The sequence below is a fragment of the Thiomicrorhabdus sp. ZW0627 genome (assembly GCF_029767005.1).
Classification (GTDB): domain Bacteria; phylum Pseudomonadota; class Gammaproteobacteria; order Thiomicrospirales; family Thiomicrospiraceae; genus Thiomicrorhabdus.
The window spans coordinates 1-57,671 of sequence record NZ_JARUQR010000005.1; the positions used below are offsets into that span (position 1 = coordinate 1).

The 57,671-nt window shown below is 41.9% G+C and carries 50 protein-coding genes and 3 tRNA genes (1 of these 53 running past the window's edge); 17 read left to right on the forward strand and 36 right to left on the reverse strand.

All coding sequences use genetic code 11. The features are described 5' to 3' along the window. The 7 genes from QCB45_RS09645 to QCB45_RS09675 all read right to left on the reverse strand — a co-directional run. On the reverse strand, positions 1 to 631 hold a 631-nt coding region (locus QCB45_RS09645; RefSeq protein ID WP_279420765.1), incomplete at its 3' end, for an MCP four helix bundle domain-containing protein. A gap of 298 nt (positions 632 to 929) precedes the next feature. Continuing rightward, complete coding sequence (locus tag QCB45_RS09650; RefSeq protein WP_279420766.1) at positions 930 to 2,207, reverse strand: Glu/Leu/Phe/Val dehydrogenase; 1,278 nt, start codon at positions 2,205 to 2,207, stop codon at positions 930 to 932. Positions 2,208 to 2,335: 128 nt separating this feature from the next. Continuing rightward, entirely contained in the window at positions 2,336 to 2,665 is a 330-nt protein-coding gene (locus QCB45_RS09655) for a hypothetical protein (RefSeq protein ID WP_279420767.1), read from the reverse strand. Between the two features lie 326 nt (positions 2,666 to 2,991). Beyond that, positions 2,992 to 3,771 (reverse strand): PhzF family phenazine biosynthesis protein, encoded by a 780-nt coding sequence (locus QCB45_RS09660; RefSeq protein WP_279420768.1) that lies wholly within the window; start codon positions 3,769 to 3,771, stop codon positions 2,992 to 2,994. A 105-nt stretch (positions 3,772 to 3,876) separates the two neighbouring features. Beyond that, on the reverse strand, positions 3,877 to 4,137 hold the full coding sequence (locus QCB45_RS09665) for a hypothetical protein (RefSeq protein ID WP_279420769.1): 261 nt from the start codon (positions 4,135 to 4,137) through the stop codon (positions 3,877 to 3,879). Positions 4,138 to 4,244: 107 nt separating this feature from the next. Next, complete coding sequence (locus tag QCB45_RS09670) at positions 4,245 to 5,141, reverse strand: M23 family metallopeptidase (protein ID WP_279420770.1); 897 nt, start codon at positions 5,139 to 5,141, stop codon at positions 4,245 to 4,247. Positions 5,142 to 5,219: 78 nt separating this feature from the next. Next, positions 5,220 to 5,654: a DUF2214 family protein gene (locus QCB45_RS09675; protein WP_279420771.1), complete on the reverse strand. Its 435-nt coding sequence runs from the start codon at positions 5,652 to 5,654 to the stop codon at positions 5,220 to 5,222. Between the two features lie 226 nt (positions 5,655 to 5,880). Here QCB45_RS09675 and QCB45_RS09680 point away from each other — a divergent pair, with 226 nt between their 5' ends. From QCB45_RS09680 to QCB45_RS09690, 3 genes are all read left to right on the forward strand, one after another. After that, complete coding sequence (locus QCB45_RS09680; protein ID WP_279420772.1) at positions 5,881 to 6,687, forward strand: transporter substrate-binding domain-containing protein; 807 nt, start codon at positions 5,881 to 5,883, stop codon at positions 6,685 to 6,687. Between the two features lie 15 nt (positions 6,688 to 6,702). Then, positions 6,703 to 8,070 carry a diguanylate cyclase gene (locus tag QCB45_RS09685; protein ID WP_279420773.1) on the forward strand — a complete coding sequence of 456 codons (1,368 nt, stop codon included), beginning with the start codon at positions 6,703 to 6,705 and terminating at the stop codon, positions 8,068 to 8,070. Positions 8,071 to 8,431: 361 nt separating this feature from the next. Next, positions 8,432 to 9,730: a tyrosine-type recombinase/integrase gene (locus QCB45_RS09690; RefSeq protein ID WP_279420774.1), complete on the forward strand. Its 1,299-nt coding sequence runs from the start codon at positions 8,432 to 8,434 to the stop codon at positions 9,728 to 9,730. Between the two features lie 1,392 nt (positions 9,731 to 11,122). Here the strand turns inward: QCB45_RS09690 and QCB45_RS09695 are convergent. Then, the gene (locus tag QCB45_RS09695) at positions 11,123 to 11,542 is read right to left on the reverse strand and encodes a hypothetical protein (protein WP_279420775.1); all 420 of its coding nucleotides are present in this window, start codon (positions 11,540 to 11,542) and stop codon (positions 11,123 to 11,125) included. Positions 11,543 to 12,047: 505 nt separating this feature from the next. Between QCB45_RS09695 and QCB45_RS09700 the strand changes: the two genes are divergently transcribed. From QCB45_RS09700 to QCB45_RS09725, 6 genes are all read left to right on the forward strand, one after another. Then, on the forward strand, positions 12,048 to 13,859 hold the full coding sequence (locus QCB45_RS09700) for an LAGLIDADG family homing endonuclease (RefSeq protein ID WP_279420776.1): 1,812 nt from the start codon (positions 12,048 to 12,050) through the stop codon (positions 13,857 to 13,859). Positions 13,860 to 14,237: 378 nt separating this feature from the next. Then, positions 14,238 to 16,265, forward strand: a complete 2,028-nt coding sequence (locus QCB45_RS09705) for a DNA phosphorothioation-associated putative methyltransferase (protein WP_279420777.1) — start codon at positions 14,238 to 14,240, stop codon at positions 16,263 to 16,265. Between the two features lie 58 nt (positions 16,266 to 16,323). Then, positions 16,324 to 17,241 (forward strand): DUF4007 family protein, encoded by a 918-nt coding sequence (locus tag QCB45_RS09710; RefSeq protein WP_279420778.1) that lies wholly within the window; start codon positions 16,324 to 16,326, stop codon positions 17,239 to 17,241. A 9-nt stretch (positions 17,242 to 17,250) separates the two neighbouring features. After that, on the forward strand, positions 17,251 to 20,562 hold the full coding sequence (locus tag QCB45_RS09715; RefSeq protein ID WP_279420779.1) for a hypothetical protein: 3,312 nt from the start codon (positions 17,251 to 17,253) through the stop codon (positions 20,560 to 20,562). Between the two features lie 17 nt (positions 20,563 to 20,579). Further along, a complete protein-coding gene (locus QCB45_RS09720; protein WP_279420780.1) occupies positions 20,580 to 21,446 on the forward strand; it encodes a phosphoadenosine phosphosulfate reductase family protein in 867 nt (288 codons plus the stop codon). After that, positions 21,446 to 22,507: a cysteine desulfurase family protein gene (locus tag QCB45_RS09725; RefSeq protein ID WP_279420781.1), complete on the forward strand. Its 1,062-nt coding sequence runs from the start codon at positions 21,446 to 21,448 to the stop codon at positions 22,505 to 22,507. Before QCB45_RS09720 ends, QCB45_RS09725 begins: the two co-directional genes overlap by 1 nt. A 14-nt stretch (positions 22,508 to 22,521) precedes the next feature. Here the strand turns inward: QCB45_RS09725 and QCB45_RS09730 are convergent, their stop codons facing one another. The 3 genes from QCB45_RS09730 to QCB45_RS09740 are packed head-to-tail and all read right to left on the reverse strand — an operon-like array spanning position 22,522 to position 26,857. Then, complete coding sequence (locus QCB45_RS09730; protein WP_279420782.1) at positions 22,522 to 23,421, reverse strand: phospholipase D family protein; 900 nt, start codon at positions 23,419 to 23,421, stop codon at positions 22,522 to 22,524. A gap of 2 nt (positions 23,422 to 23,423) precedes the next feature. Continuing rightward, positions 23,424 to 25,220, reverse strand: coding sequence for an ATP-binding protein (locus QCB45_RS09735; RefSeq protein ID WP_279420783.1), 1,797 nt, complete (start codon positions 25,218 to 25,220; stop codon positions 23,424 to 23,426). 20 nt (positions 25,221 to 25,240) lie between these two features. Then, positions 25,241 to 26,857 carry a DEAD/DEAH box helicase family protein gene (locus QCB45_RS09740; protein WP_279420784.1) on the reverse strand — a complete coding sequence of 539 codons (1,617 nt, stop codon included), beginning with the start codon at positions 26,855 to 26,857 and terminating at the stop codon, positions 25,241 to 25,243. A 468-nt stretch (positions 26,858 to 27,325) separates the two neighbouring features. On the opposite strand from QCB45_RS09740, the gene QCB45_RS09745 reads away from it, so the two are divergent. Further along, complete coding sequence (locus tag QCB45_RS09745; protein WP_279420785.1) at positions 27,326 to 27,691, forward strand: hypothetical protein; 366 nt, start codon at positions 27,326 to 27,328, stop codon at positions 27,689 to 27,691. Next, positions 27,691 to 28,833, forward strand: coding sequence for a hypothetical protein (locus QCB45_RS09750; protein ID WP_279420786.1), 1,143 nt, complete (start codon positions 27,691 to 27,693; stop codon positions 28,831 to 28,833). Before QCB45_RS09745 ends, QCB45_RS09750 begins: the two co-directional genes overlap by 1 nt. Positions 28,834 to 29,220: 387 nt before the next feature. Here the strand turns inward: QCB45_RS09750 and QCB45_RS09755 are convergent, their stop codons facing one another. The 6 genes from QCB45_RS09755 to QCB45_RS09780 form a co-directional block, all read right to left on the reverse strand. Continuing rightward, complete coding sequence (locus QCB45_RS09755; protein WP_279420787.1) at positions 29,221 to 29,457, reverse strand: YozE family protein; 237 nt, start codon at positions 29,455 to 29,457, stop codon at positions 29,221 to 29,223. A gap of 96 nt (positions 29,458 to 29,553) precedes the next feature. Further along, complete coding sequence (locus tag QCB45_RS09760; protein ID WP_279420788.1) at positions 29,554 to 30,561, reverse strand: DUF4062 domain-containing protein; 1,008 nt, start codon at positions 30,559 to 30,561, stop codon at positions 29,554 to 29,556. A 69-nt stretch (positions 30,562 to 30,630) separates the two neighbouring features. After that, positions 30,631 to 30,939, reverse strand: a complete 309-nt coding sequence (locus tag QCB45_RS09765) for a hypothetical protein (RefSeq protein WP_279420789.1) — start codon at positions 30,937 to 30,939, stop codon at positions 30,631 to 30,633. A gap of 1,014 nt (positions 30,940 to 31,953) precedes the next feature. Then, positions 31,954 to 32,029 (reverse strand) — tRNA-His (locus QCB45_RS09770). 30 nt (positions 32,030 to 32,059) lie between these two features. Then, positions 32,060 to 32,136, reverse strand: a tRNA-Arg gene (locus tag QCB45_RS09775). A 55-nt stretch (positions 32,137 to 32,191) separates the two neighbouring features. Beyond that, positions 32,192 to 32,268: transfer RNA gene (locus QCB45_RS09780), tRNA-Pro, on the reverse strand. Between the two features lie 249 nt (positions 32,269 to 32,517). On the opposite strand from QCB45_RS09780, the gene folD reads away from it, so the two are divergent. Beyond that, complete coding sequence (folD, locus tag QCB45_RS09785; RefSeq protein WP_279420790.1) at positions 32,518 to 33,378, forward strand: bifunctional methylenetetrahydrofolate dehydrogenase/methenyltetrahydrofolate cyclohydrolase FolD; 861 nt, start codon at positions 32,518 to 32,520, stop codon at positions 33,376 to 33,378. A gap of 129 nt (positions 33,379 to 33,507) precedes the next feature. On the opposite strand, the gene QCB45_RS09790 is transcribed toward folD, so the two are convergent. From QCB45_RS09790 to QCB45_RS09860, 15 genes are all read right to left on the reverse strand, one after another. Beyond that, positions 33,508 to 35,337: an ABC transporter ATP-binding protein gene (locus QCB45_RS09790; protein ID WP_279420791.1), complete on the reverse strand. Its 1,830-nt coding sequence runs from the start codon at positions 35,335 to 35,337 to the stop codon at positions 33,508 to 33,510. A gap of 6 nt (positions 35,338 to 35,343) precedes the next feature. Beyond that, entirely contained in the window at positions 35,344 to 36,123 is a 780-nt protein-coding gene (locus QCB45_RS09795) for a TatD family hydrolase (protein WP_279420792.1), read from the reverse strand. Continuing rightward, entirely contained in the window at positions 36,120 to 37,103 is a 984-nt protein-coding gene (gene holB / locus QCB45_RS09800) for a DNA polymerase III subunit delta' (protein ID WP_279420793.1), read from the reverse strand. The genes QCB45_RS09795 and holB overlap by 4 nt, the downstream gene beginning before the upstream one ends. Further along, positions 37,100 to 37,729 (reverse strand): dTMP kinase, encoded by a 630-nt coding sequence (gene tmk / locus QCB45_RS09805; RefSeq protein ID WP_279420794.1) that lies wholly within the window; start codon positions 37,727 to 37,729, stop codon positions 37,100 to 37,102. Before tmk ends, holB begins: the two co-directional genes overlap by 4 nt. Positions 37,730 to 37,788: 59 nt before the next feature. Continuing rightward, positions 37,789 to 38,820, reverse strand: coding sequence for an endolytic transglycosylase MltG (gene mltG, locus QCB45_RS09810; RefSeq protein ID WP_279420795.1), 1,032 nt, complete (start codon positions 38,818 to 38,820; stop codon positions 37,789 to 37,791). Continuing rightward, positions 38,817 to 39,674 (reverse strand): aminodeoxychorismate lyase, encoded by an 858-nt coding sequence (gene pabC / locus QCB45_RS09815; RefSeq protein WP_279420796.1) that lies wholly within the window; start codon positions 39,672 to 39,674, stop codon positions 38,817 to 38,819. Before pabC ends, mltG begins: the two co-directional genes overlap by 4 nt. Continuing rightward, the gene (locus QCB45_RS09820) at positions 39,671 to 41,071 is read right to left on the reverse strand and encodes an aminodeoxychorismate synthase component I (RefSeq protein WP_279420797.1); all 1,401 of its coding nucleotides are present in this window, start codon (positions 41,069 to 41,071) and stop codon (positions 39,671 to 39,673) included. The genes pabC and QCB45_RS09820 overlap by 4 nt, the downstream gene beginning before the upstream one ends. Before the next feature lie 32 nt (positions 41,072 to 41,103). Continuing rightward, a complete protein-coding gene (fabF, locus tag QCB45_RS09825; protein ID WP_279420798.1) occupies positions 41,104 to 42,342 on the reverse strand; it encodes a beta-ketoacyl-ACP synthase II in 1,239 nt (412 codons plus the stop codon). Positions 42,343 to 42,434: 92 nt separating this feature from the next. Beyond that, a complete protein-coding gene (gene acpP / locus QCB45_RS09830) occupies positions 42,435 to 42,671 on the reverse strand; it encodes an acyl carrier protein (protein WP_279408657.1) in 237 nt (78 codons plus the stop codon). A 153-nt stretch (positions 42,672 to 42,824) separates the two neighbouring features. Beyond that, on the reverse strand, positions 42,825 to 43,565 hold the full coding sequence (gene fabG, locus QCB45_RS09835) for a 3-oxoacyl-ACP reductase FabG (RefSeq protein ID WP_279420799.1): 741 nt from the start codon (positions 43,563 to 43,565) through the stop codon (positions 42,825 to 42,827). A 40-nt stretch (positions 43,566 to 43,605) separates the two neighbouring features. Next, positions 43,606 to 44,529: an ACP S-malonyltransferase gene (gene fabD / locus QCB45_RS09840; protein WP_279420800.1), complete on the reverse strand. Its 924-nt coding sequence runs from the start codon at positions 44,527 to 44,529 to the stop codon at positions 43,606 to 43,608. Between the two features lie 54 nt (positions 44,530 to 44,583). Then, positions 44,584 to 45,561: a ketoacyl-ACP synthase III gene (locus tag QCB45_RS09845; protein WP_279420801.1), complete on the reverse strand. Its 978-nt coding sequence runs from the start codon at positions 45,559 to 45,561 to the stop codon at positions 44,584 to 44,586. A 61-nt stretch (positions 45,562 to 45,622) separates the two neighbouring features. Beyond that, the gene (gene plsX, locus QCB45_RS09850) at positions 45,623 to 46,651 is read right to left on the reverse strand and encodes a phosphate acyltransferase PlsX (RefSeq protein WP_279420803.1); all 1,029 of its coding nucleotides are present in this window, start codon (positions 46,649 to 46,651) and stop codon (positions 45,623 to 45,625) included. Between the two features lie 6 nt (positions 46,652 to 46,657). Continuing rightward, positions 46,658 to 46,834, reverse strand: coding sequence for a 50S ribosomal protein L32 (rpmF, locus tag QCB45_RS09855; RefSeq protein WP_279420804.1), 177 nt, complete (start codon positions 46,832 to 46,834; stop codon positions 46,658 to 46,660). Positions 46,835 to 46,856: 22 nt separating this feature from the next. Further along, a complete protein-coding gene (locus tag QCB45_RS09860; RefSeq protein WP_279420805.1) occupies positions 46,857 to 47,396 on the reverse strand; it encodes a YceD family protein in 540 nt (179 codons plus the stop codon). A 212-nt stretch (positions 47,397 to 47,608) separates the two neighbouring features. Between QCB45_RS09860 and QCB45_RS09865 the strand changes: the two genes are divergently transcribed. Beyond that, positions 47,609 to 48,217 carry a Maf family nucleotide pyrophosphatase gene (locus tag QCB45_RS09865; RefSeq protein ID WP_279420806.1) on the forward strand — a complete coding sequence of 203 codons (609 nt, stop codon included), beginning with the start codon at positions 47,609 to 47,611 and terminating at the stop codon, positions 48,215 to 48,217. 89 nt (positions 48,218 to 48,306) lie between these two features. On the opposite strand, the gene QCB45_RS09870 is transcribed toward QCB45_RS09865, so the two are convergent. Then, on the reverse strand, positions 48,307 to 48,963 hold the full coding sequence (locus tag QCB45_RS09870) for an HAD-IA family hydrolase (protein ID WP_279420807.1): 657 nt from the start codon (positions 48,961 to 48,963) through the stop codon (positions 48,307 to 48,309). A 32-nt stretch (positions 48,964 to 48,995) separates the two neighbouring features. Further along, positions 48,996 to 49,967: an RluA family pseudouridine synthase gene (locus QCB45_RS09875; RefSeq protein ID WP_279420808.1), complete on the reverse strand. Its 972-nt coding sequence runs from the start codon at positions 49,965 to 49,967 to the stop codon at positions 48,996 to 48,998. Positions 49,968 to 50,810: 843 nt separating this feature from the next. Between QCB45_RS09875 and rne the strand changes: the two genes are divergently transcribed. Then, entirely contained in the window at positions 50,811 to 53,294 is a 2,484-nt protein-coding gene (gene rne, locus QCB45_RS09880; protein WP_279420809.1) for a ribonuclease E, read from the forward strand. Positions 53,295 to 53,444: 150 nt separating this feature from the next. Here the strand turns inward: rne and QCB45_RS09885 are convergent, their stop codons facing one another. After that, positions 53,445 to 53,936: a low molecular weight phosphotyrosine protein phosphatase gene (locus QCB45_RS09885; protein ID WP_279420811.1), complete on the reverse strand. Its 492-nt coding sequence runs from the start codon at positions 53,934 to 53,936 to the stop codon at positions 53,445 to 53,447. A gap of 56 nt (positions 53,937 to 53,992) precedes the next feature. Between QCB45_RS09885 and QCB45_RS09890 the strand changes: the two genes are divergently transcribed. The 3 genes from QCB45_RS09890 (at position 53,993) to QCB45_RS09900 (ending at position 57,207) form a co-directional block, all read left to right on the forward strand. After that, positions 53,993 to 54,685 carry an RluA family pseudouridine synthase gene (locus QCB45_RS09890; protein WP_279420812.1) on the forward strand — a complete coding sequence of 231 codons (693 nt, stop codon included), beginning with the start codon at positions 53,993 to 53,995 and terminating at the stop codon, positions 54,683 to 54,685. Between the two features lie 79 nt (positions 54,686 to 54,764). Next, positions 54,765 to 56,042 carry a hypothetical protein gene (locus QCB45_RS09895; RefSeq protein ID WP_279420813.1) on the forward strand — a complete coding sequence of 426 codons (1,278 nt, stop codon included), beginning with the start codon at positions 54,765 to 54,767 and terminating at the stop codon, positions 56,040 to 56,042. 16 nt (positions 56,043 to 56,058) lie between these two features. Beyond that, a complete protein-coding gene (locus tag QCB45_RS09900) occupies positions 56,059 to 57,207 on the forward strand; it encodes a hypothetical protein (RefSeq protein ID WP_279420814.1) in 1,149 nt (382 codons plus the stop codon). Between the two features lie 79 nt (positions 57,208 to 57,286). Here QCB45_RS09900 and QCB45_RS09905 read toward each other — a convergent pair whose 3' ends face one another. Next, positions 57,287 to 57,671 carry the 3' portion of a CopD family protein gene (locus tag QCB45_RS09905; RefSeq protein ID WP_279420815.1) on the reverse strand. Its footprint extends 83 nt past the window's final position, so only the last 385 of its 468 coding nucleotides appear in the window; its start codon lies off the right edge, out of view — the gene reads right to left on this strand; its stop codon occupies positions 57,287 to 57,289.

Genomic DNA, 57,671 nt, shown 5'->3' on the forward strand with positions numbered 1-57,671 from the left:
CTACGCTTCTTAGGATATACAACACGAGGAAAATGCCCAAGGCCAAAGAAGCGACCAGAATAACCCCAACGACCCATTGTGTTTGACCGGCAATCTTAAGTCCTTCAGCACCACTGTCTTGCGCCAGCTTCTTCTGGTAATCGACCAGTTCTCGTAACGCCTTGCGCTGTGCTAAGCGTCTCTCACGATTTTCAGGAGCCACTACAGCTTTAGCCGCGGATTCCAGGTCACCATTCTGAACACTCTGCATAATCATATTATTGGCTTCCACCAAATTCACATTGGCGGCAACCAAATCTGCAAGCAGCTTTTTACCTTGTTCGGATGTAATAGACTCTTTCAAATAGTTTCGTAAGTCAGCGTTTTCCTTACGGTATTCGGCAATACGATCCAATAGTTTCTGTCTTTCCGCCGCATCCGTTTGAATCAGGTATTCACGAATATTCTGCTGGATACGCGTTTCGAAAATGATGATTCGTTCAACAGCAATCAGTTTCGGCAAACGGTCGTTCACCACCAGATCCTGCGATGCGGATAGTCGTTTTGTTTCCCACAGTGCGGCTCCGCCTAAAATAGCCGTGAGCACCAACATCAGCGCGAAAGACAAAATCAGCTTGGTACGTATTGTCATAATTTCTCCTCAGATAGCAGACAAATAAGCAAGTAAGCATTCAACGTTAAATTTTTTCATCATAAAAATTGGCCAATCGAATGAAAAAACAAATGGAACAAATTACGCCATTTCAGATGCAAAAGTTTTCTTACTTAATTAAAACTATTACGTATGTAAGTGTTTTTTAATAAAAACAGGACATTTGTCCGAAACGCCATTCTACCTGAAACACCTCAATTCATCACTGAAACAAGAGAAATAATTCAATAGAAGTTTCCATTTTGATTTTGTGTATTAAGTTGTGAAATAGAGAACTTCAGCACGAACGGCTGAACATTTTCCGGTTTCCGCGTTGATCGATTGCACCCGCCAGACGTTCGACACCATGAATATAGGCAGCTGTCCTTAAACTGCATTGATGACGGTTGGAAAGATCGAAAACGAGATTTGCTTCTCGACTCATGATTTTTTGAAGCTTTTCAAGTACTTCTTGCTCTTCCCAATAGAAACCGGCTTTGTTTTGAACCCACTCAAAATAACTGACCGTCACCCCACCGGAATTTGCCAACACGTCGGGAATAACAGCAATTCCCTTCTCTTCCATCAGCTCATCCGCTTGGGGCGTGACCGGACCATTAGCGATTTCCAACACAACATCGGCTTGTACATTGCACGCATTCAACTGAGTGATCTGGTTTTCCAAAGCCGCCAACACCAATACATCCACATTCAAAGCCAACAACTCTTCATTAGTAATCTGCTCGTATTCCAGCTTGTTACACACAGATGCCTCGCAATATACGGACGCCAGTTCACTGTTTTCCACCTTAAACTGATAAACATCGGTCACGTTCAAGACCTTAGGGTCATAAATACCGCCTTTTGAATCGGAAACCGCAACAACTCGATACCCCATCGTATTCGCCAAACGGGCAAAGTGATAACCGGCATTACCAAACCCTTGAATCGCGATTGTCTTCTGCCCGACATTCCAACCGTGGTGCTGTGCATACTCATTCAACACAAACAAAGCACCCTGCCCGGTAGCTGCTTCACGACCTTGAGAACCGTTCAGATGCAACGGTTTACCCGTGATGATGGTCGGCTCCTGACGTCGAGCGATGACCGAATACTCGTCAGCCATCCACCCCATGATCGTCGAATTGGTATAGACATCGGGAGCCGGAATATCTCGATTGCCGCCTAGCACATCTGCAAACGCGCGTATATAACCTCGAGACAACCGTTCAATTTCCAACAAGGAAAGTTCTTTCGGATTGACCGTCACCCCGCCTTTCGCACCCCCAAAAGGCAAGCCGGCAACCGCACATTTGACCGTCATCCAGAAACTCAGGGAAGTGACCTCATCCATATTCACTCTCGGGTGATAACGAATTCCGCCCTTGGTTGGGCCTCGGGTATCGTCGTATTGCACGCGATAACCGGTAAAGACACGTAAACTGCCATCGTCCATCCGGACCGGAATATTGGCAACAATCGAACGTTTGGGAACGGAAAGGCGGGTAAAGACTTCTTCATCAACATCGATAAAATTAAAAACGGGTTCAAGACGCTGCTTTGCGATTTCGAACATAAATCACCTTTGATTAATAGACGGAATGCTTTATGGATTATTGAATTTTAATAAGTGTAAACAGGAAACTCTTGATCAAGGTTGTCCGGGTGCCAAACGACAACCGGACAGAAAACACGTGCATGAAATCAGGAATTCATCTCACCCCGGTTGAAGGCGTGAATCAAGGAGGCGTACAACCCGATTGTCAGTAACCCCAACACCCACCAATAAAAACCTTCGGGCAGAATGAACTCGATGGTAACGTCGCTGAACACCCAGCCGACGAATTCAACCAGCCCCAAGGCCAGTGCGAAACACACCAATAGATAACCTGAATAAACCGTGAGCTTGTAGGCCATGCTTAATTGAGACCATTCAACACCGTTTACCGTAATGATACTTGCGCCGCAAGCCGGGCAAGCCTTTGCAGAGGTGGCGACCTTACCGTCACACTCGGGACAATCGATTAAAGACATAACCAAACCCTCTCTACTCAACTTATTTCTAAAACCGCAACCGACACTCCCAAATGTATTTTTAACACTAAAACATACGGTTACGCACAATTAAAAAGAAAAATAAGTAAAAACAACACTAGTGAGTTATTTAAGCACAAATAACAACCAAGTGAAATTTAAATGTCCAAATGACCAGGCCTAGCCTCTATCATTTATATTTATATTTATATTTATATTTATATTTATATTTATCTTTATATTTATATTTATATTTATATTTATCTTTATATTTATATTTATATTTATATTTATCTTTATATTTATATTTATATTTATATTTATATTTATATCTCTATCTCGCCAGCCATGTACTGAACGGCTTTACCTGCAATAAATACTCGATTACCAGCCAACTCGCAAAACAACTCCCCGCCTCTTTTTGAGAGTTGTTTTACATGATGCTTATTTCTTCCTAAAACAGCAGACCAATAAGGGACTAATTGTGTGTAGGCCGAACCTGTTACTGGGTCTTCGCTAATTCCATATTTAGGGGCGAAAAACCGAGAAACAAAATCAAAACGATCTGACGTTGAAGTAATAATCACGCCACGCAAATCAAGCATGTTTAATTTTTGGATATCTGGTTTTGCAGAAGACACTTCATCTTCGGAGCCAAACACCACAATATAATCATCTGATTTCAAACACTCGATCGGCTGACTATTGAACGCCTGCTTAATAGCTTCCGGCACTTCACACTCAACCGGCTCTTGGCTAGGAAAATCCATAACCAACAATTCTTCATCCCTGCTAACTTTTAATTCGCCGGATTTTGAATTGAAGACAATCTCTTCTTCTTTATGCTCAAGAATATTAAAAATGACATAGGCTGATGCCAAGGTTGCATGACCACACAAGTCAACTTCCGCAACAGGCGTAAACCAACGAATATCAAAGCCTTGTTGAGTTTTAACAAAAAACGCCGTTTCGGATAGATTGTTTTCTTCAGCGATTGATTGCATGACCGAATCAGGAAGCCATTCTTTCAAAGGACAGACCGCAGCCGGATTTCCTTCAAAGGCTTTTTCAGCAAATGCATCAATTTGATAAATAGGGAGTTTCATATTCGAGCCAGACCTTACAAAGCTATTGTTTGCTAAAATTTTAAGAAACGAAAAAAGAAATTATTTTTACCATTATTAGTCAACATGTTAGGTGAATATTTGCACCTAGCTTTTACGGTATTTAAATATCAGAAAAATAATAATTAACTGCAAAAGTGATGTAAGCAATAGGCCTATAATTGATTGAAGCTCAAAGTACTTTTCAGTGTAAATATAAAGAGAAACGTTGCCTAAAGCAAAAGCCCCCCAAGCCAAAGCGGAAACACCATCTGAAGTTTTTGTTTTTAGCAAATGAAGCAACTGAATAACCGTTGCTGTTGGAAATATAATTGCAGGGATATATCCGATAATTTCGATGAAATTCAACTCATTTTCTCCATTCACTAACGTTCGGCATAACCGGCAGCAAAAAATGGCGCGACAAGGAAGCGACGCTTTTTACTGTCCGCATTAATGGCATTGTTATGCATTTTTCACTTTCTCGTTATCAAGCTATTGATCGACAACGACCGTCCGTCAAAACTAAGCCATATCGGTTTGCCATCCTTCGTTGCCTCAATATGCAAGTGTGGCTCAAGTGTATTTCCTGAATTACCGATTTCAGCCAAAGGTTGTCCCATGGTCACGATACTCCCCGGCACTACCTTAATGCTGTCTCGCCTCAAGTGAGCCATTAATATATCTCCCATGAGACACTGTAGCACAATGTAATTGCCTTCAGGATGCTCCGTATCAGGGTTTCCGGGTGGATTGTCCGGCAAGTTGTCACGAACCTCTAAAATAGTTCCCTGGCATGGACTATAAAGTTTCTCACCAAAGATTTGGTAGGCACTCAACACTCGCGGAGCTAAATCGTCTGCCTGATTGCCAAGTGAGTTGAGCTTAACGATGTCTATGGCCTGCTCGGTGTGGGCCAGCGCGTGAAAAGGATTCGTAACAATACTGTCGCCACCTTGTAGTACGTAATAGGTGCCTGATTTGAGTGGAAATGTTACGTCAAGCGTTTTTCCAGAAGGATAATACGACGTAATGGCCAGGCTATTCAGTACAGTAAAAAGAAGAACAATCAATACAGAGGCAACAGAAATTCGATCATCGCGCGTTCGAGAATAAGGGCTACTGCGCTTCATTCGGAAATATGAGAAAACGACGGTTAAGGCGAACAGCCCTAAAAAAACGTACCGCAAGTAATAACTCGTGTAGGCCCAAGGCCCCGTTACAAAAGCGAAGGCGACGATGCTCCCGCAAGCCAATACCCACGCTGCCCAATTCGGCCAACTGCGATGCTGAAGGCGGAGTAGCCATATTAGAGCGAGCCCGGACAGAAGTAATGGGTAAACCCCGAATACAATGGGAAGACTTTCACTCATAGCTCTGACTCAGAAATGCATAAAGACACGAAAGTTGCCAAAAGCACCCGCGTGTTTTTGCTCAACTTGATACGCTTGTTATGCAGCTCCATAACCTCGCGCCATCAATACAGCCAACAATGGTAACAACAATAGTAGTACCACCTCTAATCGCACAATATATATTATGTGTTTAGGAACCAATATTTCTTGCACATTAAGCCTACGACTTTTCAAAAAGAACAGTGTCGGTAAGATTGACAGCAAGGCAATCAATACAAACAACCCTACTTTAGCGTGAAATACTACGTTGCTTGTATAAAATTGACTGGGCTTACCGACAGCAAACCACAAAAGCAAACCTGCTGTGAGAGTGACTATTGCGCTTAAACCATAGAGAGAATCGATGATAGCCAACTTACCCACTACCTCTCTTTTCAGGATTTTTGATAAAAGAACATTTTCAATAGCAAGCATTGAAGCTAGAAAAATGATACCTAGAAAATGTGCATACCTTACTAACAACTCTTCCATGATCTACTATTCCTGCTCTGATTAATGCGTCGACAAGATCTTTGTTAACTAAAGTCACAAATCCTAACTTGGCTTTATTACGTATGTCAATTTGTTATAAACAATGGGGTTTTATTATTTTCGAAATGGCATTTAGAGGCGTATAAGAGCCCTAAAAATAACTCTTATGGTACTATTCCAATAGAGACTTTATAATGGCTCGATCTTATTTTATTGGAGTGCAGTCATGCATGCGCAAACCAAGCAAACAAAAACCTCTCTGACTTTTAGCCTAATATTTGCAAGCCTTATTGCACTTGTCCCTACTTATGTTTTTTCAGATACACTCCGAATCGCCACTGACGAATGGTGTCCTTACGATTGCATCGCAAGTCAAAACCAAGGCAAGGTCGGATATTTGGGTGATTTACTGGTGGAAACCATGAAAGAAAGAGGCCATAAGGTCGAGTTCGTTGAGGTTTCTTACTCTCGTGGATTGCAACTGGTAAGAGAAGGCAAACTTGACGGTACCATGGCCTGCTTTCGTGAAGAAGCTCCGGACTTCGTGTTTCCTGACTTTGCCTTAGGCAAAAGCAACAGTACCTTTTTCAGCCGTAAAGACTCAAACTGGCGCTACACAGGAAAAGACTCGCTTGAACAGGCCAAAATGATCGGCATTATTAAAGGGTATGACTATGTTGACCCGATCGTCATGGACTATATTAATCAAAATCCAAAAAACGTCCTTGCCATCACCGGCGAAAAGCCTTTGGAAAGATTGCTTGAAATGCTTATCAATGGCCGCCTGACCGCAGTTATCGAAGACAAAAGCGTATTGGAATACAAGGCCAAGCAAATGGGCAAGTCTGACCAGGTAAAAGTCTCCGGCACCACCAGCGTGGTCATTGATGTTTACAGCAGTTTCTCGCCTAAAAACCCTAAATCCGCAGAGTATGCCAAAATCCTGTCTGAAGAAACTCTTAAAATGCGAAAAGACGGTCGTTTAAACAAATTGTTGGAACGTTATGGCATTCAAGACTGGCAAACCCAATAAACTATGATTTGTTAAATGCGAGCTTTATTAAACCGTTATCGCCAATCTATCGCGCTGCATCTATTGCTCGTTATCTTTGGCTTTTATTTTTTGGTGGCGGTTCTCGTCACGGTGGTTCAGCTTTACAAAGAGTACGAAAACACCAAAAAAGAGTTTTATGAAGAAATTCAAACCTTGCCTGCCACCTTTGGCAAGGGAATTTCCGATTCGGTTTGGACCTATAATCAAGAGTTACTGCAATCGATACTACAAGGCATGTACAACCTTCCCATCGTGGTGGGTGTAAAAATCGAATCTCTTGACCACAAAATGGATTTTCAAATCGGTGCGGTGCTTAATGAGCAAAACCAAGTCAATTATTATGACTCAAAAGGCCAACCCACAGAACAAAAACTCTTCGGTTTGGGTGCTAAATCACTTTTCGATCACGAATTTCCTATTCAATATCAAGGGCCGGCATTTAAAGACGATATTCCCTTGGGAAAGGTAACCCTTTATTCAAATGACCGACTGGTCTTTGAACGAGTCAAATACGGCTTCTTTCTTATATTGATTAACTCCTTAATCAAAACTTTCGCACTTTGGTTTATCATTTATTTCTTTATCAAAAAATACCTAGGGCGACCTCTAGAAGAATTTACCCACAAAATTCGCCAGCAAAACACACAATCCCCGCGACCGATCGACTTGGCTATTCACTGGACAGATAAAAATGAACTGCTCATTTTAAAAGACAGTTACAACCAAATGATTCAGCGATTAAACGAGCACCGGCAAGAATTGCTAGAACTTAACCAAGCACTGGATGAAAAGGTTAAAGCTCGGACACATGACTTAGAGCTTGCCAAAGAAAGCGCCGAGAAATTAGCTTATAGCGATCCACTCACTCAACTCAATAACCGCCGTGCTTTTTTTGATTATAGCCAACGGCTACTGCATCTGGCTTTCCGGCAACAAAATCCGCTGAGTTTGATTATGCTCGATATCGATAATTTTAAAAAACTTAATGACACTTATGGCCATGCTTTGGGAGACCAGGCCCTGAAAGCTTTTGCAGACACGCTTAAAAACAACCTTCGCTCGACAGATATCATCGGCCGGTTAGGAGGAGAAGAATTTGCTGTGCTTTTGCCTAATACTAGAGAAGCTGCTGCGGTTAATATTGCTCAAACCCTTCGCCAAAAGATCAGTCAAATCGAACTAAAACAAGAGCAGTTGTCAATTCAGTTTACCGCCAGTTTAGGGGTCGTTGAAAGTAAACTGGAAAACACGAATATAGACTCGTTGCTTGCACAAGCCGACAAGGCTCTTTATGTTTCAAAAAATCAAGGGCGTAATCAAGTCACTTCGTATTCAGAAGTATCAGCCAGCTCATCAAAATGAGTGATATTGGCTAATCAATCTAAAGAATTCAGTTTTACAGAAACCAAAAAATCTTGAGAGTCGTTTTAATACTTAAAATAATTTAAAACTTTTAACTGAAGAGTAAAAGAAAATAGTCTTTTAAAAGAAAGATGCTTAGGAAAATGGGGCGAATGACGGGGATCGAACCCGCGACAACAGGAATCACAATCCTGAAACACCCTTTTTCCGCCTTTGTAATAAAACCAAATCCATCCAAAATTTGTCATTAAATTTCAATAAGTTACATTCATAACAAACTTTAATCAAAACTAACCTCCTGCACCCAACTTTAATCTTTTGTGGGGCACAGCGGGGGCACGGCATATTCTGGAGGATTTGAATGAAAGGAAAAATATCTAAATCAACTTTACAATTGTTTTCCAAAAACTCAACTGTGGGTGAGCGATTCAATGACACTGAACAAAAAGGCTTTCATGCCAGAAAGTTAAAAACGGGCCTAGGGCTCTATTACAGATACATATCTCCAACAGGCGGTAGAAAAACCATACCTTTAGGAAGTTTTCCTGGACTTCCAATCGAAAAAGCTCGAGCAATCCTTTCAGACTATATTGGGCGCATCGCTGCCGGCGAAGATATTTCTGAAACCATTGCTCAAAAAAAACAAACTCACGCCAATACTGCAGAAGCGTACTTAAAAGAAATCTATGATTCTGTTTTAGCCAAGAAAGGTGATGGGAAAAATATGCGTGCAGATTTATTTAACCATTTTCCTGAATTATTGAAGAAACCAATGTCCAGCCTAACTCCAAGGATGATGCTTCATTGGCAAAAAACAAAAGAAAACGAAAACTTAAATCCTCAAACAATTAAAAAAGTTTTCTCTTACTTCAATGCCATGCTAAACCACGCCGCAGAAAAAGGCGGAGTGATCGATGAAAACCCAATCAAAAAATTTAAGCTCGAAGTTCGAAACGCCACGCCCGAAGAAGAAACCCTTCTCCGTTTGAAGAGAAATTATTTAGATTTGGAGCAAACCCAGCAATTTTTCGACGCCCTAGATAAATATCAAGAAGAAAAACGGGTTCAGAGAACGAACAGTCGAAATCATGGAAAGCCACATTTACCTGATTTGACCCAAGTAACTTACGTAGACTACGTTAAACCCACAATGCTTTTACTCTACTACACAGGCCTTAGACCAGGTGATGCATTAACATTAAAATGGGAGGAGGTTAATCTAAAATTCAAGCGATTGACCAAGGTAATCAATAAAACTAGACACAAGAAACCTAACCCAACACCAATTCCTCTTTCAGACGCGGCTGTCAACATTCTTCAAATATGGCACAAGCAAAATGGCAGCCCTAAATTCGGTTATGTTTTCCCCAATCCCTGCACTGGACTTCCATATAAAAAACTCTACAAACCTTGGGAAAAGATCAAGTCTCTGTCAGACCTTCCAAGCGAGTTAGATAATTACACGCTTCGCCATAACTTTATAAGTCATTTAGTAATGAATGGCGCAAACCTTTTAAGCATTGCAAAACTTGCTGCAACGAGCGTAGAAATGATTGAACAATACTATGGACACCTACAACCTGACTTACAAGTAAAGTACGTAAACCAATTTGCCAGCATGATGGAATTAAATTTCCAAGAAAACATTCAAATACTTTGAATGCAATCTAAAAACCCTGTTTAACCATATTTTTTATGGCCAAAAAGCCAGACATTTTTGCCTGGTTTTTTAAGAATACTGAGCTACACTAAACACCAATCCACACTAAACATTAATTAGCTATTTTAATAAAATGTAATTTCCGCACACCATTACTCACATCTTTTCCCTCTTACATAATTTTCAGTCTAGTACAACAAGTAAAGAACAAAACAAGCTTCCCAATTTTTTTAATTGGCATACAAGCGCACTGATTTTTCTTAATTGGCATACAAGCTTACAAAAATTCTTTAATTAGCATACAAGCTTACAAAGTTTATTAATTGGAATATAAGCATGCTTATCTGCCAATTTATATATAGGAAATAAGAGGGATAAATTTTTGTTCAACGAATTGACTAAATACTGAAGTGAACCGCCACCCATTTTAGCTATTAGCAAACAAGCAGCAGGTCGAAGTTAGTAATTAGAAAACAAGCTAGCTTAATTACTAATTTAATTAATAGGAAAAAAGCAGGCGAAACTTGTTAAAAACAATTAACAAATAAATTCAGACTACTCTGGTGTGCCATCAATAAACGCTTTGTATATACAAGACCTAACTCTTCAAAATTGCAGGCTTTTCATTAATGGCACCTACCACACCATCACGACATGGCAATTTTTCGATGAACAGATAGCCATAGATCAACTCTTTCATCTTTTCCTAACCCAAGCACTCATCAGAACAAGTTCACCCAACCTCGACCATCTCCTGCCCTTTGTAGCACCGTTAAAAGTGCACAGTTAACTACACGTATATTCCCAGGCAGAATAACTCTATAAAGATGAAGAATTTCTTAAGACTAGATTAAACTCGATATTCACTTTAAGACTACTGGCTTACCACCAGAAAAATTACATCATGCCTTGGAAAATGGGCTCACTGGGGGCCTTATTTATCGAATCCTAAACACCAATCAGTGGCATCAAAAGGAGAAAGAAAACCTTTATTGAGCAATAAAAGCAAAAGCCCCGATAAACGGGGCTTTTAGAACCTTGAGAGACCTCTTCAATATTCCCAAACCGTGCTAGGAACCATTTCTGGCGGGTAGGACGCACATCTGATAAACAGACCTCAAACAGAACGTCTTAGGTTAATTATATCTGTATCTAAACAGACATGCAAAGAAGCAATAAAAATTATAGATACTAAAAAGCCCTGATTAACAGGGCTTTTGTTTCTTACGTGTTCCACTTGTTTATAGCGGTTCGACCAGCAACCAACGACTAGGTGGGGCATCAACCCATCTTGCAATGTTCGTCTGATTGATGTCTAACGAGTTGAATTATAACCTAGTAATTAAACACATATCCAGCCTGACATTTACTCTTTAATACCAAGTCAGCTTCTTAACTAGATTTTTCTCTATTGTCTTGTTTTAGTTGAAAATATGCACTCCAACACATCAAAATCCCTAGCAACAAAAAAATGGAAGCGTAAAACGCTACAGTTCGAGAAGGGTTTTCTTGAAGTTTATTCAATTCATCCTTTGAACAACTAATATTTGGAGTAAATGCCAATGCTCCGGAATATAGGCCTATATTTTTGTAATGCAAAATACCATGGAAGCACATCAGATTCTCAGCTGAAACCTCAGAAAGCCCATAAGCCAAAGCAACTTTTTGTGTAATCTGATCGTGCTTTTTAACCGCTTCATTTGCCTGAATCAACAATGTGATTCCTGAAGCGATCGTAATAATCAACGCATAAATAAATGCCAAAAAAGGGCCGACTTTCGTCCCTTGAACCATCGTCTCTAAAGTTTGCATGTCAGTTCACCTTAATTTGTTGTTATTAAAGATCAACTACAGGGTAAGCCGATAACAAACCTACAATCCAGGTTCAATTAACAACTCTGTCGAGATTGATCTTTTAAACTAATCCTAGCTTTCATAGATCATCCTGTAAAGCAAAAATACAATCATAACCAATTGTTTTTATTATAAATTCTTAACGAGAGCTGAAAACTAAACTACAGCTCTCACCGTGATCTATTTTTCTTCATCTGAATTCTTTAATTATGTAATTTAAAGACCAATCCCATACTTACATGATAGCGTTCGCACCACAACCTGCTAAGACCAAAAACAAATTAAAACTCTAACAACCTATTCTTTCCTATCGACCATAAAAGCCTAACGAACACCACGTTTTTCATGGCGTTAAAAGCAAAAACATGTTCTTCGGATTGCTACCATAAACCTGTCTAAATTCAAGCATCTAAAGCATTCAATTTCGAAAAGTTAAAATCAAACAAAGGATAAAAAAGACGTCATGACCTCCCCCCACCTATTAACAAAAAATCAAAAAAGCTGCCTCTCTTGGAAAGAAATCATTTTATTGATAAATAAATCATCCTGGCCTTTTGAAATCGAGGATGAAAATCAATTTGAACAACATACGCTTTTTGGTATCAGTTGTGGCGGGTTACCACCAAATACAAAGATCAAGGTTCGTTGCACCAAAAATCGAATTAATTCAAATGAACTTTGCGGACAAGTTGTAAAGCATAAACTATCAAATATTAAATACGCACTAAAACACAACGATTTTCTCCTGTGTCAAGGTCCCTGCGACTCTAAAAAGAAAGGCAAAGCCTTTAGAAAAACACTTGCTGAAATAGAAAAAAAATTACATGAGAAACGAAAAGGAACATGGCGGATCGACCCCAAATACACATTAATAAAAGCATCAGGAAACAATTGGTTCCAACATCAATGTGGCAACTCGGTTTTTCGAAACTTTTATAAGTTGATAGATTATCCATTACAAAATAACTTACCTAGAGATACGAACCTAGACTGCCCTTACTGCTCATGGTCGTCGGCACGCCAATGTGTAAATAACGATATAAATCAATATGCGATATATATTAATGTCATCAGCCAGGGTCGACTAGAACTCATTTCTAAACAATTTCCCTCCTCGGATGAAAGTTTAAAATTCGAGTGTCAGATATGTGGTGCACCATTCATTGGCTCAGAGGATGGAATTAAGAAAAAGGTCTGCTGCGGTTGTCCTAAATGCACGAAAGAAAAAATCCACTCGCAGCGTGCATGGAGTTATGAAGAAGCTAAAATACTTGTAAGAAGAAGAGGATACGAGTTGCTAAATGATCCAGGCGACTATATCTCTAAAACTGAGATGCATTCCATCAATGGTGGGAATTTAAGGTATTCAAGCATAATAGACTTATTAAAAGAAATGCCGGCCGCAACAATCGTTTGTCAAAAAGTCGATCCGGTTAATACACTAAAAAATCATGGAAAACCTTATTCCCCAGAAGATGAAATTCAATTAAAAAGGTTGCTGGCCGAGAAAAACTATTACTACAAAGAAATTGCCTATTTAATGGGAAGAACAGTAGGAAGTATTAAGATAAAAACACGTCACCTTGGTCTTCGAAATGATGATCGAACGCATATAAATAGGCTTTTCAACGTAAAAGATACTGCTTTTCAGATAATAAACAAAGAATCTGCTTTTTTCGCAGGGTTGTTGGCGGCAGATGGATGCTTTGACCGCCGAACTAATCGACATCAAATATCCATTGAGCTAAAGGCAATAGATGAAGATTTATTACTAAACTTTATGAGGTTCATCGAACTTAAGAATGATGTCAAATACCGTACCATGACGAATGTAAACGGAAGAGGAGTCTACGCAGCCATATCATTTTCATCAGAAGAGATAATAAATGATTTAAATCGAAACTTTCATGTAAATGAAAGTAAAACCTTTGAGCTGTCCCCGCCTGACTTTTCGAATGTTGAAGTTTCATGGGCGTATGCCGCAGGAATTCTTGCAGGCGATGGCCATTTCAAAATTAACTGGAAAAAAAACGAACCTAAAATACACTTCATTTCTGCCTCAAACAAAAGTGTGGATTGGCTTGAAAAATTATTTCTCAAAGAGATTGAATCAGTAAGCAAACAAACTTACGAAGGAAAGTACTCACAACACTACACCTTAACAATCACTGGGAAAAAAGTTATTAAGATAGCTAACATACTCAAGAACTATGATTTCGGCATGGAGCGAAAATGGAACATCTTAAGAAAAATGGTAGAGATGAATATCAACTAATGACACAATTTGCCAGCCTTACTACTCCTGAAACTACCCATTTACATACCAACAAAAAATAAAGACATGTAAACATAAATGAAATAGAATTATCGGTATAGCACCCCAGAAAGTAACTAGCCAATAACATAGCAGGCTACTGAAATCTGGGGCTTTTTCATTATTACATGTACCCCTCTCAGAAAATAGACCAACATTTTGTAATGCAAAATTCCTTGGAAACATAAAAGATTTTCAACTGAAGTCGTAGAAAGACTACCTCGCTACCTAATTTTTTTCGAAATCTTAAATAGCCTAGTAACATAAGAAGGTGACTAATCTTCAATCTGCCGCAAGAAAAGGTAAGATATAAATATGTTTTTATAACGACATGTAATTATGCTTTCAAAACCCCTTTACTTAAGCTTGGTAAGCAAGATCAAAATTGGTAAATCCCTGCCAGACTCTGTGTATCTCCATCAGGACTACTTTGACGAACTTCCAAACGAATTAAAACGCTTTATAACAGGGTTATCAGAAGCAATTAGTTTGCAGTCAACGGATTGGGAAGTAATCAAGTTATTCAAATCTGCCTTTAAAGTTTCTTTTCTAAGTTATCCTGACTTTTATTCAGATCCATACCCTGAACTAAAAAAATCAATAACAGTCGATCTTGAATCTTTAAAAACTAAAGAAACAAACTACGAAAGCTCACTAAATCCCCCAATACTTCATAGAAAAGAGCTTTTCATCCCTCCGACTAACCCGTATTTTAAAGAGTTTCGTGAGATCACTCTCGAAGGCGAAGAAATTGGTCTATACAAGAACACTAATAAAATCGGGTTTAAACAAGGTTGGCTAAAAACTATTGAAGAGCATGGATATCAACTTGAGAATGGTGAACTAACACAATTGTCACCTGAAGAATTTAACAGTCACGCTGAATTAACTACAAGTATTGATCGGCATAAAACAGCCTTAACAAGATACGAATTCTCACTCCCCCTAAAAAAATTGTTTCAATACGATCAGATTAATGAAAATACAACTTTTTTTGACTATGGCTGTGGGAAAGGAAGTGACCTTTATCTTCTTGAACAAGCGGGAATTGAAAGCTCAGGGTGGGATCCGGCTTTCAAACCTGACTCACAAAAAACAAAATCAGATGTTGTTAACCTAGGCTTTGTTCTAAATGTTATTGAAGATTATCAGGAACGAGTTGAAGCCCTTCTCAACGCATGGGAATTAACTCAAAAAATTCTCTGTGTCTCTGTCATGGTGACTAGTGATAACTACATCAATCAATTTGAACCATACAAAGATGGCGTTATTACTTCTAGAAATACCTTTCAAAAGTATTACTCACAAAAAGAGCTAAGAACCTTTTTAGAAGAATACTTAATGACCGATGCTTATGCTGTTGCACCTGGGGTATTTTTCATCTTCAAAAACCAAGAAGATGCAATAAACTTTGAGCAATCAAGTATTAAACGCACTCATAACTGGCAACACCTAAAAGTTCCTAGGATTACACAACAAGATCTTCATTTAAAACTACTAAACGAAAATAATGAATTGTTTGATTCTTTATGGCAACGCTGTTTAGAACTAGGAAGACCTGTCAAAACCTCAGAGTTCAGCAAAGAGAATGACTTAGTAGGCGCAACTGGCTCTTTAAAAAAAGCACTAAATATTCTTTTCCAATTTTCTGAAATGGACGATTTGAAAAAAGCTGAAGAGATGCGAAAAGAAGATCTTATTTACTTTTTTGCCATGAGTCTCTTTCAAAAGAGAAAAGACAGAAAAATTACTAACTCAGAACTATTAAATGACATTAAATATTTTTTCGGTAATAAAACAACTGCTGAAAATGAGGCAAAAGATTATCTTTATCAATTAGTAGAAACTGACAACATCACTAATGCTGCAAATGGTATTTTAAATTCTAGTATTCCCCATTTTTATAATACTGACCACTCAATCATATTCCATAAAAGATTTATTAACGACATTCCTCTTTTACTTCGATTATATGTTGGGTGTGCCACTATTTTATATGGTGGATTAGATGAAATTGATTTGGTTAAAATTCATTTTAAATCAGGTAAAGTAAGCTTTATGGGTTACGATGAATTCTATAATTCCCTCCTTCCTACTCTTAGAGAAAGAATTAAAGTTAATCTCTGGAATCAAAAAGTGGATTACTTCGACTATATAATTGAAGACAAAAGACCGATACTCTTTGATTCATCAGTATTTTTAAGCAAAGATCATGCATACTTTAAAAAGAAGCAATCCTTTGAAAAACGTCTAAAATCAATAATTCCTCATATAAATCAAAACATTAACCTAAATAAAGAAGCGCTAGATGAGCTATTACGGGAATGCGGCTACGAACTCAAAGGTTCAAAGTTTTTTAAAATCTGAAGTCCTAATTGATATAATCTAACTCACTGGTCAACTTCTCCAGAGAGATTATAAATATATGCTTCAACAAGGCACTACTACGCGTTTTTCCGGACATGAAACATTTCCATTACGTCATGGATGGCTTTATAAAGGCCTTCACTACCTTAACAATGGAAATGAACTCAAAAATACAAATACCGAAGATGCAGTTCGAGCTGTTACCTATCTTGGCATAGGGAAAAACATGGTCTCTTCATTAAGGTATTGGCTTGAGATGCTGGAATTAGTCAAATTCGCAAAAGACTCGACAGAGATCTCTAAACTAGCAAAACGACTAGTTTTAGATAATGACGCCTGGGACCCTTATCTAGAAAAGCCTGGGAGCATCTGGTTACTTCACTGGCAACTATGCAAAAATTACAAACAACTATCCGCGTTAAGGTGGTTTTTCAATTACTCTTCGACGCAATCTTTTACAAAAGAAAGCTTACTTGAACTCTTAAAAAGCGATCTTGAATCTCTTTCAGACAATCAACAGTCCTCTATAAAAACGATTGAAAAAGACATCGATTGCTTATTAAACGCCTACATAAACAAAGTTGGTAGCCTTAAAAGCGTTTCTGAAGATAGTTTTTCGTCTCCCTTTATTGAGCTAAATCTTATTGTAAATTCGACAAACAAAACATCTTTTTCAACTTTAGATAAGAGATCAAACTTACCTATAGAAGTTTTCGCTTATGCATTAGTAGACTTTTGGCAGACACATTTTAGTTCTTCAAAAACCATTTCTTATGATCAAATTCTTAAGGCTCAAGGAAGTCCTGGAAAGATTTTTAGACTATCTCAAGACGGCCTAAACGAACTTTTAGATAAATTAAGTATTTTTACAAACAAAGCTATTGATTGGACTGACACAATGGGTCTTAGACAAATTAAATGCGACACCATTGAATCAATTAAACCTATCGATTTTCTTGAGAGCTACTACAAGTAAGAGATTAGTATGCGATTATCAGACATATACAGTATTAAGCCTAGATATAGCCGTTCAACAAGGATAGACACCGACTTTAATGCGGATGCGTTTGAAGGTTTATTATTTCACGCAACTGCAGAAAATACACTGACTACTTTAAGTCATGAATTTCAAGCAAACAGAAAAGCATTCACAATCACAGGACCTTATGGCTCTGGAAAATCGACGGTAGCTTTATTACTTTCTGGCCTACTAAGCAATGATGCAACAATATTAAAATTAACAGAATCAATCATAGGTTCTGATCTGTTTCAAAATTACCGTAAGAGCTTCAATACGAGTAAAAAAGGCTATTTAGTTATTAGGGCTCTAGGCGGTCTATCAAACCCTATTGAGATGCTTACTAATAGTGTTATTGCTGCACTAAAAGAACAATCTTTAAAGAACGAAATAAAATGGGTAAAAACATTAGATATTGAGTCTGAAGATCAATTCATTGATTTTTATGAAACACTTCACGACAAACTAAAAGATAAAGTAGACGGCATTCTCTTAATTCATGATGAACTTGGTAAGACACTTGAGCATATTAACCGTGAAAATGGTGATTTACATTTATTCCAAGATTTAAGTGAACGTATATCTAGATATGCTATTCCCTCCATTTATATCGGTCTTTTGCACCAAGGGTTCAGTGAATATGCAAAAGATAAAACCTCTAAGACAAGAGCCGAGTGGGCAAAGATACAAGGTCGATTTGTAGATTTACTTTACCAGGTATCAACCGACGAAATTATGTCCTTGATTTCTGAATCAATCGCAACAGTTTCGACAAAACCATCTAAAGCCGCTTCGTCAATCGTTCAAAGCTCCGACGAGATAATTGCCTCTTATGCTCGAGAAGATTTGAAAAGTAGTAACACCTTTAGAAAAAACATAGCTAAACTAGGTGCTCTTCACCCTTATGTCGCTTCTTTACTAGGAGTCATTTCGAGAAGACAATTTTCTCAAAATGAACGTTCAATATTCTCATTTTTAGGTTCAATGGAGCCAAACAGTCTAAGAAACTTTTTAGAAGAGCACGACCTTGATTATACTTCACCGTACCTGCTATCAAACTTATGGGATTTCCTAGAGTACAACCTTGAATTTCACATTTTACCTAGTGAAGACGGAAAACAGTGGAGCGAAGCAAAGGATGCAATTAACAGAGCTCATCTAAAATGCACATCAAAGCATGCAGTTCCTTTGTTAAAAACGATTGCTTTGATCAATTTATTTGGAAATGCAGCTCACCTCTTCGCAACAAAAACTACTCTGCTTTTAGCTCACTTAGGGCTTGATCATGAAGACTTTGAAAAAGCTTTAGAAGAACTAAACGAGCATTCATTAGTTAGCTTTAGATCTCATATTAATTCATATGTTATCTTTGCTGGAAGTGATATTGATGTTCCCAGTTTAATTGCTGAATATTTACCAAATATTCAGGAAACTGAATGGCTAAACATCATAGAAGAAGAACTTCAAAAAAACCTTATCATAGCCAAAAGACATTACCATGAAACAGGGACTTTACACTGGCTAGATGTTAGGCTAGCAAAAAACGCTCTAGAACTGGAGGCTTTAACAAACTGTTGGACTTCTCGAAATAACAGTAGTGCTGCATTTATTTTATTGCTCGATCGTAGTTTATACGAGCAAGCAGTAGCTAAAAATACAACTTTATCTCACTTTTATGCGTTTGGATTGATACAGAATTATCACATCCTTGCTGAAAGCGCTAAAGAGCTTGTGGCTTTAGCCACAATCATGAAAAAAGAAGAAGCAAACTTAGCTCACGACCCTATTGCAAAGTCTCTTATTAATGACAGGAAGACTATTGCTCAAAAAAACCTTCAAGATCAATTAAATTCATGTTTAATTAATGCCGAATGGTTTGGCAAAAACAGTCATAACCTTACAGAAATAGCATCTATCGTCATTGACGAGTTATATTCAAAATCACTACATATAAACAACGAAATTATTAATCGACAAAAACCTTCTGGCACTGCAATCACAGCAAGGAGAAAGTTGATTGACATGATGATCGATCCCGATTGTTTTTGTGAAGAAAACTTAGGTTTTGATGACAAATTCCCTCCAGAAAAAGCCATCTACCTGACATGCATTAAGGCTCTTGGTATTCATCAAAAAATTAATGATGAATATGGTTTTTCAGAACCAACGGATGAAGCCACCCAAGTTTTGTTTAATGATACTTTAGAGCTTTTAAAAAAATCTGAAGGCATTTCATCTATCAACGACATCTATATGGCTTGGTCTCAAGCTCCTTATGGAGTGACAGACGGTGTTTTTCCACTACTAGTAACCGCTTTTATAATGGTCTACCAAGATAAACTGGCATTGTATGATTTTGATAGTACCCAAAAGTTTGTGTTTGTTCCTGAAGCCGACGACATTATTACTACCAAGATAATTAAAAAGCCCGAACATGTTGGCTTAAGATATACGGAATCAGCCACAATCCAACCGTATCTTTTGAAACGTTTAGCTGAAATTGAAACTGGCACATCTGATCATCAGGCTAATGTATTATCGGTCGCAAGGTCTTTAGTCACCTTTGTTCACGCACTTCCCCACTGGACTAAAAACACTCTAAACCTAACTAAGAACGCAATTAGCTTCCGCAATGAAGCACTTAGAGCCTCCGACCCCCATAAATTCATATTTGAAGATTTACCGAAAATCTTTAAATGTGATGAAACAACGTCGCCTGATTTGCTTAAAGATGAAATTGAAAATGTGGTTAATGAATTGAAGGAAGCCTACCCTTCATTACTATTAACATTTAAAGAAGCAATTAAAGAGCGGTTAGGTGAATTTGACGAAAACTTTAAAGAGCGCTGCAAAAAAGTAGCTGAAACCTCTTCAGATTTCCGGCTAAAGGGCTTTGCTGAACGCTGCTTATCTGCAAATGATGAAAATACCCAATGGACAGAATCAGTTATATCTCTTCTAAGTAAATCATCAAACTCTCAGTGGACGGACTCCAAAATCGAGCTTGCTAGAGAATCCCTCCTCTCATTCAGCAGAAGATTTTTTCAAATCCTTAAAATGTATGATCTCGATAGAGGTGATGACTTAATGACCGTCTCTTTAGTCTCAGAACAGTCAGGAAAACAGTCGGAAAGCATGATTAATATTAGACTCGATAAAACTGAAATTGATCCTGCGACTAAGAATAATGTGGAAGCAGCCCTTTCAAATCTTCAGCAAGATGAGAGAATATGGCTATTAAGCAATTTACTTCAAGAACAGATAGAACAAACAAATTAAAAATTTGAGAAGAAAGAATGTCTGAAAAAAAGCAAAAACATGTACTTGGTCTCTCTGGCGGTAAAGACAGTGCTGCATTAGCTGTTTATATGCGCGACAACTACCCAGAAATAGATATTGATTACTTCTTTACTGATACAGGTAAAGAATTGCCAGAGGTATATGATTTTTTAAATGACCTTGAAGCATATCTTGGAAAAGAAATTCTCAGAATTGATGAAGGTAAAGATTTTGACTACTTGCTAACTAATGAGTTCAATGACTTCCTTCCTTCACCACAACAGCGCTGGTGTACTATTCAAATGAAACTCGTTCCGTTTGAAAAGTGGGTACAAAAATTTTTAGATGAAGGATACGAAATCATCAGTTATGTTGCAATACGTGCAGATGAACCAACCCGTGAAGGATACATACCTACACATGACTTCTTAAAAGTCAAAATGCCTTTCGCTGAAGACGGACTTATAAAGAAAAACATCGAAGACATCCTTGAAAGCTCAGGGCTTGGTTTACCAAAATATTATGAGTGGCGCTCAAGATCTGGCTGTACCTTTTGTTTTTTTCAACGAAAAATCGAATGGGTTAGGTTAAAAGAGCGGTACCCAGATTTATTCGAAGATGCTAAAAGATACGAAAAACAAATAGGACAAACACCTTCAGGAAAATCTTATTTCTGGATGGGCCAGGACACGCCTTTAGAAACTTTAGAAGATCCTAAACGAATACAAGAGATAAAAGATGATCACGAGAAGCAAATGGCTCGTTATAAAAAACGCATGCGAAGAAACTCCCTAATTGATATTGAAGTGATTGATACTAAAGTCATGGATGAAATTTACGATCAAGAGGAAGGTGGTGGTGCCTGCATCACCTGCTACAAATAATGCTGTATCTAGATTATGCTGCCTCTACGCCCGTATACCCTGAAGTAGTTGAAGAAATGCGATACTGGTTTGAAGAAGGCTTTGCCAATCCTTCTTCAAACCATACTATGGGGCTTGAGGCTAAAAAAGTAATTGATGAAGCAAGAGAATTTATCGCAGATGAAATTGGATGTTACCCATCTGAGATCATCTTCACCTCTGGGGCTACAGAAGCTAACAATCTTGCATTGAAAGGATACTGCCTTGCTAATCAAGACAAGGGCAAGCATATCATTACTTCTTCTATTGAGCACAAATGCGTTTTAAATACTTGTGCATACCTAGAAACCCAAGGCTTTAAGGTAACATACCTGCCCGTAAAACCATCTGGCCATGTTGATCCTCTAGACGTCAAAAATGCAATACGCCCAGATACAATTTTATGTTCAATAATGACTGCAAATAACGAACTGGGTACTGTACAACCAATTCAAGAGATTGGAAAAATTTGTTTTGATACCGGCGTTAAATTTCATACTGACGCTGCGCAGGCAGTTGGAAAAATGGACATCGATATTGATGAAATGAATTTGGACTTTTTATCAATGTCAGCACATAAATTTAATGGACCAAAAGGTATAGGTGCTCTTTTTATTCGAGATGCAAAAACAGCAAAATTGATTCCTGTCATACATGGAGCTGGTCAAGAACTAAGCTTAAGAGGAGGAAGCTTACCGACTCCGTTAATTGTTGGAATGCATAAAAGTCTTCAGTACTTTAAGTCGGATTTTATTAAGCAAGTCAAAAATAAGGAACATGAGAAAAAATTTAAAGAAACTTTAAATATTTTTGACCAAAGAGACTTCGTAATAAATGGTACCCAACCTAAACTACCTAACATATACAACCTTAGCTTCAAAAACCTAGATGTAAACAATTTCATAAGAGAGAACTTTGATCAAATAGCCCTTTCACAAGGTTCAGCATGCTCTTCGAAAGAAGTTAAAGCATCACATGTATTAAAATCAATAGGAATAAAAGAAAAATTAATAATTAACAATTCGTTAAGAATTAGCTTTTAAAGCTAATGATGAAATTAATTCTTTTTAATTAAAACTTGAGAATGATTTGGTCTTTCAATCAATATCTCATCTTCTAATAACACTTCAATGTAACTCATAAGATTTTGCTGCAATTGCTTAACATCTTTTCTGTATACCCTAGGATCCTCTATTAACGCGTCATGAATTTCTTTCGTGAGAAAACCAAAACGAATTTCTGTATGAGCTTCAAACAACCTCATTAGCCACTTATAAATTTTCAATGATTTAAAGACTTTTCTAGCTTCAGCACTTCTATCATCATTAAGTAAGCTGTCAACTAAGGTAAACTTACAATTTTTTGAACCATTTTTATTAATTGGATTAGGTGGTAAATCACTAACAAACAAATCACTAACCGGTTCATTTGTTAGCTCTAACGGCCAATTCAATACCTTATCAACACGGACATATGTCTTTTTAAATTCCGATAGAAAGTTTTCAAACGCCTCTATCATACTTAAATCAAGAGAAATTGAACTTTCTTTTAATGCATCAATAAATCTCAAACTTTTTGCATCTGCACTTAATCTTGTGTTTGCTTCGATATTTCCATCTACATACAACATCAAACCTCTAGATGTTAAATTGGAACTACCAACAATTAATTCACTTCTATCAAACGAAAAAATTTTAGCATGAAGGTTTTCATTAAACGCTAACTCCCAACCATAACTTACTATTTTTTTAAGCGCTGAAATAGTTGTTGCACCATTCAGGAAGTCTTCAGGAAGAGCTCTAACTACCAATGAAACCGATGCCTGCTCAGAAATATTAGAAGCTAACCAATCGACTCCTGCATCTGTAATAAAAGCCGATGCAATAAATATATCATTAACATTAGTAATTTCTTTCTCTATGAAATGCCTTAACTCTTTACCATTATAAATAGACATACTTATTCAACATCTTCAACATCTTCAACATCTTCAGCATCATAAATAAAATCTTCTAGAATTTCCCCCCAACTAGCCCTTGCTGTTTCGAGGTTCCTCCTTTTTTGTTCACTTGTTGTTTCCTGCTCTAAACGAGCCCAAGCAGCCAAAACTAATTCCAATAACAGTTTTTCATTTGGTTTTTGCTTAGAAAGCACATTAATGTAGAAAGGATGGTTTTCATTTATCTGCAATAAGATAAAACCATTTTCCCTAGTCACATCAAAAAATGCTGTTGTTGAAAGCGGTACAATTTCTATCTCAAATTTGCGCCCTTTCTCTAAGATTCTTTTTGCTTGTTCTTCAGCTTCTTCTTCGGTTTTACCAGCATCAATCAATGTTTTCTTAACACCATCTAAACTTGGATCAGTCTCGTCAAACTCAGTGGGATTAACAGTCCCCCTTTCTTTTGATTTTTCTGTAGCAATATCACTTACATCATGCCCATCTAATGTTTGGTCAGATATATTCCCCGAGGGATAAGCCTTAAAAACGTCTTCTAGCTTCTTTCTCATTTGCTTAATTTCGGAAGCTACTTCATACATAATATGTTTATTATTGCCATTTTCTTTCAGATCAAGCTTATATTCTTCTGAAGAAGAAAAACCTTCTGCTTCAGCATCAGCATCTACATCCATCGGTCTCAAATTTACAGCGGCCTGTTTATTGTTAAGGACACCAAATACTTTATCTAACCCGGGAGGAAAGCTAATCTCTAAACCAAACCAACGTCCAATATCCCTATTTTTTTCTGCATCCCATGTAATGAAACTAGGATCTAAATCTAATTCTCTATTAGCTCTAACAATAGAAAGCCCCATATTCGCTGCCGCGTGCTTACCGAATGTAGTATTTCCAACTTTTTTCTTTTCAAGCTTTCGAATTTGATCCCATATAGCTCTTTTAGGAATACTACTTCTAAAAGTAACTTCAAAAGTTTCATTACCAAGCAAATACTCTCTTGAATATTCCTCAACTGGTTCAAAGAATGCCTCTTTGTTAAATGGCTCTGGCAAATCATCCATCGTTAAATTAAGGGTCAAGTACATCGGGTCATTTGCATTAATGATATGCTGATCTTGTTGTGTCACACTATTATTTCTTGACACCTCAAAATTTCTAAATTTAATTACTACTTTTTCTTCATTTAAAAACTTTCGGTACATTCGTCCAATTCTTAATTCAGAATGTTTTTTTATAGATTTAGACGTTTTCCACTGAAGCCTGTCTAAATCTGACCACACAACAAGAGTCCCTGAATTAGGAAGAGGCTCCTGCTGTAATGAAGAACTGATAAACTCAGGGAATTCTTTTTCATCAGGGTATGGAATTGATTCCAAGTTGCCATTCACCATTTCATCGATGTCAAGGTAGGTGTAATTAATAGAATCCAAGCTTTTCCAACTCCAAACATCAACTCTTTTACACTGCGATATTGAAGAATTAGGCAACCCCATACCAAACTTGCCCATTCCATTTTTATCAAATCTATGTTCTGATCCACCAAACTCAAGAGCCGAGTGTAATTGACTTGCAGTCATTCCACTTCCATTATCCAAAACTGCAATTTCTTCAACAACTTTTCCAGACCTCTGCTGGTTTTGTATGACATGTTCATATGTCATTATTTGTACCAAAGACGCTCCAGCCTGTATGCTATTGTCAACAATTTCAGCTAAAGCATATGCTGCATTTTTAAAACCATTATCTCTCATCGATTCAATGACAACTTTACCAGTGATAAAAGGTTTTTTTTCCATGATCAACATATCCTCTTTCTTTATTCTTCGATGTAGTTAATATTCCAATTCACAAAAGCATAATTAACATTTGTAAACTCTTTAATGTCATCTTTTACAGTATAAATACGGCACTCTAAATTCCCCCCACTTTTATAACCTCGCATTGCTCTACCCACCATCTGAGAATAGAGTACTAATGATGTTGTGGGTCTAGAGATAACAGCAACATTTGTTTTAGGGGCATCGAATCCAGTCGCCAAGATTCCAAAATTTACGATGACTCTAACATCGCCTCTTTTATACCTAGCGACTTTTTCTTTTTGTGACTCAGATGAATCTGTTTTACTCGTTATATAAGTAGAGGGAATCCCCTCGAAATTCAAAGCATATGAAATATCAATTGCATGTTGCACATTACATGCGAAGACAACTATAAAGCTACCATTTTCATATTCTTCTTTAACGGTTTGCATAATTGCTAAATTTCGTCCATCGACATTTGATAACAAATCAATTTTTTCTTTTTCACTTAATTTTGACTCAACCTCTTCCTTTTGATATTCCGGTAGAACATAAGTTAATGGAAAAAAATTTGGTTGAGCCAAGTACCCTTGATCGATCAAATACTGTACAGGAGACTCATAACCAGGAGCTTTCATTGTTATTTTTTTGTCTTCGAAATATTTTGATAATTGCCGATCTTCATCCCCGATCTCATGAGATCCTCTACCAGGGGTAGCTGTTAATCCTAAAAGAAAAGATGAGCTTAAACTATCTCTTAACTCACTAACAGTTTCCAAATAAGTTGGCGCGATAATTTGATGAGCCTCATCAAATATAATTAACCTACAATTTTTCGCTAACTGCTTAAAATGAAGCTCATTACCATTTTTTCTTTTTGCGTACAATTGATGAATACTTGCTATAAGTAAACCATCCGTAATTCCAGAAAGGGGGATTCCGGGGCTATCAAAAAAACGATAGCATCTTTTATCTTCAGATCCTAAAGCCTTCCAAGCCTTAGTAAACTCTTCATAAGCTTGATTACATAATTCATTCGATGGTCCAATCCAAACAATTACAGAACCTACATTATTTCGGAAGAAATCGCAGATAACATTCATAGCTACCCTAGTTTTTCCTGCACCCGTTGGTAAATGAATAATTCTCTTAGCAGATGGCTGTTTTTGTATTACCTCACGAACCTTTATAGCAATTTCTTTCTGATACGGGTACATCCCATATTGAGGAACAACCTCTTTAATACTAGGTAAGTCCTCAGTTGCATAGCTATAGGATACCCACAATTCACTTATACCTAGAACGGCCATAAATATTTCAATATTGTTTGCCGCATATTTTTTCACTTCATCATAGGTATTCGCTGTAATTGAGCTCGAGTCACCAATGTCTATACCGACACCTTGAAGTATCAAAAGTAAATCTGATTCAGACATTCTCGATATAAACTTATCTCTAGTTTTTTTATCATCCAACATAGAAACTATCGAATCTGACAAAATCAAATTTATTAAACTTTCTTTTGTTAACTCCTTGTCACTGACATCGTTAATAAATTTAATTGAGTGATCTGGGATTAAAGCTTGCAACTCACCCTTTGAATAATTACCTAATACTTTTTTTATAAGGTTCACACATCGCCTCTATTAATAATTAAATAGATATAAATAAGCAATCTACAGTATTAAACAAGAAATGCAACTCATAAGCCATCACTTATGTATTCCGTAGCGAGAAATTGTAAGAACCCAACTCAATAAATTACAGTAGTTTTTAGCTATATAGTCGTCGTTAAACCTATTTTTACCTTTAGCAGTGCCACACCAAAAAATACAAAATCAAAAATGCTCGTATAAATGCTTTTTAATAGGCCTCAATTAACTACAAAAGAGATATTGATAAGATTTTGGAATTGCTATATTCATTGATTTCTCCAATCTAACAGAGTGGATGTATTGTCGTCAGTTACTAATCATCCTCGAAGTTTGCGGAAATTGGCGCTTTTTGCTAATTTATTATTTTGGGCGATTAAACAAAATCAATCTCAACTTTTGAAATGAAATCAAGTTACTAAACTTAGTTTAAAGTAGGATATCCAAACAATGAAATTTTCTGCATACAAAGTTAATCACGTTCACAGAGGGGGGCTTCCTATACATCAAAAAAGTCAGTGGACGGTTCCCGAATGGGATGAATTGAGATTATTTTTGATGGGGTATGACAGAAATTGGGTAGACGGTAAAAATAATATTTGGAATGTTGCACAAAATATGGGTGCTATTGGTAGAGATACAGCAGGAGATTTGTCCGTTGCTAAGTACGTGTGTAATCAAAATGAATGGCATGGCTATACCGTATCTCCAAAAAGAAACGGAGACAAACCTCCTTCTGAAGTTGTAAAGACATGGGTGGCAGAAGGAATAATTAAAAAGAAAGATGGTACCAACATCATGCAAGGTAAAGTTTAATGGATATTTCTACGGTATCAATTGAGATTGAGGGGGATTATCTATCGTCTTTTATCTACTCCGGGGTTTTATTTCTTGTAGACATGGATTTTAAACTAAACTCCTACTCATGGGATCGTGTTGTAAATCTTGCTCTGGGCAATAAATTCAGAATTGGAAATTCTGATTTAAGGAAATACCTCCTAAACTCTTCTAGGAATAAAATTAAAGAAAAGTTTAATGGAAGAAGATATTTTATTACCAAAAGAGACTTACAAAAAGCTAATGAACGTTCTATTTATATTGGAGTATGGCCTTCTGATATAAACCTTTATAGAAATACTATATACATCGCTTCAGAAGCAGGTGTTAATACTATCCATATCAAATGGGAAATGGGTAATTTAACAGAATATAAAAGTAACGTAAAAATATGGGATTGCCCTTCATTTAGGATTTCACCTAATAGTTTTTATAGGCTTGCTATAGCCTCAGGTCAAGAAGGGTTAGTTACAGTTATTCCTCAAAAAAAATATGTTGAAGATAAAGATGTAAAGGTTCGTGTTAAATCCGTATGCACTGATTGTGATTGGTATAAAAATAGACTAGTTGCAAATACTGTGGGAGGAGTTAGTGTTTTAGACTTTGAACCTATTCCTGATATTAAGGATTACGAAAATCATATCGAAGAATATTGGCGTATTGTAAATCAAGTAAAGCTGGAAGATCCTTTACAGGGCAATATTAAGAAAATAGATAATAAGACAGTTGTTAACAGCTGGTTTGGAGGAAATAAAGAGTTTTTCTTAACAGAAGATATGACGATAGCATTTAGAACTCTTAACCCAGATCAACAAAATAACAAAACACTCATGTATCAAATCGAAGAGGATTCTATTGTTACTGCTCGAACAGCTACTTTTGGAACGGTTGTAGAAACAAAAGATACTTTAAAGTTAATCGGGCAGGAAAATGGCTTCCATACATTAGACAATGACTTTGTAACGTGGAGAGTTTTCCCAAGATCGAAATACTATGCAAACCAGATTCATATAATTAAAGACAAAAGTATAGTAATTTCAGCAATAGACCCAAAAAATGATAATTTAGAAGCGAGCTTTGGTTTTTCTTTAGGGGATGTGGAATTAGATAAAGAATTGTAGGATAAAAGTGAATTTTCTTCCCTAAGTTGGTGAGGTGAGGTTAAATTATTTACCTTTGTGTCGTATTTGCATCTTAACAATAAAAACCTAATGGTATATCAACGTAATACTGTTATAGGTTTACACGGTTTAAATGTTTTTAAACAATGGGTTAGAATAAAATAACAAAGAGTTTTTATCTTCATAACCCGAAGAGCGTTGGTTCAAGCCCAGCTCCGCTACAAATTCAAAGCCTTGACTAGCGCGGCTTAGAGTCAAATCATTCACGGCTTTTTGGCACCTAAACCTCTCCATTATGGGGAAAACTATCACACTCGATTTTTGGGTTCTTTCAAGAGTTTTATATAAGAAGGGTCTCATTTCACCTCCCAATTTTTGAGTGAATTGTTATGAGCTAGTTAATTCAGAATATTCTTTCCATGCCTCCTCAAGTGCTTGGATAAAATAACTTTCACCTGATTTTTGAATTAGATAATCTTTAAAAGGTTTTATCGTGGAACCCGCTCTAGGAAAGAAAGGGTCTTTTTTTACAACCTTTGCAAGATCTCCAACTGGTGAATCTACGTTGACCTGTTTGAGTATCCAAACATAAAAATTACTTGATTCATGTGTTCGTTGGCTCATAGCCTTCTCCAATTATTTCCACTATATTATTGATTCAGTAAACCAAACGCTTTATTCAATGGCGCGCGTCTTCAGTCTGTCCGCTGGATCAAATCGTTAAGTATCGTCTTTTTTGATCGTTCTTACATCCATTAAGTATTTTTTGCCTTTAGGTGTTAAGATCCAAAATAAAGCCATATTTCCCTGCTTTGTTTGAAGGCTTTTTACTTCCACAAATCCGAGTGCCATTAACTGTAACTTAACAGTCTGGAAAACTTCTTCCTCTACTTCTTTTGTGTACCAGTCATCCGCACTTTTACCATTTGCTTTAAGTATTGACTTGGCAAGCTGCCTATTAACGGATCCTTCATTTAAATATTGAAGTAGATGCGGGCCAATGAAAGAAATAATCTGATTCCACGTGACATCGTACTCCCAACTGTTTTTGAGTTTACTGCCGTAGGTAATCTTGTACACTCCTTTCAAACGAATTAAATCTTCACCAGAAGAATAACCGCCGGTATCAATTACGGCTTGTTGTTTTAATTGTTGGTTTTCCAATAGCAGGACTTCATTCTTCTGGCGAAGCTCATTTATTTGAACCAAAAGCTCTATAGAATTCCCTTGATCTGCTCTTACCCAGCCGACGGCGGGGTACATTTTAATAGTTTTTGATAAGCTTAATGCAACAAGGCCTGACAATTGATCTGCTCGATTCCAGAATTTCACGAGCCTGCCATTTGAAACTTTTTCTCTGAATTGATTGAGCTTCTCTCTTGCCTCAGGGTCAATTTCTATTTTAGTACCAGGAAGGCTGTCTGGGGCTTCATGAAGTAATGCTAATATTTTGATGCCTTGCTCAACTGCATAGTCATACTCCATCTCTGTATAACTAATTCCTTCACTGGATAAGGAACCGTATTTTCCACCAATGATTAGCAAGTAGTAATCACAGTCGTCAATTACTCGCTTTATAAACTCCCATTGTTCTTCATCTGCGGCAGGAAATAGCTCCATACCAGCCGGAATACAATCCATTTCCATAAGTGCCTGTAAGACATGCTGTCTTTCATCTTGCAGGTCTACATAGGTTGAGCTTACGAATATTTGGTAACGTTTTTCCATGTTTTCTATTGATACTTAAAGTTAAGAGGTAGCCGGCCGCTCTCAAGCGCGGTCGTCATGAGTAATTTGTTAGCTATCTTCAATGTCACCAATAATTGCTGGAGTACCAATGTAAGTCACATATAAAAAGGTTCCATTATTAAATGATTGAGCCGAGGTTGAAATTTGCACCCCAATAACTGCATTTGCCTTAGTTGGAGCATAACTAATAAAAGAATCTAAAACATCTTGATATTCATTTCGATTTTGTTCAATTAAACCCCGTATAAGTCCTTTTTTAGAAAGTTCAACTGTACCTGTTGCTTGTATCATTGAAAATAACTGCTTTACTTCCATACCAGCAGGCATTTGATCTGTAGTAAAAAGGATTTTTTCCATTGTTACTCCTAAGTATTTAATATGTGTAGCTAACGTTTAAGCTCTGGGGCGCGAGACAGATTGACACCGACCTTCCCCCACGAGAGCCTTTTTAGGCATCCTTATCAAAATGCCTTGCCATATCAAAGTCTATTCCGACAGATTTGTTTTGTGTTTGTGATTTTTCTTGATTGTAATTTAAGTAGATAAAAAGAAGATGAACACTACAATTAAGAAAAGTCATATTTGAAACAGACTATTTATCATAAAATATCATGCCTTGCATAAAATGTCTTATTGTCTTATTGAATATCGCACATTTCATAGTAATGTATTAAAAATTACAGGTTAAATTTTAATTCTGATATTCAATGCGTTTCACCTGATTGAAGTAAGAATACGGTACTACTGAGAACTCTACTATCGTCACCCCTAAGAAAAGATTCATTAAGTGGTTAATTTAACAAGACGCCCATAAAATCATGAAATTATTGAGATTGGATAAGTAGCCTTTCAATAAAACTACCCAAACGAAAGATAATTAATATTAATTAGTGCACTGAAGGTTTATTTAAATTGCTTAAAGTAGTGGCATCATGCATTAGGCTTCCGAGAGCATTGACAAGCCATTGAAATAATTATAGAAAGAGACTCACAATCCGTAGATATTAAGCCTAAGCCCTATCCATGTTTAATAAACTCAGAAAAATACATATTTGAAAATTTATTAGATCGCAAAGTCTAATTCTCCTATTTTTTAGAACATCAGTTATGATTCACTACACAAAAAAGTATACAAATGGAAAACTAAAATGTCGCTAAATATTGGAATATTTCTCTTAATCGTCACGGGAGTTTTTGTATTAATCATGATTGCTTCAATAAAAAACAGCAAGTGAATCCGTAAGGAAAAAGAAGAAAAGAAAAACCAGCCCTAATTAAAATAAAATTGGGGCACATATGGGGCACGAGTAAAAATGAATATTAAATAGAAACTTTAAAAGCAGATAAGTAATTGAAAACAAAGGAAGAAAATGGGGCGAATGACGGGGATCGAACCCGCGACAACAGGAATCACAATCCTGGGCTCTACCAACTGAGCTACATCCGCCATAATGGTAATTGAAAGACATGCCGTAAATGGCACGCCCATCAGGATTCGAACCTGAAACCCTCGCCTTAGAAGGGCGATGCTCTATCCAGTTGAGCTATGGGCGCTCTTATCGAACCTTGTTACTATTGACCCGAAAAGGATTTCGCATCAAAAAGAAAATGGTCGGAGTGGAGGGATTTGAACCCCCGACCACCTGTACCCAAAACAGGTGCGCTACCAAGCTGCGCTACACTCCGTGAAGATGGGGCGTATTGTATAGATGCCCCCGTAGGCTGTCAACAACAAATTATGAATTTTTTAATGTTTTTTTACTCCTGCCCCGCCCTAGTTTCGGGCGATTCGGGCTAAGTGATTGATTCCTATTTTGAATCGCTTTTTCCCCTACCAACGCGACATGTAAACAAAACCTCTCCAATTACCAGTGAAGCGAAACAAAATCGGGTATCATAATCATTTTTTAATTTCTACATCATTTGGGAGATGTTATGTCTGCTAAGATTCTTGACGGTAAAGCCATTGCAGAAGAGTTACGTGAATCCATTAAACAGGAAGTTGAGCAACAGGTCGCTCAAGGCAAAAAACCGCCAGGGCTAGCTGTCATCATGGTGGGCGAAGACCCAGCTTCTCAAGTGTATGTACGTAACAAGAAGATTGCCTGCCAAAAAGCGGGATTCAACGACGTTTCCGAAGTTCTTCCTGCCGAAACCTCTCAAGAAGAAGTTCTAGCGTTAATCGACAAGCTTAACGCGGACGACAGCGTACACGGTATTATCGTGCAGCTTCCGGTTCCGGATCATATCGACCCTGAAACCATTATCGAACGTATCTCCCCTTGTAAGGACGTTGACGGTTTCCATCCATACAATGTCGGTCGTTTGGCGACCCGTATGCCTCAACTAGCACCTTGTACGCCACACGGTGTCATGACAATGTTGGCGAAGACTGGTATTCCTTTACGTGGATTGAATGCTGTTGTGGTCGGTGCATCCAACATCGTCGGTGTGCCAATGGCATTGGAACTATTGAACGAACGTGCTACGGTCACCATCTGTCACAGTGCAACTAAAGATTTGGCTAAGAAGGTTTCAGAAGCGGATTTGGTCGTTGTTGGTGTCGGTATCCCGAATATGGTCAAAGGTGAATGGATCAAAGACGGCGCAATCGTAATCGATGTAGGTATCAACCGCCTTGACGATGGTACGCTGTGTGGTGACGTTGAATACGACGTTGCGAAAGAGAAAGCGAGCTGGATCACGCCGGTTCCGGGCGGTGTAGGTCCGATGACCATCGCTACCCTATTGCAAAACACTCTTCAGGTTGCTTACCACTTGGATTGCAAAGCTTAATCATTTCATTTCCGAAACCGAACAGGCCTGTTCGGTTTTGAAATAGGGTTCTGATAATAAAAAAGGCCGGTATTGTTAAAATACCGGCCTTTTTTGTATCTGGTTGTATCTGGACTTCATCACTTTAACTTAGCGATAAAGTTTGTGATAAGTTCCCTCTTGAGCGATCAGCTCATCATGACTGCCGCTTTCTATGATGTGTCCGTCCTCGAACACCATAATCCGATCCGCTTGCCTGATGGAACTGAGACGGTGCGCCACAATCAACGTAGTACGGTTTTCAAGGAACGGTGCCAAATCTTCATAAAGCTGGCGTTCGGTTTCCATATCCAGTGCAGAAGTCGCTTCATCCATGATGACAACCTTAGGGTCTTGCAGAATCATTCGCGCAATCGCCAAACGCTGGCGCTGACCACCGGACAATTTGATGCCATTGCGCCCGACGATTGTCTCCAATCCCTGTTCAAGTGAATGAACAACATCATCCAACTGCGCCTGTTCCAACGCATCCCACAATTTATCGTCGGCCATCTCCTGCCCCAACGTCAGATTGAAACGGATGCTCTGATGAAACAAAACCGGCTGCTGCAAAACCGTCGCCACATGCTGGCGCACCACGGTCTGGCCAATTTGGTCGATTGGCTGACCGCCATATAAGACCTGACCGGCCTCGGCCTCATAGAAGCCCAACAACAACTGAACCAAAGTGGTTTTCCCACCGCCACTGGCTCCGACCAGTGCCAGTTTCTCACCCGGCTGAATCGTAAAATTCAATCGGTTAAGCACTCGCTCCGACTTGCCGGGATAACTAAAGCACAAATCTTTCACCGCTACCGAAATCGGACCCGACTGTTCAAACGGATTGACCTTACTGGTATAAACCGGTTCCTGTTTCAAATCCAGCACGTCGTTGATACGCTGTAGAGCGCCGCTCGCGGCACTGTAGCTGTATTGAATCGCCAACATTTCCTGAACCGGACCCATCATAAACCAGAGGTAACCGAAAACCGCCATCATCTCACCGATCGACAACCCGGAGAACACGACCATCAACATACTCACGCCGCGGAATACATCGAACCCGACTAGGAAAATCATGAAAGAGAATCGGCTTGCCGCATCACTCTTCCAGGTAAACGCTTCCGAATGTTGCTTGACCGACTGGGCATGCCCTCTCACACGATCAAAAAAGTTAGTGTCCTGATTGGCTGCACGAACCTGCTGCAAAGCGTCAAGCGTTTCCGTTAAGGCTTGCTGAAAGGCATCCAGCGCACTGTTCTCATCCTTTTTCAAGGTTTTGACCTTGCGCCCCATACGCATGGTGAAATAGACCACCACCGGGTTCAGAAGCAGAATGAACAGCGCCAGCTGCCAATGCAGCCAAAGCAAAACCAAACTCACGCCGATCAGAGTAAATACGGCAATGATCAACTTACCGACCGTGGTGCCTAGAAACGTGTCGATACTATTGACGTCATTCACCATGGTGGCTGAAACGCTACCGCTTCCAAGCGTTTCGTATTGCGCCATGGAAACGCCCTGCACTCTTGCCAGCAAATCACGGCGGATGCGATAGGTCACGTCTTTGGCGATAACGGTAAACTGTTGAACCTGCCAGACGCCAAATATCAGCCCTAGCACTCTCAAAATAATCGTGATTACGGTGATTGCGACAATGTAATAGATCGGGCCGTACCAATCCGGCGAAACCAACGTCTGCAAAAAACCGACGATCGGCCCCGGTTTATCCAGAAGCACTTCGTCCACCAGAATCGGCAATAATAAAGGTAAGGGAACGGTCGCCAACATTGCCAGCAAGGCAATGATGTGCGCTTTGACCAGACGCGACTTATGCCTCACAACCAGATCAAAAATACGCTGCCAGGTATAACAACGTTCGGAATAGTCGGAAGCCTGTTCAGTAACCTGAACAGGTTGTGAAGCGGAAGCCGTTTCCATAATAGATCAGTCCAGTTTGAACAGACGATTGAAGTTGGCGGTGGTCGCCTGAGTGACTTCTTCGAAAGGAAGCTCTTTCAATTTTGCGATTTCTTCAACCACATAGCGGGTATAACCCGGCTGATTGGTCTTACCGCGGTAAGGAACCGGAGCTAAGTAAGGCGAATCCGTCTCCACCAGAATACGATCCAAGGGCACCTGTTTGGCGACCTCTTTCAACTCCACTGCATTCTTGAAAGTGACGATACCGGAAAACGAGATATAGAAACCGATCTGCATGGCGCGTTCGGCCGTACCCATATCTTCGACAAAACAGTGCATGATTCCGCCGATTTCATCCGCGCCTTCCTCTTCCAGAATGCTCAAGCAATCCGGCGTGGAGTTTCGTGTGTGGATGATCAAAGGCTTTCCAAGCAGTTTGGCGATACGGATGTGCTGTCTGAAACGCTCGTGCTGCCATTCCATGGATTCAGCCTCGGCATCGAAATGAAAATAATCCAAACCGACTTCACCGATTGCGATTACTTTAGGGTGAGAAGCGAATTTGACCAACTCCTCGTCGGAAACCACAACCTCTTTCTCTTCACACGGGTGCACGCCGATGGCGGCATAGACTTCGTCATACTGTTCCGCCAGCGCCAATACCTCGGACCACTGATCCGGATTGATGGCGACGCATAGAATACGTTCCACGCCCAGTTCTTTCGCTTTTTCAATCACGTCTGAAACGGTTCCCACCTTCTCTTCCGGCAGGATATTCAAATGACAATGCGAATCGACAATCACGCTAACTTCCCTTTTACTATATTCGTTTGAAACACACTCTCTAACGGAGCTTGAGATTGCTGTATCTGTAACCACTCAAAACACAGCGCTTCCAAAACCAACTGCTTGTTGGCATTGCCCTGCCAGCTGTTCTTGGCTTGCAAACAGGCCTGCTGAAAACGCAGCCAGTTTTGGATCTGGTCGTCCGAGTATTCCGCACCCGGCTTGTAATAGGCGGCACGCACTGCGGAGACCGACCAGAAATAGAAATAATCGAACACCTGTTCAGGCTGGGCCCATTTCAGCCACTTTTCAACCAGTTGCGGCACGGTTTTCTGACCGGACTGCATCTGCTTCAAAGCCGCTTTCCATTCGTTATCCTGTTCGAACAGGCCTTGCTCAATCCATTGTTGAGCCGCAATCGGCGCACCCCAGTTCAATCGCAAAGCACGTTTAAGCAGCGCTTCGTCCGCTTGCGGACAGGCCTGGTGAAGCCAACTCTGAGCTTCGTCGATCGACGGGGCCGCAAACATCAGTTTCTGGCAACGACTCAGGATGGTCGCCGGCAGGCGCCCCACCTGATGAGTGGTCAGAATGAACAATGTCTTTTCAGAAGGTTCTTCCAAGGTCTTCAACAGCGCATTGAACGCCGATTGATTCAGGTATTCCGGGCCTTCGACCCAGGCCACTTTGTAACCGCCCTGATGCGAAGTCTCATTCAACTTATAAACAAGTTCGCGGATCTGGTCGACGGAAATCTCTTTCTTGTCTTCCAACACCTGCAAATGGAAAAAATCCGGGTGCTGGTCGGTCAGGAACAGGTGACAACCGGAACATTCGCCACAGGTGTTGTTGGTATTGCACAGAATCGATTGCGTCACCTGTTGGACGAACGACTCGATCCCGATACCGCTTGGAGCGGACAACAAATAAGCATGCCCCAATCGCGACTGCAGCTGTTGCCATTGCTGCCACTGAGCGGCCATCCACGGATAAATCATGCGTTCTCCATGAGGGTTTTCAAGCAGGTTTCGATTTCGGCCTGAACCTGTTCCAGAGACTGGCTGGCGTCCAATACCGTATAACGTTCTTTAGCTTGCCCTGCTCTTGTCAGGTAAGCGCCGCGTACCTTTTCAAAAAAGTCGTGCTGTTCCTGCTCAAAACGGTCGGTCTGACCGCCGCGCGACGCCACACGCGCCATACCGACTTCAATCGGCAAATCGAAAACGAAGGTCATATCCGGATACATACCCTGTTGGACCCAGGTCTCGATTTCGGCAATACGCTCAAACGGAATGCCTCGGGCCGCGCCTTGATATGCGTAACTGGCATCGGTGAAACGGTCTGAAATAACCCAAGTGCCTTTCTCGAGTGCAGGAATGATCTTCTCGCGGATATGCTGTGCACGGGCGGCAAACATCAACAGCAGCTCGGTATCGGCGTGCATTTCGGTGTAGGCCTGATTCAGTAGAATTCCTCTGACCGCTTCGCCGATTTCGGTTCCGCCCGGTTCACGCGTGGTGATGACATCAATGCCCTGCTGCTTGAGCCAATCCGCCATAAAAGCTAAATTGGTCGATTTACCCGCTCCTTCGGTTCCCTCAAGTGTAATGAACTTGCCTGTCATCCGGCTCTACTTCCCTTAAATTGATAGTCTACTGATTACTGTTGATTCGCCATTCATCGCTAGCGCATTAACTGGTACTTACGCACCGCCTTGTTATGCTCGATCAATGTCTCTGAAAAATAGTGTTCGCCATTGCCTTTGGCTACGAAATACAACGCCTTGGTCTTATCCGGGTGCATCACCGCCTCGATTGCCTCACGGCTCGGCAAAGCGATCGGACTCGGCGGCAAACCGTTTATACGGTAAGTGTTGTAAGGTGTCTTTTTCAACAAATCGGCCTTACGGATATTACCATCATATTTCGCTCCGATGCCATAAATCACGGTCGGATCGGTCTGCAAACGCATACGTTTTTTCAAACGGTTAATGAAGACACCAGCAATCAAGGCTCGTTCTTCGGGCACGGCCGTTTCCTTCTCCACCAGTGACGCCATAATCAACGCCTCGTAAGGCGTCTTGAATGGCAACTCCTTAGCTCTTTTCTGCCAGGCTTCCTGAAGAGTGGTGTTCAAAGCTTCGTGCGCACGGGTCAGAATATTCAGGTCAGAGTCACCGGCTTGATACAGATAGGTTTCCGGCAAAAACCAGCCTTCCAGCCCTGCAAAAGGATAATTTTCGTCACCCAGTGATTTCAGTGAAAACGCTTTATAGAGTTCGTCCGTTTGCTCGACGTTCAGAACACGTTTGATTTTCGGCAAGGCCTCTATCTGAAGCAATGTCTGCTCAAACGTATGACCCGCAATCAAAGTCACCGGATATTTAACAGTCTCCCCTTTAATCAACGCCTGCGCCAACTCTTCAACGGTCCATTGCGGCTGGATTCGCATCTCTCCGGTTTTAATCAAACCATGCTGATCGTGATAGCGAAGATACCAGACAAACCACTTAGGGGAACTCAACAGGCCTGCCTGATGCAATTGTTCGGCGACTTTATACGCGGAAGAGCCTGGCTGGATTTCAATAATCTTCGATTCCGTCAAATCGGAAACCGGTTGAGTCAGAAACTGCTGAACCTGAAAACCAAAAATGAACGCTACCACGACCAACAAGCCGGACACCGCCGCCAAACCTCTCAACAACGTTTTTATCATTCCCTAATCCGTATTGCGTTATTCTGTTGCCATTCCAACCAGGCCTGTTGAATTTCAACCACCCGCTCAACGGCAAATTTCGTATTCATGAATTCTTTAACCGGCATGATACCGCGTACGGCATTACTCAGAAACAATCCGTCAGCATCTCTGATTTCTTCCAGAGCGACTTCACGTTCAATCCATTCGAGGCCCAAGCTTTCCACCAAAAAGCGTAACTGACAACGCGTGGTTCCTTCCACACCGCTGTCGATCAGTTTTGGTGTAACAAGCTGCTGTCCTTTGATGAGAAACACGTTCGATTGAGTGGCCGAAATCACTTGCTGGCGAGCATTGAGCATAATGCCTTCGGCAAATTCCGTCCCGATTAGTTCGGCGCGCGCCAGAACATTCTCAAGACGGTTCAAATGTTTCATCCCAGCCAGTTGCGGATTGATTGCGCAAACGCTTTTGCAAAGCGTGACCACCATAGCGGGATGCATTTCCGTCATATCCGCCGTTTTTTTATATAGCGGGTGCTGCGAGACCTGAATGATGATTCTCGGCTTAGCTTCCACAGGCGGTTGATAACCGATACCACCCAACCCTCTCGAAACAATCACTTTGACCACAACAGGCCGTTCGTTCCCAGTCAGTGCTTGAGCCAACTGTTGCAAAACGCTCTGTTCTTCCATTTCCGGAAAACCCAAACGTGAAGCGCTTTCAGACAAACGTCGCCAATGTGCCGACCAGTTATAAAGCTGACCTTCCGCCGACAACATGGTCGTGAAGAAACCGTCACCGTACTGAACGGCACGATCCAAGACTTCCAAGTGGTTCTGCTCTTGTCCGTCTACCCAGCTTCGAACGCTCACAGGAAGCGCTCCTGACTGCTCAAAGCGTTAATCAAGCCTTTGGCCTTATGGCGGGTCTCGGTTAATTCGTTTTTCGGATCAGAGTCCGCGACAATCCCGGCACCGGCACGGAACTGCACGACCGATTTATCCCCATGTCGGCTATGCAACATGGTACGAATCAGGATATTCAAATCCATCGACCCGTCACGATTGATGTACCCCAAAGACCCTGTGTACGCCTCACGCGGCATCTGCTCAAGTTCGGCGATGATTTCCATGCAACGCACTTTCGGGCAGCCAGTAATGGTTCCGCCCGGGAACAGCGCATGTACGATGTCCAGAGGATCAAACCCGTCTTGTAACTGCCCGCGAACGTTGGAAACGATGTGATGAACGTGCTCGTAACTTTCGACCACCATCAACTCGTTGACTTCAACACTGCCCGGCTGGCAAATACGCCCCAGATCGTTCCGCTCAAGATCGATCAGCATGATGTGCTCGGCGCGCTCCTTGGGATGCGAGATCAGCTCGTCGATCAACGCTTTGTCCATTTCCGCATCGGCACTGCGCTTGCGAGTACCGGCAATCGGTCGGGTCTCGACCCACGGCGACTTATATTTAACCAGACGCTCAGGAGAGGAACTGATGATACTCCACTCATGCTTTTCATCTGCAAAGTGCGCTAACGCAGCAAACGGCGCCGGATTATGCGTTCGTAAAGCACGGTAAACATCCAGATATTCCTGCTCATGAGACAGCTCAACCTGCCACTGACGAGACAGATTCACCTGGAAGATGTCGCCGGAAAGAATGTATTCCTTAATCGCCTTAACGCCGTCCAGATATTTATTTTCCGGCTCTTCACGGGAATCGACAATCTGGATCGGTACTTGCGAATCGATGACGTTCAAGGCACTGTCAATGTCTTCCCAAATCGTCTCGATCAAATCAGTGAACTCGTTTTCGACTACGATACTGATTTCGCCCTTCTCATGGTCAACGACAACCGCAGCGGGAACGCGGGTTAGGTTTGCAAGCGGAAACTCGGATTCCGGCAGGTTCAGGCTTGGTTCCACCGCTTGGGCGTAATCGTAACTGAAAAACGCAAACCAGCCGCCATAGAACGGCAAGTCACAATCCAGCTCGGGTTGTTTCAGTTCTGAAAAGGCCTGCTTCGCCCTACTCTGAAAATCAGAGATGTCTTCAACCTTATCCAAGCTGATGGAATCTTGAGGAAAAGCAAACAGGATGTCGTACTGTCCCAACACGCCTTTAGCGACGCTTTCCAACAGGAATGGGTAACGCTGGGGATTCAACTGGTGAAGCTTGGACAGATCCAAACGGCAGTTTTCAGAAACGCAAACAGGCTGTATGGTAACAGCCTGTTGAATGTCGATAGAATCAAGTCTATCCATGTCTGCTCTTCTCTTGGAATGAAAAGAGGTAATTATACTTTACCTAACACCAAGCTGGCATTGGTTCCACCGAATCCAAACGAATTCGATAAAGCATAATCGACCTTGGCATCGCGCGCCTCATTGGCTACGTAATCCAGGTCACACCCTTCTTCCGGGTTTTCCAAGTTGATCGTCGGAGGCAGTTTCTGCTCCTTGATCGCCAAAGCGGTGAACACAGCTTCCATTGCTCCGGCCGCACCCAATGCGTGACCGGTCATCGACTTAGTGGAACTCATCGCCAAGTTATAAGCGTGATCGCCAAACGTCGTCTTAACCGCCATGGTTTCGCAAACATCACCCGCAGGCGTCGAAGTACCGTGGGCATTGATGTAATTGATTTTGGAAGCATCAACGCCAGAGTTCTGCAAGGCCGTCGCCATACAGCGCGCCGCACCTTCTCCACCTTTAGCAGGAAGTGTCATGTGATAGGCGTCACCACTCATACCAAAACCAAGTACTTCGGCATAAATTTTCGCGCCACGGGCTTTGGCGTGTTCGTATTCTTCCAACACTACGGCACCGGCGCCGTCACTTAAAACAAAACCGTCACGGTCTTTATCCCAAGGACGGCTTGCCGCCTGAGGATTGTCATTGCGTGTCGATAAAGCGCGCGCAGCAGCAAACCCACCCAAACCAAGTTCCGTGGTAGCGTATTCCGCCCCACCGGCTACCATCACATCGGCATCGCCGTACTGAATCATACGAGCGGCATCACCGATACTATGGGTTCCGGTTGCACAGGCCGTTCCAATTGCCATGTTCGGACCTTTCAAGCCGTACATGATCGACAGGTTACCCGAAATCATATTAATGATCGCACTAGGAACGAAAAACGGCGAAATACGACGAGGTCCGGATTTCTCGGCAATCGAATGCTGGGTTTCAATAGAACCGATTCCACCGATACCTGAACCGATAGACACACCAATACGAGGTGCATTCTCTTCCGTCACTTCCAAACCGGAATCCTGAATGGCCTGAACGCCAGCAGCAATTCCGTAATGAATAAACGGATCCATTTTCTTGGCTTCTTTGGCAGTGATGTAATCGGTTACTTCAAACCCTTTAACAACTCCGCCGAACTTCACCGCATAGGCTTCAGTATCGAACTTGGTCAAATAATCAATACCGCTTTTACCCGCCAACAAATTGTTCCAAGTTTCAGAAACTGTCAACCCAACTGGCGTTAACACACCCAAACCGGTAATCACAACACGACGCTTAGACAAGATGCACCCTCACACTTTTTAAATTTCACATATAAAAAAAGCCGTAAAAAATTACGGCTTTTCATCAAGATATACGCTTTGCGAACCTTGGATTAGTCCAAGTTAGCTTCGATGTAAGCTTTAGCTTGAGCCAAAGTAGCGATTTTCTCTGCTTCTTCATCAGGGATTTCGCAATCAAATTCTTCTTCTAGAGCCATTACTAGCTCAACAGTGTCAAGAGAATCCGCACCTAAGTCATCTACAAAAGATGCATCAGGAGTAACCTGATCTTCTTCTACACCTAATTGCTCAACAACAATCTTCTTTACGCGTTCTTCAATACTGCTCATGGAATTCTCCAGTCTTCTTATAGTGTTTAATTAAAAATATGGGTTAAATAAATTTTTGGTATTTTCGCTTTATCTGCCTAGATTATCAAGTTTTTAATTGCGCTTTTCTTGATTAAGGTCATAAATCAATCACTTATCCGCGCAATAAGAAACTTAAATCATATACATTCCGCCGTTTACATTCAGGGTCTGTCCCGTAATATAAGAACCGCCATCACCTGCCAAGAAAGTCACTGTTTTAGCGATATCTTCCGGCTCACCCAGTCGACTTAGAGGAATCTGCCCGGTTAAAGCAGCGCGTTGTTCTTCCGGCAAGGCGCGAGTCATATCGGTATCGATGAAACCTGGTGCAACCGTGTTAACAGTGATGTTTCGAGCACCGACTTCACGTGCCAGAGATTTGCTGAATCCAATAATACCCGCTTTGGCTGCTGCGTAGTTGGTCTGACCGGCATTCCCCATCACGCCTACCACAGAAGCGATATTAATGATTCGTCCGCCTTTAGCCTTCATCATTCCACGCAAACAAGCTTTGCTCATGCGGTAAACCGAGTTCAAATTGGTTTGAATGATATCATCCCACTCTTCGTCTTTCATGCGCATCAACAGGTTGTCACGAGTGATTCCGGCATTGTTAACAAGAATGGTCGGAACACCGAATTCAGAAGTGATTTCAGCCAATACATCGGCAATCATATCCGCGTTCGTTACATTAAGGCATTTACCTGCGCCTTTTGCTCCAGATTCCGATAGATAGGCACTGATACTTTCCGCACCTGCTTCAGAAGTCGCTGTACCGATTACGGTTGCACCCTGTGCCGCCAAATCCAAAGCGATTGCTTTTCCAATTCCACGACTGGCACCTGTAACCAATGCAACTTTACCTGTTAACATAATTCGTTCCTTACTATAGATAATTTGAATAGCACTTATTCTATAAACTTGAAATGGCTTTTTCTAGTGTCGCATTATCATAAACCGCGACCATGCCCATTTTACGGTCGATACGACGGTTCAAGCCCATCAATACCTTACCAGGACCCAATTCGAATAGCTGCTCGACGCCGTTTTCTTTCATCGCCTGAACTGTTTTCACCCACTGCACCGGTTGATACAGCTGCTGAACCAACGCCTGCTTGATCTCTTCTTCTGTACTGGAAACCGCAACGTTAACGTTGTGCAGAACCGGAGTCTGCGCTGCTGAGAAAGACATACCCGCCAATTTTTCAGCCAAAGCATCCGCCGCAGGCTTCATCAAAGAACAGTGAGAAGGCACGCTGACCGGTAACGGCACCACTCGACTCGCACCGGCTTCTGTCGCCGCTTCCATTGCCGCATCAACCGCGGCCTTTTCACCAGCGATAACAACCTGGCCCGGAGAGTTGAAGTTAACCGCTTCAACCACACCTTCAATCTGACTACAAACCGCTACTACTTGATCGTCTTCCAAACCAAGTACCGCTGCCATCGCACCCGCACCTTCCGGTACCGCTGACTGCATCAAACGGCCACGTTCAGCAACCAACTCGATACCCTGTGCCAGTGTCATAACACCACTGGCAACCAATGCCGTATACTCACCCAAAGAGTGGCCGGCCATGTAGGTCGGAGCCAAATCCGACTGAGCAGCCAATGTACGGTATACAGCGATACCGGAAGCCAACATCGCAGGCTGGGTTACATCCGTCTGATTCAATTTGCCCGACGCATCATTCTGAACCAAGTCCCAAAGATCGTACCCCAACACATCCGAAGCCTCGGAAAACACCTCTTGAACTTCTTTGTGGGAATCGGCCAACTCTGAAAGCATCCCAACCGACTGAGAACCCTGACCAGGGAATACAAATGCGTATGACATAAAATAATACCTAAATACGTTATGATTTACTTAAGATGAAACTTCATCAAAAATTTAGAATTTAATTAATGCAGAACCCCACGTGAAACCACCTCCAAACGCTTCCATCAGAATCGTCTGACCACGCTGGATACGACCGTCGCGTACGGCTTCGTCCAAAGCCAACGGAACCGAGGCACTGGAGGTATTAGCGTGCTTGTTGACCGTCACGACCGTTTGATCGTCTCTCAACTTTAACTTTTTCGCCGTCGCCTTAATGATTCTCAAGTTCGCCTGATGCGGAACCAGCCAATCCAGGTCCTCTTTCTGCATGTTATTCTCTTCAAGGGTTTCAGTAGCGATACGACTCAACGTATTAACCGCCACCTTAAATACTTCGTTCCCTTTCATAGACATAGTTTTTTCAGCGATATCATCGGTACGAGGTAGCTTGGAAGGCCCGGATGGAACGTGCAACAAGTCTTCATATCGGCCGTCGGCATGAATATGGGTAGATAGGATTCCCGGCTTGTCGGAAGCTTCAAGAACCACCGCACCTGCACCGTCACCGAATAGAACGCAAGTATTGCGATCGCCCCAGTTAGTGATACGAGACAAGGTTTCAGCCCCAACCACCAGTGCACGCTTGGACATGCCTGTCTTGATGAATTGATCAGCCACACTCAAGGCATAGACAAAACCAGAACAAACTGCCTGAACGTCAAACGCAGGCGCGCCACGTACATCAAGACGCTGCTGCAACAAACAGGCCGTACTCGGAAAGATCTTGTCAGGAGTCGTTGTCGCGACGATGATTAGATCGATGGTATCCTTGTCGATTCCGGCCATTTCAATTGCTTTCAGGGAAGCTTTTTCAGCCAAATCACAGGTAGTTTCATTATCCGCTGCGATATGGCGCTGCTGAATACCGGTACGCTCCTGAATCCACTCATCGCTGGTATCAACCATCTTCTCAAGATCTAAATTGGTTAAGATCTTTTCAGGCAGGTACCCGCCCGTTCCAGCAATGCGACTATAGATTTTTTGACTCATGAGAATTTATTTCTTTTATCTAAACTGTTTTTCAACAAGCTTGTATTGATTAAACAACAGGTTAAAGATCTTGTGCGGTAGTTTGATGCTTGATTAGCTTGGACACTTCCGAGGAGATTCTTTCCGGAACGTTCTTACTCACTTCCAGACGAGCTTCCGCAATGGCATGTAAAAACGAAAATTCATCTGCACCGCCGTGACTCTTGATCACGATCTTTTTCAAACCTAACAAAGAGGCACCATTATACCGTCTTGGATCGACTTTATCCTTAAACGATTTCAAAACCGGATAAGCAAGCAGAGCCACGAACTTGGTCAATAGATTTCTGCTGAAGGCCTCTTTAAGATAGAAAGAGATCATCTTGGCAACCCCTTCACTGGATTTCAAAGCGACGTTACCGTCAAATCCATCACAGGTCACGATGTCGACATTCCCTTTATAGATGTCGTCACCTTCAACATAGCCGATGTAATTGATCTTGGAGTTCTGCAGAATCTGATGCGCATCCTTGATGCGCTGGTGACCTTTGATCTCTTCCTCACCGATATTCAATAGCCCGACACTCGGATTCGGATTATCGTCCACAGCTTGTGCAAGCACCGATCCCATGACTGCAAACTGTGCCAGGGTATCACCGTCTACACCGACGTTCGCACCCAAATCCAACACATGGACATGACCTTTCATGGTTGGCATAGAGGTACAGATGGCAGGGCGATCGATATCCGGCAACGTCTTCAACACAAACTTGGCTACCGCCATCAGAGCGCCAGTATTACCGGCACTAACACAGGCGTGCGCTTGATCATCCTTAACGAGATTAAGGGCGATTCGCATGGACGATTGGCGTTTGTTTCTTAAAGCTTTGGAAGGCAAGTCATCCATTTCAACCACCTGCTCGGCATGCTGAACGGTAACTCTGGAAGCATCGTATTGATACTTGGACAATTCCGCATTAATCAGGTCTTCTTTACCGACCAGAATAATGTGAATATCTGAAAATTTGGACAGTGCATCTAGTGAAGCAGGAACGGTGACCGTGATGCCGTGGTCACCGCCCATCGCATCGATGGCAATATTAATACTCAAGACAACTTAGCCTTTATCTTGAACGACTTTCTTGCCTTTGTAATAACCATCAGCTGTAACGTGGTGACGACGGTGAACTTCACCAGTAGTTTCGTCAACAGTCAAAGAAGGTGCAGTTAAAGCATCGTGAGAACGACGCATACCACGTCTTGATGGGGTTTTACGACTCTTTTGAACAGCCATGTCAATCTCCTAATTAATCAATCTATTTCTTCAACCCTTGCAATACTGCAAACGGGTTAGGCTTTTGAGAGCTTCCTTCAGTAGAGCCCTCCAATTCATTTTCTTCATCCGTTGTAGATTCGGAAGCATTCTCATACTCCATCGAACTACCTTCCTTAACGGGCGCTAGCGGCACACATAACAGTAGCTCATCCTCAACCCATTCCGGCAAAGAGACTTTCTCTTCAACAAGCTCAAAAATCTCTACATCATCTGGAACATCTTCTGCCAGCACCGTCGATTCGACAATCACGCCTTTGATTTCAGATTTGACCGGATAATCAAATGCCTCTAAAGAGCGTTGGCACTGCAAATTCAAACTGGTTTCCAACTTCATATTAAACGCCGGCATTTTCAGCGTCTTGTCATAAAAGAAATCCAGTTCAACATCCACTTCTCGATCATGGTCTACCACAAGTTCCGAGAGACGTTTGAAACGCCCCTGATTGACTCGTGCCACAATATGTTTATTATGGTTTACCAAGTTTAAAGGATCGATCAGTTCGGGTAGCTTATCAAACATAGCGGCGAATCATACCTGTAACAGTTAATTAAGTCAAAAAAAAGACACGCTTTTTATTAATTTTATTTGTCTGCCCATTTTCCGGTAAACATTCTTTAAAACAAAGACATACTTTCAAATAACGCAGCAAAGAAACCCTCTGTTTGCATGAAAACGATTCGTTTACGAGCAACAGCGCATATTTTAACTCAGATATAAAAACTTTTAAGCAAATGATTACACACAAAAATCAACTACCAGCCATTATCTTAGGGTCTTCTTCTCCCTTTAGAAAACAACTGCTTGAAAAACTGCAACTTACGTTCAGCCAATTCTCTCCGGAAATCGACGAAACGCCACTTGACGACGAGACACCTGAGCAGATGGTTGAACGTCTCTCGTTACTGAAGGCACAGACTATTGCCGAACAACACCCCAACAAAATCATCATTGCTTCCGACCAGTGTGCGACTTTTGACAACAAACCGATCGGCAAACCTCACACCCACGAAAACGCAGTAAAACAACTGAAGAACTTCAGCGGTCGATCCATCAAATTTTACACCGGCCTGGTGGTCATAGATCCAACCACGCAAACCGCACATCAGGCAATGGATGAAACCGTCGTACACTTCCGCGAGCTGGATAAGCAAACCATCGAAAACTATCTGCTGGCAGAAACACCTTATCAATGTGCCGGCAGCTTCAAATCGGAAGGATTAGGCATCACCCTATTTGAAAGCATCGAAAGCAAAGACCCAAACGCACTAATTGGCCTGCCACTTATCGAGCTAACCACTCTCTTCAGAAAAATGGGCATCATTCTCCCACTTGCGAGCTGAAAACAAACCCTAAAACAAAAACAGGCCTTCAACAGGCCTGCCCAGTTCTTTAAACATCTAACCATCCGATTAAAACCGGATACCAATGACTAGATTCGCGTCATCAACCAACCGTGTAACGCCTGCAAGTCATCAAAATGCGCCAATGGTTCGTGCACATCCAGCTCGTGTGAGTCATGCACTCCATGACTCAAAGCAACGCGATCCATATTAATATTGCGTGCCATTTCCAAATCGAACGTCGTATCTCCCACCATCAATGCGTGTTCAACCGACACATCCAATGCCTCCAAAATCTGCTCCAGCATCAACGGATCCGGTTTTGAGGCCGACTCAACAGGTGTACGTGTAATATCAAAATACACACCTAAACCGCATTCAGCCAACACCTGATCCAGGCCTTTACGACTCTTACCAGTGGCAATCGCCAGTTTCACACCCTGATTCCTCAGGTTATAAAGCATGGCTTCGGCTCCGTCGAATGCCTCCATCTCCACTTCACACTCTTCTAAAAAACACTGTGTATAGGCTTGCGCCATCGCCTCCACTTGCGACTGTTCCGCATCGGGATACAATCCCAAAATCGCTTTTTCCAGACTCAAACCAATGATCTGTTTCGATTCTTCATCCGACAGCACCGGCAATCCGCAGCGTTCCGCAGCCGCCTGAATCGAGGCGACAATACGCCCCTCTGAATTCATCAAAGTGCCATCCCAATCAAAAATCACCAACTGATACTTCTTCACCAAAAACTCCGTTCTTTTTCCAGCCTTACGCTCTATGGCAAAGCCAAGGTTTCAATAATCTTTTCAAAGTCAGGCCACAAAGGCGCTTCCATTTGCATCCACTCTTTCGTAACCGGATGAGTAAATCCTAAAAACTGTGCGTGCAACGCCAGACGCTTCATGCCCATCGGACGGAACCGTTTATTCAACTCACGGTCACCATATTTGTCGTCGCCGACCAAAGGACACCCTTGAGCAAGGGCATGCACACGAATCTGATGAGTTCGCCCCGTCTCCAACTTAACGGATACCAAATCACAATCCTGCAAATGACGCTCGACCGTAAAGTAACTGACGGAAGGCTTTCCATCCTGAGCCACTACAACATGCCAACCACCCTCTTTAGGACGATCCTTACGCAACGGCAAATCCACTTTGGTTTTGCGCTTAGGCCAGCGACCTGTCACAATCGCCAAATAACGCTTGTCGAATTTATTCTCCCGGACCTGCTGTTGCAAATCCTTCAATACAGAAGCCTTTTTGGCAATCAACAAACAGCCCGAGGTATCGCGATCAATTCGGTGCACCAACTCCAAACGTTTCGCCAGCGGTCGTAAAATACGCACCACCTCAATCAACCCCCAATTAACACCACTACCGCCATGCACAGCCACACCCGAAGGCTTATTCACCACCATCAAGTCATTATCTTCATAAATAATATTCTCTTCGATGCGCTGCAACTGACTGTGGGGAATATCGCTTTCCACCACAACCTTCGACTCCGGCAACTCCACCGGTGGGATCCGAACCACATCACCGGCCACCAACCGAGTCTGAGCCTTGACGCGCCCTTTATTGACCCGAACCTCACCCTTACGAATAATTCGATAAACCAACGTCTTGGGCGCTTTTCTTAAAAAACGCATTAGAAAATTATCGACCCGCTGCCCCTCGTCCTCGGTTGTGACATTTACAAATTGTACTTTTGACGATTTCGAAGAACCGGACGACTTTGATGACATAACAGTTGTTTTTTCCCTTAAATATATGGTCTTGAGCGGCTTCTAGAGGAAAGCCTTAGACCTTGATTGCAATATATTATTTTAAAATTGGCATAAGTTTACCTGTACTTACACAATATGTCATTGCATAGCAAGAAAATGAGTGATATATTTGCGAGGCTTAATTTGTAAGCAGAAGTTAGAGATGGCACAACTCAAAACTGTGCAGGAATTTTAAAACGCGAGTTTAATGCGCTTTGTTCGCACTAAACAATTTTACAAACCACATCGAAGACACGACTTACAGACGATATAGCGCTTGCCCGGTTTGAATCGATAGCCAATTGCTCAAATTCAAATCCGGCAAACCCTTAAATTAACGGACGCGACTTATTTTAAAAACAGTCATAAGACGTCCGATTAATGATACGGGACAAAGACTTATCGTAAGGATTACAGAAAGACCGGTGCTTAACCTATCCGGACTGGCTAGAGCTTAGTGAAAATTCAAATAAAAACACGACTAAGCTCGATAACAATGTTGTATACACGGGACGTGCCGGTAAATCCGGCCGATAATCGAACAGAGAAAAGTGAAAAGGCACCATACGGGTTGCCAAGGTTACAAAACCAAACTGTTAGGTTTTAGAACAAACGACAAAATCGTATTCACTAACAAATGATTTCACAGCAACAAATAACTGTTTACCCACAGAAACCAGACAACAATTCGCCAGAATTGAACCTTACACTCCTTGGTAGGCTACCAACGCTACCAAAACCACACCGAGAAATCGGCTTTGTTCCCGTGCAGTTCCCTATATCGCTGTATCTAGTGTTTTCGAGACAACTAAAGAGAACAGCATGAAAAGAATGCTCATTAATGCGACCCAGCCGGAGGAGCTGCGCATTGCCCTTGTCGATGGACAAACCTTATATGATTTAGATGTAGAAACCCCACACCACCAAAAGAAAAAAGCCAATATCTATAAAGGCCGTATCACCCGAATCGAACCAAGCTTGGAAGCTGCATTTGTCGATTACGGTTCTGAACGTCACGGTTTCTTGCCTTTCAAAGAAATTGCCGAAGAATACTTCCCTGACACCAAGCCGGAAAGCGGTCGCTTCAACATCAAAGACGTCTTGACCGAAGGCCAGGAAGTCATCGTACAGGTCCAAAAAGAAGAACGCGGTAACAAAGGTGCAGCTCTGACCACTCAGATCACCCTGGCCGGCCCATACATCGTCATGATGCCTAACAACCCTAAGGCAGGTGGAATTTCGCGCCGCATCGAAGGAGATGACCGCTCTGAGATCCGTGATTCATTGCGCGACCTAGACATTCCTGAAGGAATGGGGCTTATCATCCGTACTGCAGGCGTTGGAAAAAACACCGACGAACTACAATGGGGTGTGAACTATCTAGTACAACTTTGGGAAGCAATCCAGAAGGCTGCGGATTCAAAACCTGCACCTTTCCTGATTCACCAAGAATCCGATATGGTGATCCTGGCGATTCGCGACTACCTACGTCAAGATATCGGTGAGATCATCATCGATGACATGCCGACCTTCCACAAGGCGCGTGATTTCATCCAACACGTTATGCCTCAGCAGGTCTACAAGGTTAAGCCTTATCAAGACACCATTCCGCTGTTCACCCGCTTCCAGATTGAATCACAGATCGAATCGGCCTATCAGCGTGAAGTGACTCTGCCGTCAGGCGGTGCCATCGTGATCGATATCACCGAAGCCTTGACCGCAATCGATATCAACTCAAGCCGCTCGACCAAAGGTGGCGATATCGAAGAGACCGCCTTCCACACCAACATGGAAGCGGCCTGCGAGATCGCACGTCAGCTACGTTTGCGTGATATCGGCGGATTAGTCGTCATCGACTTTATCGACATGCACTCGAACCGCCATCAACGCGAAGTGGAAAACAAGATCAAGGAAGCGGTTAAATCCGACCGTGCCCGCGTACAGATCGGCAAGATCTCACGCTTCGGTTTGTTGGAAATGTCGCGTCAGCGCTTACGCCCTTCCATCGATGAATCAACCCAGATTGTCTGCCCTCGCTGTAAAGGCGTCGGCGTGATCCGCGGGGTTGAATCATTGGCTCTATCGATCCTTCGTCTATTGGAAGAAGAATCGATGAAAGAAAACACCCGTCGTGTGACAGTGCAGATTCCGGTCGACGTTGCAACGTTCCTATTGAACGAAAAGCGTAACCAGATCACCAAGATCGAAGACCGCCATAACCTGCATATCCTGATCGTTCCGAACGAACATCTGGAAACGCCACAATACATCATGGAACGTACGCGTAACGGTGACGACTCAACCACAAGCGCCAGTTATGAAATCAAGGAAGCCATCCTTCCGGAAGATCATCTGGTAACGGAACCGGCTAAAGCGGTTGTAACGGAAGAACCGGCTGTCAAAAACATCCAGCCAAGTGCTCCTCCGGCCCCAACAACCACAACTTCACCAGAGGTTAAAAAACCAGGTCTTCTTTCTCGCGTATTGAAAGCCTTGTTCAGCCCATCTGAAGAAGAACCTAAAAAGGAAGAGACAAAATCTCGCCGCGACAACCAACCTAAGCGTCAGCGTCAGGATGGTCGTGGTGGTAACCGTCGCCGTAACAACAACCGTCGCCGTAACGCAGACGATCAGGATAAGACTGCTCAAAACAAGCGTCGAACTGATAATCGCGACAAACGTGAAGAGAAGCACGAAGAAACTGAAGCAACCGGCGAACAAACCAAACCTCGCCGTCAACGCAAACCGCGTAGAGAACGTGAACCTAAAGCCGTAGAACAGCTTGAAAATCAAAACGTTCTACAGGAGCAGGAAGCGGAAGATACAACCGATAAAAAGCCGGCCAAACCAGCTAAATCGGAAGCCGTTGAAAAGCCACAAGAAGGCGATACTTCCAAACCGACACAAGAAGGTGAAGAAGACAAAGGTGGACGTCGTTCCGGTCAGCGTCGTCGCAGTCGCTACAACAGTCGCTCCTACAACCGTCGCCGTCGTGCACCTGCCGGAGCCGAGACCATGTCGATCGATTCCCCGGCTCCAGGTAGTGAACAGGCGAATAAAGAGACTGAAAAGCCGAGTTCGGAAACCAATCCTACGGAAGCAACTTCCCCAAAGCCTGCGGATAAGCCGGTAAAAGAAAAAGCGCCTGCAGCCAAGGAAGAGACCAACTCGGTAGAAAAAGCAGCGGACAAACCTCAGGAAAAGCCTGCTGAGAAGCCGGTAGAAAAATCCGAAGGCAAAGAACCTGCTGAACAAACGGCCGAAAAACCGGTTCAGGAAGAAGTAAAGTTGGAAAAAGCTGAATAACAACTCGCTTCATCACTTTATACAAAGTACAAAAAAGGCACATCACGTGCCTTTTTTTATACCTGAAATTTTGTTCTGAGCAACAGTAATAGACTTCAAACCTGTACCGTTTTATCCACCCCGACAGGCCTGCTCACTTTCAAACAGCAATTAACTATCCTGAAGATGTTCTTCCCTGATATGTCTCAACAATCCCTCTGAAGCATCCGTAACCATATCAAACACCAGATCAAAACCTTGTGGCCCGCCGTAATACGGATCAGGCACTTCCACTTCCGAAAAGTTCTCTGCAAAATCCAGAAACATGGAAATTTTGTCGAAATGTTCAGGCAAAGCCAAATCCTTAAGATTGCCATAATTAGCGTGATCCATCGCCAAGACATAGTCATACTGGATAAAATCGCCAAAATCGACTTGTCTGGCCCGCAAATCCTTCATCTCGATCCCTCTGCCACGTGCAACCTGCATGGAACGAGAATCCGGCGGATTGCCAACGTGATATGCGTGCGTACCAGCCGAATCGATCTCGATCATTTTCTCAAGACCATTATCCCTGACCAACTTACGAAACACAGCATGCGCCGTCGGAGAACGGCAAATGTTGCCCATACAGACAAACAGCACTTTTATTTTTTTAGACATAATTCGGAGAACCTTAGTTAAAATATGCGCAATAGTTTACAGGCCTATCCCTCAAAATGCACTCATCCTCTCATCTCTCAACGACCCTCGAAAATCAATTTCAATTTTCGGAAGATTGGATACTCTACGTCGATGAATCGATCATTGTGGCCAACAAGCCCTCCGGATTACTTTCAGTGCCGGGCAGAGGGCCTGATAAACAAGAATGCCTGTTATCCCATCTGCAAGCACATTATCCGGATGCGTTGATCGTCCACCGTCTGGACATGGACACCAGCGGAATCATGCTTTTGGCTCGCAACAAAGAAGCGCACAGAGTACTGAGCCGCCAATTTCAGGAGCGTGAAACGGACAAGTCCTATCAGGCCGTCTGCCTAGGCAAGCCCAGCCTGCAAAGCGGTTCGGTCCGCCTGCCGATGCGATGCGACTGGGAGCGCCGCCCGCTCCAGATGATTGACTTCTTCTACGGTAAATACGCCGAAACCCACTGGCGAGTTTTACAGCAATATCAAAATTTTTTCACAGTCGAACTGACGCCGGTCACTGGTCGTTCCCACCAACTACGTCTACATATGAAGTCGCTTGGTCACCCTATTCTGGGCGATAATCTCTATGCCGATCCGGTCAGTCTTGAAATGATGCCACGACTCATGCTACACGCCCAGCAACTGAGCTTCACCCATCCAGAAACCGGTCAAGCCATGGATATCTCCTGTCCGCCCGATTTCGAACATTTGCTTCAGGACTAATCTCCAAAAAACCATGGCATAGTTTATGCTTTAAGACCTGCATCAAAAAATACAAATCTTTCAGTTGAGGGAAAACAGCATGTCAAACATCGATTTGGAACAAGATGATAAGGCAACCTTGGAAATGCTCGAAATGATGGGAGAAATCCCTGATGAAAGCAAAGAAAAGGGAGACGACTCCTTGGACGTCGACGAACTTCTGTCTGACTTAGAAGGCAACACCCCAACTGAAGATGAAACCATGTTAGAAATCGATGATGTGGTTCAATCACTACCCGATGTCGAACACGATGACCTGCCGGTTGATGAAGACGACATTGAAAGCATGCTTCAAGAAATCAGCCAGGCAGAGCCGGTGGTTTCGGCCGAAACAGAAATGTCCGCGTCAATGCCTCAAGAGATTGACGAAACACCGCTAGAAGCATCACCAGAAGAACCTCTAGCCTCTTCCGAAGACGACCTTGATGACATGAACCTAGATGATATCGATTCAATGATGGAGTCCATGCAGAATTCTGCAATGGAGGAAGACAGCAACGACCAGATAGAACCGTTGAGCGACACCGAGAAAGCCGTTGAAGACAGCCTGGTCTCTGCCTTTGAAAACGCCGATGATGAACTTGCTGATACTGATGATACCTTAGATGCAATGGACACCCTGGGCGGCGACCTATCTGAAGTGATGGACATGGATAACTTAGCAGATGAAGCGCTTGCCGAAGAGCCTGACATCCCGGCCGAAGAAATTATGGCCGATGAATTGATGAAGGAAGTTTCGGGTGAAGAAGAGTTAGAACAAGACTTCTCCTCTACCGAAACACTTGCCCCTGAAACAGAATTGGAATCGTCTGAAGAAGCGTTCAACATTGACGATGAGATCGAACCGTCACTTGAGCAAGCACCGGTACAAACGATTGACGAGGTCAATGCCGGTACAACAGAAACCATCTCGGATTTGGCCAGCCAAAACGAAGAAAGTGCACCTACGACTCAAGCCAGCGAGTCGATTGAAAGCATGGAAGAAGCCATTGCTATCGATCAGGAGATTCAGGCAATTGCATCCGAAGTGAAAAACACCGCTCAGGAAGCGACACTACTCGCCATCGCAACCACCAAGAAAGCCCAAGCTTCTGCCGAAAAGACCCAAAAAGCCATTGAAGCCACATTTGCCGCTGCGGAGCGTGCATTTGAGGCTGCAAAGAATGCAGGCTATACTCTTGAACAGGACGGAGTGGATACACAACTTTCAAGCGAAGAAATCGATCTTCAACTAGAACAGATTCGAAGCAAGAACCAGCAACTCAAAGCCATTAATTTGAATATCAAAAACCGCATTGCTGAAATGAAACCTGAATAGCAGATAGGCCCGCGCCATGAACGATCAAAAAATCACCGACGACTTACTTGACGAACTGGAGCAACTTGAAGCCTCAGCCGACGCGCTGGAAGATCAGGTCAATCGCAATAAAGAGAAACAGGAGCAGTTTCAAAAGCTGGATTCCGCCAATCAGATTGATGCGATCTCTTTAGCCGTGGAAGCGGCCAGAACTGCTCAGGAAGCGGCAAGTCAAAGCCAAAAAGCGGCAGAAACTTCCCTTAATCACGCCAATCGCCAAAAAACGCAAATCATGGAGTTATCGGAAGGTAACTTTGCTTGGCGACAAGCGACCAAAGTGGCAAACTCCGAGCTCAAATCGGCCAAATCCAGTTTCGCGATTATGCTGACTGCCAACGTAGTGCTGGGCGTTGCTGCCGCTTCAGCAATCGGCTGGATGCTTTACGACATGCACAAAAAACAGCTTCAGTTCAAAGGCGAAGTGCTTGACATCATTCAAACTGAAAACGGTTTGTTGAACAAACAGATCACCATCAAAGTTGATCAAATCTCCTCGCTACTCGAATTGTTGACCGCTGAAATCCAGCGCATGAAACCACCAAGAAAAGAACAGCATCTCAGCACGATGGTACCGGCTCCACAACCTGATCCGACAGTAATTCCTGAAGAAACTACCAAACAGGCCGATCAGGTACCACCTTCCAACACGGAATCTACCGTACCGTCGACTGCAACCACTGAAACGGCTGATGTCAAAGAAACTCTGCCAAAATCAGAAAGCGCATCTATTGCTGAAAACGAACAATATGCGAACCTTAAGACGCTTCTCGATAAGATTCTGGATGAGCAGCAAAAACTTCAAGCCAAGACACTGGCCGCGACCCAGCAAGGCATCACTGAGCAGCAGGCCAAACAGCTTAAAGACATAAACTGGCTTGTCAGCAAACAGTCCAAGACATTAAATGAAATCAAACAGAACTTAGCGAAACAGAGCGGAACAACTTCGTCTACTGCTTCACCAGAAACAAACAAAGAAACCCTGAAAAACTATAAACTGATTCAACAGAGTCTAGAAGAACTGAAGGCACAGCTAAAAACCATTACGACTCAACAGAACAGTCTGCAATCACAGGTGAAAGCGCTTAATGATGAACCCAAGCCTTACAGCTATCACGTCAAACCTTAGACAAACGACTTAATAACAGACATAAAAAACCACCGAATTCGGTGGTTTTTTTATGGATAAAATTGAGTTTACTTCAAACTTACCAGAAGGGACCCGATGCGCCAATAATCGCTTCGAGCACCCCTAAGGTTAAATTGATTGCAATGACCGGACGCATCTTTTCATTCATCACCTTCCCTGCCTCAGGGAATTGCTGATCGGCAACCAACGCCTTGAACTTGGCGAAAGGCACGAAATAAAGCCATGCAAACAGAAAGATCATCAACCAGCCAATCAACTGCATCGCATGCAGATAAATCGGTGCGCTCTCATATCCTCCAAAACGAACATTCCAATCCCAATAACCTGAAATAACCAGTGCAATGATAAAGCCCCACACCCACGGAAAAAACCGACTAAAGACATCAACCCATAAAGTCAGCCTCTGTGGTGGTTGCAACTGCATCGCGGCTGGGCGCAACACC

Excerpts from the sequence above, each read along its gene's own strand:
- QCB45_RS09680 (WP_279420772.1), top strand. The coding sequence starts at position 5,881 with ATGCATGCGCAAACCAAGCAAACAAAAACCTCTCTGACTTTTAGCCTA.
- QCB45_RS09890 (WP_279420812.1), top strand. The coding sequence starts at position 53,993 with ATGCACTCATCCTCTCATCTCTCAACGACCCTCGAAAATCAATTTCAA.
- QCB45_RS09675 (WP_279420771.1), bottom strand. The coding sequence starts at position 5,654 with ATGGAAGAGTTGTTAGTAAGGTATGCACATTTTCTAGGTATCATTTTT.
- QCB45_RS09710 (WP_279420778.1), top strand. The coding sequence starts at position 16,324 with ATGCTTCAACAAGGCACTACTACGCGTTTTTCCGGACATGAAACATTT.
- QCB45_RS09720 (WP_279420780.1), top strand. The coding sequence starts at position 20,580 with ATGTCTGAAAAAAAGCAAAAACATGTACTTGGTCTCTCTGGCGGTAAA.
- rpmF (WP_279420804.1), bottom strand. The coding sequence starts at position 46,834 with ATGGCTGTTCAAAAGAGTCGTAAAACCCCATCAAGACGTGGTATGCGT.
- QCB45_RS09755 (WP_279420787.1), bottom strand. The coding sequence starts at position 29,457 with ATGAGCCAACGAACACATGAATCAAGTAATTTTTATGTTTGGATACTC.
- acpP (WP_279408657.1), bottom strand. The coding sequence starts at position 42,671 with ATGAGCAGTATTGAAGAACGCGTAAAGAAGATTGTTGTTGAGCAATTA.
- QCB45_RS09745 (WP_279420785.1), top strand. The coding sequence starts at position 27,326 with ATGAAATTTTCTGCATACAAAGTTAATCACGTTCACAGAGGGGGGCTT.
- QCB45_RS09655 (WP_279420767.1), bottom strand. The coding sequence starts at position 2,665 with ATGTCTTTAATCGATTGTCCCGAGTGTGACGGTAAGGTCGCCACCTCT.
- QCB45_RS09820 (WP_279420797.1), bottom strand. The coding sequence starts at position 41,071 with ATGGATAGACTTGATTCTATCGACATTCAACAGGCTGTTACCATACAG.
- QCB45_RS09730 (WP_279420782.1), bottom strand. The coding sequence starts at position 23,421 with ATGTCTATTTATAATGGTAAAGAGTTAAGGCATTTCATAGAGAAAGAA.
- QCB45_RS09650 (WP_279420766.1), bottom strand. The coding sequence starts at position 2,207 with ATGTTCGAAATCGCAAAGCAGCGTCTTGAACCCGTTTTTAATTTTATC.
- QCB45_RS09670 (WP_279420770.1), bottom strand. The coding sequence starts at position 5,141 with ATGAGTGAAAGTCTTCCCATTGTATTCGGGGTTTACCCATTACTTCTG.
- holB (WP_279420793.1), bottom strand. The coding sequence starts at position 37,103 with ATGATTTATCCGTGGATGGCCGCTCAGTGGCAGCAATGGCAACAGCTG.
- QCB45_RS09790 (WP_279420791.1), bottom strand. The coding sequence starts at position 35,337 with ATGGAAACGGCTTCCGCTTCACAACCTGTTCAGGTTACTGAACAGGCT.
- QCB45_RS09895 (WP_279420813.1), top strand. The coding sequence starts at position 54,765 with ATGTCAAACATCGATTTGGAACAAGATGATAAGGCAACCTTGGAAATG.
- QCB45_RS09685 (WP_279420773.1), top strand. The coding sequence starts at position 6,703 with ATGCGAGCTTTATTAAACCGTTATCGCCAATCTATCGCGCTGCATCTA.
- rne (WP_279420809.1), top strand. The coding sequence starts at position 50,811 with ATGAAAAGAATGCTCATTAATGCGACCCAGCCGGAGGAGCTGCGCATT.
- folD (WP_279420790.1), top strand. The coding sequence starts at position 32,518 with ATGTCTGCTAAGATTCTTGACGGTAAAGCCATTGCAGAAGAGTTACGT.
- QCB45_RS09700 (WP_279420776.1), top strand. The coding sequence starts at position 12,048 with ATGACCTCCCCCCACCTATTAACAAAAAATCAAAAAAGCTGCCTCTCT.
- QCB45_RS09885 (WP_279420811.1), bottom strand. The coding sequence starts at position 53,936 with ATGTCTAAAAAAATAAAAGTGCTGTTTGTCTGTATGGGCAACATTTGC.
- QCB45_RS09860 (WP_279420805.1), bottom strand. The coding sequence starts at position 47,396 with ATGTTTGATAAGCTACCCGAACTGATCGATCCTTTAAACTTGGTAAAC.
- mltG (WP_279420795.1), bottom strand. The coding sequence starts at position 38,820 with ATGATAAAAACGTTGTTGAGAGGTTTGGCGGCGGTGTCCGGCTTGTTG.
- fabG (WP_279420799.1), bottom strand. The coding sequence starts at position 43,565 with ATGTTAACAGGTAAAGTTGCATTGGTTACAGGTGCCAGTCGTGGAATT.
- QCB45_RS09875 (WP_279420808.1), bottom strand. The coding sequence starts at position 49,967 with ATGTCATCAAAGTCGTCCGGTTCTTCGAAATCGTCAAAAGTACAATTT.
- tmk (WP_279420794.1), bottom strand. The coding sequence starts at position 37,729 with ATGACAGGCAAGTTCATTACACTTGAGGGAACCGAAGGAGCGGGTAAA.
- QCB45_RS09690 (WP_279420774.1), top strand. The coding sequence starts at position 8,432 with ATGAAAGGAAAAATATCTAAATCAACTTTACAATTGTTTTCCAAAAAC.
- fabD (WP_279420800.1), bottom strand. The coding sequence starts at position 44,529 with ATGTCATACGCATTTGTATTCCCTGGTCAGGGTTCTCAGTCGGTTGGG.
- QCB45_RS09765 (WP_279420789.1), bottom strand. The coding sequence starts at position 30,939 with ATGGAAAAAATCCTTTTTACTACAGATCAAATGCCTGCTGGTATGGAA.
- QCB45_RS09900 (WP_279420814.1), top strand. The coding sequence starts at position 56,059 with ATGAACGATCAAAAAATCACCGACGACTTACTTGACGAACTGGAGCAA.
- QCB45_RS09750 (WP_279420786.1), top strand. The coding sequence starts at position 27,691 with ATGGATATTTCTACGGTATCAATTGAGATTGAGGGGGATTATCTATCG.
- QCB45_RS09865 (WP_279420806.1), top strand. The coding sequence starts at position 47,609 with ATGATTACACACAAAAATCAACTACCAGCCATTATCTTAGGGTCTTCT.
- QCB45_RS09705 (WP_279420777.1), top strand. The coding sequence starts at position 14,238 with ATGCTTTCAAAACCCCTTTACTTAAGCTTGGTAAGCAAGATCAAAATT.
- QCB45_RS09725 (WP_279420781.1), top strand. The coding sequence starts at position 21,446 with ATGCTGTATCTAGATTATGCTGCCTCTACGCCCGTATACCCTGAAGTA.
- QCB45_RS09760 (WP_279420788.1), bottom strand. The coding sequence starts at position 30,561 with ATGGAAAAACGTTACCAAATATTCGTAAGCTCAACCTATGTAGACCTG.
- QCB45_RS09715 (WP_279420779.1), top strand. The coding sequence starts at position 17,251 with ATGCGATTATCAGACATATACAGTATTAAGCCTAGATATAGCCGTTCA.
- QCB45_RS09735 (WP_279420783.1), bottom strand. The coding sequence starts at position 25,220 with ATGGAAAAAAAACCTTTTATCACTGGTAAAGTTGTCATTGAATCGATG.
- QCB45_RS09660 (WP_279420768.1), bottom strand. The coding sequence starts at position 3,771 with ATGAAACTCCCTATTTATCAAATTGATGCATTTGCTGAAAAAGCCTTT.
- QCB45_RS09695 (WP_279420775.1), bottom strand. The coding sequence starts at position 11,542 with ATGCAAACTTTAGAGACGATGGTTCAAGGGACGAAAGTCGGCCCTTTT.
- QCB45_RS09845 (WP_279420801.1), bottom strand. The coding sequence starts at position 45,561 with ATGAGTCAAAAAATCTATAGTCGCATTGCTGGAACGGGCGGGTACCTG.